This is a genomic window from Lentzea atacamensis, from assembly GCF_003269295.1.
GTDB lineage: Bacteria > Actinomycetota > Actinomycetes > Mycobacteriales > Pseudonocardiaceae > Lentzea > Lentzea atacamensis.
On record NZ_QLTT01000013.1, the window covers coordinates 57672 to 112195 of the forward strand.

Sequence of the window (54524 nt, forward strand, 5' to 3'; positions counted from 1 at the left end):
AGCTTGGTGTCCCCGACAGGATTCGAACCTGTGCACCCGCTTCCGGAGGACAGTGCATCAAGCTCGATGGTGTGCCGCTGACGTGCGGAAACACGTACGTCGAATTCGGTTGAAGACAACTTTGGCGTACATTTGGCGGGCTCAGGTTGCGATGTCGGTATCGGTGGCTGGACGCGACGCGCCGTGATGGACTGGTCGTCCAGCCAGCGTCGACAAGCGAGGTGCCCCGCAAGTGGAGGCGTGGCACAACGTTGGCTAGAGGTCGGTCACTGAAGGCTCTCCTGCGTAAAGCGCCTTCCCGGATGGCTCTTGAGTCGCTTGAACCCGGCTACCGTTTCGGGTACAGCAGCCGTCGCACGAAGCCGGTCACGACGCTGGCAATTGGTCCAGTGGCCTGTATCGGTGTGTTTCAGCTACGTCTTAACCAGCTGACGGAGCTCGGCCGCCGGAGGGGCGACCGGGACGCTGCGCGCCCCTACCGCCCCCGGACGTGCGCTCATGACGAGGGAGGAGAGAGCTGGCTTTGCAAAGCCCTTCCACGTCTGGAGCTCGGCGACTGCCCTCGCGATCATCTGGTCGCTCTTGTACGGAAGATCGATATGTCAAGCCGGTGCAGTTGGTAAGCTCCCGTTGTCACGGCTTGTAGTGCAAAGCATGGCGCGAGCGATGCGGTGAGAACGATCTCTGCATCGCCCGTAGTCCGCATTTCGTCGGTACTGAAGTCGATGGATGTGGCCGTGAGCCAGAACGCGGCATACTGATCCGGAAGCGAGTCCGTGAAGTCCCGGTATTTTCGGTAGCCAATTTTGTGTGAGTTCAGTGATATTGGGCTTGCAAGGAACTTGTAGGTTTCCACCTTTTCTTCGTACGTGGTTGACCTTGTTTTTGTGGTAGATCGCTTCGATTCCTGCCCGTTTTAGGGCCGTGAGGGTCCGGTCGGTCGTCTTTTGACCCGTTGTTCCACCGAAGAGTCGAAGTGCTTCGCGAGCTTTGCCTGCTCCTGGAGCGCTTCCAGCTGGCTGGCTGCCCCTCGGAGGGCTAGTTCCATGGCGGATACGCTGGGTCTGTCAGGTATCTCGCCCGCATCGCGCTTTCAATCGTTACTCTGGCGAGTGGGGGTGGGGACCAATGTGGCAGCGGCGGGAGTGTTATTAACTTGCGGATCGACCTGGCGTGATCTATAAGCGATTATGGTGAAGAGTGGCGGTGGCTAGCGACCTTCTGAATATTTTGCGAAGCTGGTAAGGATGATCGCTTGGTTGTGCGTCTGTCTCTTTTGTGATCCATGACGGAATGAGGGGACTGCTCTAGTCAAAGATTTCCTCTAGATGCTGAGTGGACTGCTGTATGTGCCAATTGATGAGTTCACTTGAACTGTTAACTAAGCCGACAGGTACTCCAGAGCGCGTGAGCTGTGGTCCGTTCGATGTGCTCACGTTTGCTCCCCTTGGTTGTAGGCGCACCAAGTATCGGGCGCTTGGCTGGGGCGTACTGCCATTGCGCCGGCTGCCGGGGCTGACACCGTCCGCTGGACGGGTCAGGGTGGCGGAGCCGGGGCCTGACCCTTGCCGAGCAGGTTCAAGCGCAGCGGCGCGAGCGCGCGAGTGTTCCAACGTTCAACTTGCTGGCCAGGGCAAAGCTTGTGTCGGCCTACGTTTCAGGGTCCAACGTCAAGTCGGGCGCGGCATCCTCACGGCGTCGCTCGGGCCGTGCAGGTCGCGTCCTGCGGCTGATCACCTGCTCGACGATTCGCCTCGGGACGAAGGTTGACCATGGTTCGAACGTGTGTGCGAATATGGGTATGCGCATGACGTTGGAGCAGGAGCGGAACTACGAGCGCCAGGTTGACCAACTGCGCGCGCTGGTCAACGGGATGCCGCGGTTCGAGCTGCAGGAGATCGACGGACGTCCGGTTGTGGTGGACAGTCGTCTGGGTGATGAAGGGGTGCAGATCCGGATCGAGGGGTCTGGCCAGCTTGAGGCGTGCCGATACCTGGTGCACATCAACTACTACGCCCTGATCAAGCTGCTCGGCCTGCTCGACTCAGTGCGGGGAACCAAGGCCCATGGTCACGCAGCCTGTTTCCTGGACGCGCTCAGGCTCGATGAGGCTCTGGGTATCTCGGAGCGCTGACCGCGACCGTGTAGACGCTGAGTGACGCGACACGAACGACTTGGCCGACCGCCTCGCTTTGTGAAGGTGGCATGTCAGAACCGTGCTGCCGACGCAGATGAGTGCTTCAGCGAACGGCGCAACGGTGTCCGTGCTCGAGGTATATGGCATGACCGTCTCGATGAGCTGTGAGTGCTTGTTCGAGTCGTCGGGCGAGTCGCGGGATCACGTAGTTCGCGATGCGACCGGCCGGCACCCACTCCCAGCGGTCCAGTTCGGTTGAGTCGAGGGTGATGCGCTGCTCGTCGTCCCCAAGGTCACCGCAGTCGAACAGCCAAAGCACCTTGTCGCCTTCGGCATCGTTCGGTGCCCAGTCCACCGCGATGAGGCGCTGCGGCTGCCGGTTTAGGCCGAGTTCTTCCGCGAGCTCGCGTTGGCACGCGGCGGCCGGCGACTCGCCGATGTCCACGTACCCACCAGGGATGTCCCAACCGTTGCTGTAGATCTTGTGGACCAGCAGCACGCGGTCTTGATCGTCAACGAACAGTGCCCCGGCAGCCATCCGGGGTGCCGCAAAGCGGTCGGAGTCGGCACCCATGCGCCTGAGCCTACGGGCGTGGCAATCATCCAACGCGAAGGCGCTGAGCGAGTCCGGAGAGTGCGTGGCCCGGGTTTCCTCGCTGCTGACGCATCCACGTGAGGATGAGCTGTCGCCCGAGGTAATGGTGTCGAACCTGTTCAGGTGCGCGCTGCTCGGCATCGAGCACGAGGGACAACGCTTCGTCGGTCCGATTCCACGCGCTCAACGCTCGTGCTGTCTCCAGCGAGTGTCGAACCTGGCGTTCGACCGGCAGGCCCGACGTGTCGACCTCAGGGCCAAGGTCGACGGCGACCTGAACATCACCTAGCTCCATCGCCGTGGCGACGCGGTGGATGGCCACGTTCGTCGGCCCGAACGCCGTCCACATGTGGTTTCCGTCGGTGCCTTGTCGGGCGGCGGCTTCGACCGCGGAAACCAAGACGTTCCTGGTGTCCGCTCGTGAGGACGACGACCCGTTCTACTCGGCCTACGTCCTGGTGATCGCGATGGCGATGTGGAAGGGCGAAGTGCTGGGCTTGCCCACCGACGCCTCCGACGAGGTCGAGCAGGTTCTCGACATCGGCTACCAGCTGCAGAGGGTCGGCGGTCGCCTCCTGCACCGCGAGACCAAGACGGCCACCTCCGACGACGTACTGCCCATCCCATTGGAGATCTACACCGAGGTCTCCGGCGAAGAGACGAGGAAGGCACTTCAGCAGCTGAGCGAGAGCCTCAACATCTGACTCGCTGCTGTACTTCGCTGCTTGCATCAATGTCAAAGGCCTGGAACCAGATTCGGTTCCAGGCCTTTGACCTGCAATGGGCGATACTGGGATCGAACCAGTGACCTCTTCGGTGTGAACTATGGCAACAAGACTGCACTGACCTGCGGAAACGAGACGTCTGCAGGTTGGCGAGGGCCGGTTAAGGTCCATTGAGGACCGTTTCAGCGCGCTCAACGCGTGGAGTTGCTCCCAATCTGCTCCCACTCCGTGCTCCCAAGGCTCATCGGCTCTGTCTCGGCTGAGGCCGGAGTGCACGGTCGGCGGCATGAGCTGACGTGGACGTGTGGCGGTCCACCCGCTGATCGGGCCATAGCCCCGTGCTGGATGTCGTGCAGCGGTGCGCGCGCTTTGACCGGTGAGGTCGTTGTGGACGGTGGTGTGCCGACGCAACCTGATCAAGGGGCTTGGCCATCTGTGGGAGGGGGATCTCGCACCTCGTGTCGAATCCGGCGCCGCGCGATCGACGTACGGGCAAGAGCGGCGGACGGTCAACGGATCGGATTTGTCCAGTGGCCCAGACGCCACACCGGCGGCACCGCCACCGACCAGCCAGAGGAAGGAAATCGAAGATGGGTAGGACACCACTGCGGTTGTACATGTCCATGTCGGTCGACGGGTACATCGCCGGACCGGACGACCGGCCGGGCCAGGAACTCGGCCGCAACGGAGGGCGGCTGTTCAATTGGCTCGACGACCGGATGTCCGAGGGCATCAACGGGCAGGTGTACGCCGAGGCCCTGGCAACCGGTGCCGTGATATCCGGACGCCGCACGTTCGAGCTGGCTGGTCGTTGGCAAGGCGACCACCACGACGGAGTGCCGATCCACGTGCTCACACACCACGTCGACCCGGCCGACGAGCCTCCGGGTAGCGCGAAGTACTACACCGACGTCAACGCGTGTGCCGCTGAGGCCCGAGAAGCAGCGGGAGATCGAGTCGTGCTGGTCCACGGCGCGAGTGCGGCGCAGGCGTTGCTGGCAGCCGGCCAGCTCGACGAACTCGAACTGCACGTTGTTCCCGTACTGCTGGGCGACGGACGGCGGCTGTTCGCGCCGACGGGACTCGACCACATCGAACTGGAGCTCGTCCGCCGGCTCGAAGGCCGCGACGCCACACATCTGCGTTACCGCGTAGTCCATCAAGACGGGAAACAGCCATGATCGTCGCATTGCTGGCACTCGATGCGCTCGACATCAGCGGTTTCGCGAAATGGCCGCACTGTTCGCGGGCGACCGACGCTTGCTGACGGCATGAGCGCGCGATCGCAACCGGCCGTCCGGCAACCGCAGCGGCTCAGACCCCAGCCGGTCGACCAGCTTGCGGTAGGCGACCTTCGGGGCCACCGACATCGAACGCACTCCTGGGTGGTCTTGCGCCAGTCGAGGAACCGGTTCGCGGCCTGGTCGAACGCGACGGTCTGCCGCCTCGACCGCGCTGGCCTTTGCCTGTCGGCGTGCTCAGCGTGCTGCCTGCGGCGCACACGATCCGGTCTTGTCGAGGTCAGGGCTTGCGACCCACAGCGCCTGCGATGCAGTAGGACACGGGAGGAAGTGGCGTGATGCGCGGACCGTCCGGCCACCAGTCCGCGCACAGCGACAGACCGGGATCGACCAGTTCGAGTCCGGCCATCATGCCCTCGATCTCGTCGCGGGTGCGGAAACGCCCGGTGCCCATCGGGCTGTGCAGGAACGTGTCCTCCATGCGACGGGCGAGATCGCTGTGCTCCTCGGTCTGCGGATCGAGGAAGTGGCTGAGCGCCACGTAGGAGCCGGAGGGCAGCGCGTCGATGTACTCGCGCATGATCTCCTGCGGGCTGATCTCACCGTCGTAGTGGTGCAGAGTCCCGAGCTGAAAGAACGCGATCGGCTCGGAAAAGTCGATGTGCTTGCGCACGACCGGGTCCTCAAGGATTTCCTTGGGGTGGAAGATGTTCGCAGCCGAGAAGTGCGTCTGGTCGTTCTCCTCAAGCAATGCCCGGCCGTGCGCGAGCACCACCGGGTCGTTGTCCACGTACACCACGCGCGCTTCCGGCTGAATCCGTTGCGCCACCTGGTGGGTGTTCTCCGCCGTGGGCAGACCCGATCCGCAGTCCAGGTACTGGGTGATGCCGGTCTGGCTCGCGATGAAGCGGGTGGCGCGGATCAGGAAGTTGCGGTTGTCGAACGCCAGGGTCTGTGCTTCCGGCGCGACCTGCTGAACCCGCCGCAGGACCTCACGGTCAATCTCGTAGTTGTCCTTGCCGTTGAGGAAGGCGTCGTAAACCCGGGCGATGCTCGCCTTGGTCGTATCGATGTAGACGGGCACATCGGTGTCGGGCATCACGAACCTCACAATCGTAGACATGGCAGGGCGTTCTGTGTATCAGATCACACCGCGGCGAGCGTCTGCTCATGGGCCGAATGCGTGAACGTGACCCCGGTGCACGTACAGTGATCAACCTTGCGCTGATGGATCTGCAGCAACCGCCTTTCGAGTGGATTGTTCTGTCAGTACTGGCGCGCGTGAGGTCAGAACGCTAAGGAGGAGCCCTGATGGCGACTGCTGACTCCAACTCCTCGGCGAACGTCCGGCCTGGTGGTCCGACGGCGCTGCGGATCGTGCTCGGCGCTCAGTTGCGCAGGCTGCGCGAGACCGCGGACATCTCGCGCAGTGAAGCGGGCTTCGCCATCCGCGGGTCCGAGTCGAAGATCAGCAGGCTGGAGCTCGGCCGCGTCGGTCTGAAGGATCGCGACGTCGCCGACCTGCTCACCATGTACGGGGTGACCGACCAGGCGGATCGGGACATGTTCCTTGAGATGGTCGCCCGCTCGAACCAGCCGGGCTGGTGGCATCGCTACACCGACCTGATGCCGGACTGGTTCCACGACTACGTCGGTCTGGAAGAAGCCGCGTCGAGAATTCTCACGTACGAGCTGCAGTTCGTGCCCGGTTTGTTGCAGACCGAGGACTACGCCAGGGCGATCGCGAGCCACGGCCGCCCTGAACTCGCGGACAAAGCGGTCGAACAGCGCGTTGCCCTGCGCATGCACAGGCAGAAGATCCTGGCTCGGCCGGGCGCGCCTCGCCTGTGGGCGGTGATCGACGAGTCGGTGCTGTACCGGCCGATCGGCGGCGTGGCGGTGTTGCGAGGTCAGCTTGAGCACCTGCTCGCCGTCACCAAGCAGAGGCACATCACCCTGCAGGTTCTGCCGTACGCCCTGAGCGGCTACGCGGCCGAGAGCTCGTTCGCCATGCTGCGGTTCGAGGAGCCGGAACTGCCGGACATCGTTTACATCGAGCACGGCGGCGGCGCCCTGTATCTCGACCGGAGCAAGGAGCTTGAGCTGTACGGCCGAATGTTCGACCGGCTGACCATCGATGCCCACACACCGGACCGCACGCGCCAGGTGCTGACCAAGCGTCTCGCTGAGCTGTAGCTTCGCTGCCCACTGATCGCGTGCATCTGCACGTGCATTTACCCGTGCGAGTGCATCTGCTACTGTGCGTGCACAGTCAAATGCACGTGCAGATGCACCGACCTGGGGAGGTGGTGGGCTATGAGAGATGCGATCCACAACGGGATGCCAGCTGTCCTTCTGACTGAGGCTGCGTGGCGGAAAAGCAGGCACAGCGGCGCGACCGGCAACTGCATGGAGCTCGCCCGGCTCGACGGCGGCCACATCGCCGTGCGGAACTCCCGCTTCCCGGAAGATCCCGCGCTGGTGCTCACTCGCGCCGAGGTCGCGGCCTTCCTGGCGGGTGCGAAGGAAGGCGAGTTCGATGACTTCGTCGCATGACGCCATAGCGAGCACCACGGTCCGGCTCAATGCGCTGATCCTGCGTGGCTTCAAGTTTCTCTACCCGCGTAACCACAGAGGTGAGCTCGCCGCCGTGGTGGGTGTCCGCGCTCATGGCAACGTCATCGACATCGTCCGCCTGCATGACGAGAACAACGCGATCGCGACGCGGATGTTTGCGGACGAGATCAACGCCCTGGTACCGAGGCGGTACTCGTGGCAGCGCACCGGCCCCGCCTGCCGCGTGATCGAGGAACTGCTGGAACTGCCCGACGACCGCATCGCCTGACTCCCGAACCGCCGTCAGGTGTTCAGCGACGGGAGACCAGATACCCAGCAGCATTGCGGGCAGCACCAGGACGACACCCACTACCGGCTTGGTCGCGTTGGCGAGCGGGTCTGCTGCACGAGTAGGTGACAGTGGTGACCTGCCCCACCGGAAGGGTTCCAGTGGTCGTGGCTAACTAGCAGCGGTGATGGTCTCGCGGTCAGAGTGACCTGTCCTACTGGACGGGTTCCAGAGTTGGTGGCTAACTGGCGGCCTGTTCGAGAGGCTGTGCACTGTGCCCCGTCCGTACCCCGCTGAGTTCCGAGCGCGCGCCGTCGCGTTGGTCCGAGCTGGCAAAGAGCAGAAGCAGACCGCGGTGGACCTGGGTATCCATCCGGTGACGTTGTCGAAGCGGGTCAAGCAGGACCGGATTGATCGCGGCGAGATTCCTGGCACTCCGAGCAGAGAGTCCGTCGAGCTGCGCGCCGCTCCGCCCGAACGCCCACACGCCAGCCCGACGAGGTGGACGCGATCGCGGGCCGGATGCGGCCAGACGACGGGCTGCTGACGATCACCGCCGCCTACACGGGCATGCGGTGGGGTGAGTTGGCCGGGTTGCAGTGGGTCAGGACCTACCTGGACGACAATCCGCGCATCGCGGTCGACCCGGAGTTCGGTGCGCTGCACGAGGTTCGCGGGCAGAAGCTGGTGCTCGGTCCGCCGAAGACTCCCGCCAGCGCCCGCGGCATCCACCTGCCGCCCTTTCTTGTGCAGGAGTTGCTCGCGCACCGCGAGCGCAACCCTGACTGCCGATTCGTGTTCCCCGGTGCGCGGGGTGCGTTGCGGCGGCGGTCCAACTTCCGCCAACGCGTCTGGGTGCCGGCTCTCGCGGGCAACGAGGCGCTCGGCTGGGCTCCGCTCAAGGTGGGCATGCACTTTCATGATCTACGCCACACGCACGAGACCTGGCTCATCGAGGACGGTGTGCCGCGCGTGCTGCGGTTCGAGCGGTTGGGGCACAAGCGCAGGGATGTCCACGACAACTACTCGCACGTGACCGAGGCCATGATCGGCAGGATGCTGGAGCAACTGCAGCGCCGCTGGGAATTGGACGGCGGCTAGAGCTGGATCATGGAAGGCATGCCGGAAGCGGTGTGAGCGCTTAGGTATCGCGAATGTGTTCTCCGAGCCGTGCTCCCAAATTGCTCCCACGACAACGCAAACGGCCCGCCGATGAAATCATCGACAGGCCGTCTGACTAGGTAAAACACACTGTGGGCGATACTGGGATCGAACCAGTGACCTCTTCGGTGTGAACGAAGCGCTCTCCCGCTGAGCTAAACGCCCGTGTTCTGTTGCTGTCCCGCTCTCGCGGTGTGGCCATAGCCTACAACATCATCAACGAGAACCAAAAATCGGGCTCTGCAACCAGCTCCACTCCAGGCCGAACCAGCCGCCGACCAGCGCGAACACGTTGAGGAAGTAGCAGGTGACGAGCACGATGGCGCAGACGCCGGCCATCACGAGGCCGCGGACCCAGGACGGCTGGCGCTTGAGCCACTCGGCCCAGCGGTCGTAGTAGCGCTTGGCGAACTTGAGGACGCGGCCCGCCCACTCGAACTCCGTCGAGAGGATGGCCAGGCCCGCGAAGACCACCAGCCATCCCGGGCCGGGGTACGGGATCATGATGACGCCCGCGACCAGCACCAGGCCGCCGATCACGCCCACGCCGATGCGGTAGGCGAGGTTCAGCGCCGGGTTGCGGCGGAACCAGTGGCGCCAGCCCTTGTGCTCGTCGGGCTTCACGTCGGGCTTCGTCATGTGCCGATCATCCTGTTGGGGCTCAGGCGGGTGCAACCTGGCCTCCCGCCAGCACCTGCGAGGGTTCCGCAGGGGGTTGGCGGCCGGGTTCGAGCGACACCGCGAACGTCGTGTGTTTGTGTGCGTCGGCCGACCAGCTCAGCAGCTGTGGGTCGGTCGAGCCCGCGCGCACGTCGAACACCGCCAACGGTACCGGCGCTTTCGTGCTCGCACCCCAAACCACGTAGACGTGACCTGAGTCGTTCGGTTCGAGGTTCAGCGGTATCACGGCGCCCGAGGTCGGGTTCGACAGGATGATCGCAGCCTCGTCCTCGGAGTTCGTGCGCAGGATCGCCCTGTTCGTGGCCGGGTCGGCGGCCAGGGACAGTGCCTTGCTCAGCTCGTTCGTGCGGGCCTGGGAAGCCGCTACCTCGCCCGACAGTTCGTTGACGCGGACACCCAGGTAGCCGCCGCCGGCCAGAACGGCAAGAGCTGCTGCCGCGGCCAGCACCGCGCGGCCGGTGCGGCGGCGGTGTTGCGGGCGCAGAGGGGTTGGGGCCGCGTGGCGCGGGCGGTGCGGGGCGAGCACTTCCTGCGGGATGTGCTCGATCTGTTCCATCAGCCTCGCGCGCAGGCGGGGCGGTGGCTGCTCCTGGCGGACCGAGCCGCCGATGCCCGCCATGACCTCCTGGGTCGACCTCACCGTGCGCTGGCAGGCGGGGCAGGTCGGCAGGTGGTCGCGGACCACTGATTCTTCGTCCGGCTCCAAGGAGTGCATCGCCCAGCCGACGGCGAGCTCCTCGTGAGGGCACAACTCGCCGTTCACCGGTTCGCTCCTGTCGTCTCGCCGGTCTCGCCGGCCCACAAGTTCCCCAACGTGCCTCTCAGGCGTCTGATCGCCGCGAACGTGCGCGATTTCACAGTGCCCAGCGGGACGCCTGTCAGCTTCGCGACTTCGCACTGGGTGTAGCCGCCGAGATAGGCCAGCGCGATGACTTGGCGCTGCTCTTCCGGCAACGTACGCAGTGCCGCCCTGACCTCGGCGCTCACCACGCTCACCAACGCTTCGTGGTCGGAGCCCTGCGCCGGTGGTGAGACGTCGTCGGTGAGGGGAACAGTCCGGCGACGCTGTGTGTTCTCCTTACGGACGGCGTCCACCGCGCGGTGGTGCACCAAAGTCATCAGCCAGGTGCCGAAACTTCCGCGCGTGGGGTCGAACCTGGTGGGATGCCGCCAGAGCCCGAGGAAGGCCTCCTGGACGACGTCCTCGGCCAGTTCGGGGTCTACGCAGATGCGTTTGGCCAGCGAATATGCTGGTGTGCCGTACCTGTCGTACAGCGCACCGAACGCTGACCGATCGCCCTGTGCGAGCCTTTGTACAAGCTCGAAATCGGTCGGCCGGCCGTCGCGTGACGCGGCGGATGGGCCGGGCGAGTCAGCCACCAGAGATGTCCTCACGTCCAACATTCGCGCAACAGCCGGTACCGGGTTCAGGTTAGACCCAGCAAGATGGGGGTCGCTGAACGCGGGCTAACGAGCGAGGAGGCACGGAGCGCGTGCAAACGGTCGCTGTGCGCAGTGAAGCTGACCCGATGGGGTGATCTGCGTCCGAACCGCGAGCGTTCCTCGCCACATGCACGTCACAACTAAGGTGCTCGGTCGTTTCATTGACCGGGAAGGGAGAAGAGGGTAACGACGATGCGCAACGACCACGTGACGCTCCGCTCGACAGCGGTCTTCGACCTGCTGGCGCCGAGGACACCTGCGGTCCCGGTCCAGGTGGAGCTTCGATACGACACGAAGGACCCGTACGCGGTCGTGGCCGCGTTCCGCACCGGCCGTGCCGGTTGGGTCGAGTGGGTGTTCGCCCGCGATCTGCTCGCCGACGGCCTCATCGCCGACGCCGGTGACGGTGACGTCCGGATCCGCCCCGCCGCCGACGACCCCGAGGTCGTCGTGATCGAGCTGAGCTCTCCCTCCGGGCACGCCATGTTCGAGGCCTCCGCGCAGGAACTCGCCGACTTCCTCGACCGGACCTACGACGTCGTCGTGCCGGGCAACGAGCACCTGTGGGTCAACGTCGACGAGGCGCTCACGCACCTCATCTCGAACGACCTGAGCTGAATCATCCGAGGTAGGGGGCCCGTGAAGGCGGTGCGGGTACCCCCGGTGAAACCCGCTTGAACCCCTCGTATAAGGTTTGTTTCAACATCACGAAGTCAGTGATGAACGCGGATGTAGCGCAGTTGGTAGCGCATCACCTTGCCAAGGTGAGGGTCGCGAGTTCGAGTCTCGTCATCCGCTCTGTGGTTCCTCAGCAGGAGTCTGCTGTGGAGTCATGATCCGGCGGAGTGGCCGAGTGGCTTAGGCAAGGGCCTGCAAAGCCCTGTACACGGGTTCGATTCCCGTCTCCGCCTCGGACGATTAGCTCAGCGGGAGAGCACTACCTTGACACGGTAGGGGTCACTGGTTCAATCCCAGTATCGTCCACTCTGGATCAAAGCCGGAAGCTCGCGGGCTTCCGGCTTTTCCTGTCTTCAGGCCCGCATGATCTTGCAGGCTCCTGCGGTGCCGTGCGGTGTGGAGATCGCCAGGACACTCGGTGACGCCCGTGTGGACGATGTGAACCACCCAAGATCAGCCGATTTGGAAGTTGCGGGGAGCGTCGGATAAAGTTCATCCCGCACCACGGGAAACCGGGGAGCAACGCGGATGTAGCGCAGTTGGTAGCGCATCACCTTGCCAAGGTGAGGGTCGCGAGTTCGAGTCTCGTCATCCGCTCGGACGATTAGCTCAGCGGGAGAGCACTACCTTGACACGGTAGGGGTCACTGGTTCAATCCCAGTATCGTCCACTCAGCGGAAAAGCCCTCGATCCTGATGGATCGAGGGCTTTTTGCCGTCCCACCCGGCGCGAATGCCTGAATCAATCACGAATTCCGCCAAACGATTCGGCGCGGTTCGTACCAGGACTCGCCCGCCGGCTCGCCCGCCATGTTCCACGCCCACGCCTCGGTCGGCGTGATGCGGCAGTAGATGCCGGGGCCGACCAGTCCGACGCGTTCCACCGGGTCGTCGGCTACGCCGTAGACGCGGATCGCGCGTGCGATGAACGGGTCGAACGACACCAGGTCGTCGATCACCAGCGACACCTTGCGGCGGCCCGCTGTGATGTTGCGGAACTTGCGGGTCTGCAGGACCTGGGTGCCGACGCCGCCGACCCAGAAACTGGTGCCGTCGTACTCGAAGGACAGCGGGACGACGTCGGGCTGGTCGTCCCCGTTGAGGGTGGCCAGGCGGGCCAGGGGCTGGGAGCGCAGGTAGGCGGTCTCTTCGTCGGTGAACATGCCCTTCATACGAACACGAAGGCGCTGTTTCGACAGGCCGTGTCCTATGCGGCGGGCGGAGGTCCGGCGGGCCAGCCAGGGTACGGCTGCTGCTGGGCCTTGCGGCGGCGCGAGCGGCGCATCAGCACCACGATGAGGATGATCAGGCCGATGATGAACAGCAGGAACACCACCGCGCCGACGATCAGCCACGTGAAGAGGGACTTCATCACGTCGGTGTCGTCGTCGGGCTTCACGGTGACCTGGCGTTCGCCGAACGCTTCGCGCAGCCCGGCCTCGGAGTAGACCTTCTGGGTGCCGTTGAGGGTGATCGACAGCTGGTCGACGTGCTCCGGATAGGTGTCCCAGACGATCTCCGCCACCTGGTCCGGGTCGCAGCCGGACGCGGTGATCTCCAGCAGGTCGGTGCCGTTGTTGGAGCGGTGGTACAGCGAGACGTTCTGGTAGCCGGCGTCCTGGACGCGGGTCTGCAGCGCCGCCAGGTCGGCGATCGCGGCGCAGCCCGCGAGCGTGGCGCACAGCAGGACGAGCAGGGCGAGACGTCTCATGTCTCAGGAGGTTAGGGCCGAGCGACGTCCTACGCCTGGGAAACGGTGTGAGTCACGGCGTGCAGCGCCCACGGCACCAACGGGTTCAGGGTGGTCAGCCGATCGCGCAGCCTGGTGTCCGGGACGAGCACGCGAGGCCCGCCGCGACGTCGGGCTGGCGGTCCGGGTACGTCTGGTGCAGGGTGCCGTTGCGGAGGCGGGTGCCCAGGCCGGTCGTGGTCATCGGGCCCAGGCGGGGACCGGTCACGCCGTGGTTGCCCTGCTCGACTGTGACCTCCGGGTCGCCTCGGTGGCAGGTCTTCGGACCGATCCGGGTGCCGCGCGGGGACAGCGACGCCGTGTCGCGCACCAGGTTGTCGCGCCGCATCTCCACCACGCCGAACGAGGGGTCCACCGCGCCGAGAACGTCCGTCAGCGAGACAGAGGAGGAGACCGGCCAGAAGAACTCGTCGGCGTCCGCGTTGATCACGAGGCAGTCTTGGACTCATGAGGCCACTCGTTCTGCTGGACGTCGACGGTCCGCTCAACCCGTGGGCGGCGAAGCACAAGCCGCCGAACTACCGGCCGTTCGACATCAAGGTCGGCTGGTGGCGCAAGCTGCGGATCTGGCTCGACCCCGGGCACGGTGACCAGTTGAGACGGCTGGCCGACGACACCGGGGCCGAGCTCGCGTGGGCCACGAGCTGGCTGCACCGGGCGAACACCGAGATCGGGCCGCGGCTGGGGCTGCCCGCGCTCAAGGTCGTCGAGTTCCACGACGAGCGCGGCTGGAAGTACCCCGCGGTGGCCCGGTACGCCTACGAGCGGCCGCTGGTCTGGTTCGACGACGACTTCGCGCTGCACGCCGCGCGGAGGGACGAGTTCGTCCACAAGCGACGGCATCTGACGACGGCGCTGGTCCATGTGGACCCCGGTACCGGGATCACGGCAGAACACCTGAGTGAAGCTCGTGAAGCATTCAGTGGCAACCCCTAGGGCACTGAGAATTCACCGTTGGAGTCGAGAAGGTCTCAACCGGCGCGGCTGGCTTGACAACGAAAGCGATCCGCGCGAATCCTCCGCCTGTGCTGAAGCGAGGGAACGTCACCACGAAACTCATCGGTGTCGGCGCGTTGGTGCTGGCGGTGGCCGCCTGCGGCGCCCCGCCCGCCAAGGAGACGCAGACCGGTGCTGCCGGGACCGCCAAGTCGGCGAGCGAGCTCGGTGGCATGGACAAGCTGGTCGAGGCCGCCAAGAAGGAGGGCAAGCTCAACGTCATCGCGCTGCCCCCGGACTGGGCGAACTACGGCGAGATCATCAAGGCGTTCGAGGCCAAGTACGGCATCAAGGTCGACTCCGCGCAGCCGGACGCCTCCAGTCAGGAGGAGATCAACGCCGCCAAGCAGCTCAAGGGCAACGACCGCGCGCCCGACGTGTTCGACCTCGGCCTGAACGTGGCGCTGGCCAACAAGGACCTGTTCGCGCCCTACAAGGTCAGCACCTGGGACGACATCCCCGCCGAGCTGAAGGACGCGGACGGCCTCTACTACGGCGACTACGGCGGCTTCATGTCGATCGGGTACGACGCCGCGAAGGTGCCGGCGCCGACGAGCGTGAAGGACCTGCTCAAGCCCGAGTACAAGGGCAAGGTCGCGCTCAACGGCAACCCGACGGAGGCCGGTGCCGCGTTCGCCGGTGTGGTCATGGCGAGCCTCGGCAACGGTGGTTCCGCCGACGACATCGCGCCGGGCGTCGAGTTCTTCAAGCAGCTCAAGCAGGCCGGCAACTTCCAGCCGGTCGACCCGTCGCCCGCGACGATCGAGTCCGGCCAGACGCCGGTCGTCATCGACTGGGACTACACCAACGCCGCCCAGACCGAGAAGCTCAAGGGCAAGCTCGACTGGAAGGTCGTCGTCCCGTCCGAGGCGCAGATCGGTGGCTACTACAACCAGGCCATCAACAAGGACGCGCCGCACCCCGCGGCCGCGCGCCTGTGGCAGGAGTTCCTCTACTCCGACGAGGGCCAGAACCTCTACCTGAAGGGCATGTCCCGCCCGGTTCGCCTGGAGAAGATGGGTGACAAGGCGGACAAGGCGGCGAAGGACAAGCTGCCGAAGACCGAGGGCAAGCAGGTGTTCCAGACGCAGGCCCAGGCCGACAAGGCCAAGGCCGTTCTGACGGCGACCTGGGCGCAGGCAGTCGGATGACCTCTGTCGCTCCCGTAGCGGCGGCTCCCGGCGGTCCCACCACGAAGGGTGGGGCCGCCGGTCGGCCATCTGTGGCCGCCTGGCTCGTCGCGGTGCCGTTCCTCGCGTTCGTCGGCACCTTCCTCGTCTATCCCACGGTCCTCGTGCTCGTCGGTGCGTTCCAGGACAGCAACGGCGCGTTCACGCTCGACAACCTCACGACCCTGTTCAAGGGCGTCTACTTCGACGCTTTCGTGCGCAGCATCGAGCTTTCCGCCCTCACCGCGCTGATCGGCGCGGTCTTCGGCGCGCTGCTCACGTGGGCGATCGCGGTCGGCAACCCGGACGGGATGCTGCGCAGGACCGTCGTCGCGGCGAGCGGTGTGCTCGCCCAGTTCGGTGGTGTGCCGCTGGCGTTCGCGTTCCTCGCGACGGTCGGCTTCGAAGGCCTGGTCACGAAGTTCCTGCGCGACAACGTTGGCATCGACCTGTTCGCCGGCAGCGCGTGGCTGTTCGAGCTGCCCGGCCTGACGCTCGTCTACACGTTCTTCCAGATCCCGCTGATGGTCATCGTGTTCCTGCCCGCGCTGGACGGCCTGCGTCCACAGTGGCGTGAGGCGAACGCGAGCCTCGGCGGCACCAGCTGGACGTACTGGCGGCACGTCGGCGGCCCGATCCTCACGCCGCCGTTCCTCGGCGCGCTGCTCCTGTTGTTCGCCAACGCTTTCAGCGCCTACGCCACGGCCGCCGCGCTCGTCTCGCAGGGCAGCCCGATCGTGCCGCTGCAGATCCGCGGCTTCCTCACCGGTGAGGTCGTCCTCGGCCAGGAGAACCTGGGCAAGGCGCTCGGCCTCGGCATGGTGATCGTCGTCAGCATCGCGATGGGCGTGAACGTGCTGCTGCAGCGGAGGGTGGCCAAGTGGGTTCGCTAGTGAAGCAACGCGTGCTGCGCACGATCATCCTGCTGGTCCTCGGTGTCTACTTCATCCTGCCGCTGATCGCGATGGCGGAGTTCTCCACGCGGGGCAGGAACAACACGCGCAGCCTCGAGTCCTGGACGGCCATCGTCGACGACGAAGGCCTGATGGAGGCTCTCGTCAACTCGCTGCTGCTGTCCGTCACGAGTGCGGTGCTGATGCTCGTCCTGCTCGTGCCGACGATGGCGTGGATCCGGCTGCGGCTCCCGCAGCTGCAGCGGCTCGTGGAGTTCCTGTGCCTGCTGCCGCTCGCGATCCCCGCGATCGTGCTGGTGGTCGGCATGGCGCCGCTCTACGCGTGGGTGAACTACTTCTTCGGCGACTCCGCGCTGACGCTGACCTTCGCCTACACGATCCTGGTGCTGCCGTTCGCCTACCGCGCGGTCGACGCCGGTCTCGCCGCGATCGACCTGAAGACGCTGGCGGAAGCCGCGCGCAGCCTCGGCGCGTCGTGGTTCACGGTGCTGTGGAAGGTCGTCGTGCCGAACATCCGCGTCGCGCTCATCGGTGCGTCGCTGCTGTCGGTGGCCTTGGTGCTCGGCGAGTTCACCATCGCGTCGCTGCTCAACTTCGACACGCTGCAGGTGCAGGTCAACCTGCTCGGCAAGCGCAACGCGGGCGTGTCCATCGCGGTATCGCTGCTGTGCCTGATCTTCGCGTTCGTCCTCCTGTTCGCACTTTCTTATGTCGGCCAACGGCGCCGTCAGACCGTGGTCGAGGAGTAACAACACATGGGTCACCTGGAACTCAAGGGACTGCGCAAGTCCTTCGGCGGCAACGTCGCGCTCGACGGCCTCGACCTCGACCTGGCCGAGGGCGAGCTGGTGAGCCTGCTGGGGCCGTCCGGCTGCGGCAAGACGACGGCGCTGCGCATCGTCGCGGGCTTCGAGACCGCCGACTCCGGCACGGTCACCGTGGGAGGCAAGGACATCACGAAGGTCCCGGCGAACAAGCGGGACATGGGCATGGTCTTCCAGGCCTACAGCCTCTTCCCGAACATGACGGCGGCGCAGAACGTCGCGTTCGGCCTGAAGATGCGCAAGTCCGACACCAAACGGACCGGCGAGCTGCTGGAGCTGGTGGGGCTCAGTCACCTCGGCGGCCGCTACCCGCACCAGATGTCCGGTGGTCAGCAGCAACGTGTCGCGCTGGCCCGCGCTCTCGCGATCCAGCCGCGCGTGCTGCTGCTGGACGAGCCGCTGTCCGCATTGGACGCCAAGGTCCGCGTGAACCTGCGCGACGAGATCCGTCGCATCCAGACGGAGCTCGGCATGACGACGCTGTTCGTCACTCACGACCAGGAGGAGGCGCTCGCCGTCTCGGACCGGGTCGGCGTCATGTCGCACGGGCGGCTGGAGCAGCTGGACACGCCGTCCGTGGTGTACCGGGAACCGAAGACGGCGTTCGTGGCCCAGTTCGTCGGCGTCACGAACTCGGTGGAGGGCAAGGCGGAGGGCCAGACCGTCGTGATCAACGGTGTCACGCTCCCCGCTGAGCACGACCAGCCGTCCGGCAGCGCCGTCCGCGTCATCGTGCGGCCGGAGGACATCGGCGTTGCCGCCCACAGCGGCGACGCGAATGGCAAGATCGTCGGCGATGTGCTGACCCAGTCGTTCCTCGGGCCGGTCACGCGGATCTCGGTCAAGGTCGGCGAGCAGGTGCTGCGCGTGGACCAGCCGTCCAACTCCGCGGCCGCCTACCAGCCCGGTACGCGGGTCGCGCTCGACCTCAGCGAGTCACGAATCATGGTGGTGCCTGGATGATCAGGAAGCTCCTCGCGCGCGACACGGCGGAGACCCACCGGGTCGCGACGCCGTTGGAGCTGTTGTTCGACCTGAGCTTCGTGGTGGCGGTCGCCCAGGCCGCCCACGGGCTGCACCACGCCGTCGTCGAGAACCACGCGGGCGCCGGGCTGCTCGCGTTCTCGATGGCGTTCTTCGCGCTGTGGCTGCCGTGGCTCAACTTCACCTGGTTCGCCAGCGCGTTCGACAACGACGACACGTTCTACCGGATCATCACGATGGTCCAGATCAGCGGTGTGCTGGTGGTCGCGGCCGGCATTCCGCGCGTCTTCGAGCACCAGGACTACCGGGTCGTCGTCGGCGGGTACGTGGTCATCCGGCTCGCGATGGTCACGCAGTGGCTGCGCGCGTCGAGGGACAACGACGAGCACCGGGTCTGCGCACGCCGGTACGCCATGGGCATCGGCGGGTTGCAGGTGCTCTGGGTGCTGTGGGTGCTCGCCGCGCCGCCGAGCCTGCAGATCCCGCTGTGGGTAGTCGGCATGGTCGCCGAGCTGCTGGTGCCGGTGTGGGCGGAGCGCGCGTCGGCGACGACGTGGCACCCCCACCACATCGTGGAGCGGCACGGCCTGTTCACGCTGATCGTGCTCGGCGAGTCGATCCTCGCGGCGACGCAGGCGTTCCAGAAGGGCTTCGACAGCGGCGTCAACCTGATCTCGCTGGCGGCCGCGAGCCTGATCATCGTGTTCTCGGTGTGGTGGATCTACTTCGAGGCCCCGCAGCGGCTGGACACGTTGCGGCACGCGTTCCTGTGGGGCTACGCGCACCTGTTCATCCTGGGCTCGATCGCGGCGCTCGGCGCCGGTCTGGCCGCGTCCGTCGACTACGACCTGCACCTCGCGCACGCGCCGGGGATCGTGATCGCGCCGTTCACGACGGTGCCGCTCGCGATCTTCTTCCTGTGCGTCTGGTACGTGCAGGACTGCCCTGGACAGGCCGGGTTGCGCAAGTACCTGCTGCCGCTCGGCTCGGTCGCGGTGCTCGCTGCGACGTTCGGGCCTGCCCCGATCCACGTGACGGCGGGGATCACGCTGGTTCTCGTGATCCTCACGCGGGTGGTGCGATGATCGTCGTATGACCGGTGTTCGTGAACTCCGCCTAGTCGTCACCGCAGCCGACTACGACGAGGCCCTGCGCTTCTACCGCGACGTGCTCGGCCTCGAGGAACGGGCGGCGTTCACGTCCGACGGCGGCCGGGTCACGATCCTGGAGGCCGGCCGGGCCACGCTGGAGATCACCGACCCGCCGCACGCGGAGTTCATCGACGAGGTCGAGGTGGGCAGGCGGGTCGCCGGGCACATCCGGGTGGCGTTCGAGGTCGACGACTCCGCCGCGGCCACTCGTGAGCTCGAGGCCGCGGGTGCCGAGGTGATCGCGGAACCCACGCGCACACCGTGGGACTCGCTCAACGCCAGGCTGAAAGCACCGGCCGGGCTGCAGCTGACCCTGTTCCAGGAGCTGGGCGAGTGACGATCTCCGCTGCCGGCTACCGCGATCTCGCCAACCGGGACGTGCTGGCCTGCGCCGTCGTGACCGTGGCGGCGAAGTTACCCATGTCGATGACGCCGCTGATGATGGTGTTCCTGACCAGGAACCTGCCGGGAGGCTACGTGCTCGCGGCGTCGCTGACCGCCGTCTACGTGCTGGGTGAGATCCTCGGCGCGGGGTTGCTGGGCCTGCTCCTCGACCCGTCGCGCATGCGCGGACAGCTCGCGGCCGGGCTGGTAGTGGGCGCGGGGGCGTTCACGACGCTCGCGTTGACGACGAACGTGACGGTGCTCGTGATCGCGGCGTTCATCGCGGGCGCCGGGCCGTCGACGACACCGGGCGGGCTGCGGGCGATGCTGCTCGGGCTGGTGCCGGACGCGCTGGTGCCCAAGGCGATGGGCTTCGACGCCATGATCACGCAGGTGGTGTGGGCCGTCGCGCCCGCGCTCGTCACCGTGCTGGCGTTGAGCGTCGACCGGCGTGCGCCCGTCGTGGTGTCGGTGTCCTTGGTCGTCGTGGCGGCGTGGCTCGTGTTCATCCTGCCGCGCGGGCACGTGACTTCCCGGTCCGGCACGGCGAAGGCGCGCGTGGTCGCGTCGGCGTGGCCGATCTACCTGGTGAGCGCGGCGGCGCTGGCGCAGCTGGCGGTCGCGGAACTGGTGCTGCCGGCGCTGCTGGAGCACCGGGGGATCGGCATCGGCTGGACCGGGCCGCTGCTCACGGGATTCGCGGCGTGCAGTGCGCTGGGCGCGGTGCTGTACGGGCTGAGGCCGTGGCCGGGATCGTTGCGCACCCAGGGACTCGTGCTCCTGGTGGTGACCGCGACCTGCGTCGGCGCGGTGGCGTTGTTCCCGAACCTGCCGGGCATCGCGGGTGCGTTGCTCGCGGCCGGGTTGTTCCAGTCCGGCGTGCTGGTGACGCGGAGCCTGGCGCTGCGCGAACGGCTTCCGGTCGGTGCGCACGCCGCCGGCTTCTCGATGATGTACGCGGTGACCGGCGCGGGATACGGCCTCACCGCTGTCGTCGCCGCGTGGGCGATGGACGTCGGCTCACCGATCTGGGCGGTTTTCGGTGGTGTCGCGGTGACCTTGGTCCTGACAGCGATCAGCGCGGCTGCCGAGCGTCGGCAGCCGCGCTGATTCGGACAGCCACTACCCGCGGTAGAAGTTGCCCTGGGTCTGCACGTTGAGCTCGTCCGTGCGGAAGAACTTCGCCACGAACGTGCGCGGGTCGCGCATGTCGATCACGTCGAAGCCGCGGCCCATCTCCGAGGAGTAGATGTAGCCGTTGTACCAGTAGGTCGACCACGTGCCGCCGCCCCCGCCGTTCGGCATCGGGCCGCGCTCGAAGAAGCCGATCTCACGCGGCTTGTTCGAGTTCGTGAAGTCCCACACCGAGATGCCGCCCTGGTACCAGGACTGCACCATGATGTCCTTGCCGGGCACCGGGATCAGCGAACCGTTGTGCGCGACGCAGTTCTCCGTGTCGGCCTGCATGCGCGGGATCTTGAAGTAGGACTTGAAGACCAGCTTGCGGTCCTTGCCCTTGCCCACGATGTCGTAGATGCCGTTGGCACCACGCGTCGGGCCGATCTTCTCGTTGCAGGTCGCCGCGCCGCCGCCACCGAGCTCGTCGGTGAAGACGACCTTGGTGCCGTTGTTGTTGAAGGTGGCCGAGTGCCAGAACGCGAAGTTCTTGTCGTCCTGGACCCGGTGGATCTCCTTCAGGTTCTCCCGGTCGGAGATGTCCCACAGGACACCGTCACCCATGCAGGCGCCGGCCGCGAGGTCGAGCTGCGGGTAGACGGTGATGTCGTGGCAACCGGAAGTCGGCACGACGTAGCCGGTCTCGATGGTGCCGGGCTTGCCCTGGTTACCGCCGTCCGGGAAGAGCACCGGTGCCTTCAGCAGGTGCGCCTGGGCCGGGGCCTTCAGCGGCACCTTGACGATCGAGATCTTGTCGTGCGGCGGCTGGCAGTCCGGGAACGTGGAGTTGGGCGAGTAGGACGAGATGTAGAGGTACACGTCCTTCTTGTTCTTGCCCGGCACCAGCGTGTGGGTGTGCGAGCCGCAGTCGGTCTCGACGGCGGCGACGTACTTCGGGGCCGCCTTGTCGGTGATGTCGAAGACCTTGATGCCCTCCCACGACGACTTCTCGGTCGCCGGCTTGGACACGCTGTTGCAGGAGTTGTCGCTGCGCGACGAGTCGGTCGACAGGAACAGCAGGTTCCCGTACACCGAGATGTCGTTCTGCGAGCCGGGGCAGAGGACCTGGCTCTTGATGCTCGGCTTCCTCGGGTTGCGGATGTCGTAGATGACGAAGCCGTCGTAGTTGCCGACGAACGCGTAGTTGCCCTGGAACGCGATGTCGGTCTGCGTCGAGCTGAGCGGAGCCTGCTTGTCCAGGTGGGCGACCGGGACCATGTTGCGGCTGCGGCTGATCTCGTCGACGCCGGGAATGCCGCTGACGCCCTCGGCCTGTGCCTCGAGCTGAGCCTCGCTCAGTCCCTTGCCGTCGGCGGGCAGGTCGGGCTCGGCGAGCGCTGGCGCGGTCAACGTCGACAGCGTCAGCGCGAGCGCCCCCAGAACCGCGAAAGGCGTTCTGCGCCGGCGGGCCGTTTCGCGTGAAGTCACAGCTTTACCCCCTCAGTACGGGTTGGTGAGGGGGAGTATTACCCTTTCGCCTTGCTAAGGGCCAGCGCCTTTCGGAGGGTATTGTCCGCGTCATGCGCTCTGGGGTTGTGGTCATCGCGGCGGCATTCGCCCTGCTGGCAGGTTGTACAGCGGAACCTGATGCAGTTCCGGTCATCGCGCCGGACACGCCGGGCGGCACTGCTCGGACGCTGGCACCGTCGGAAGCGACCGGTGCGGTCCAGGCTCCGCCGAACGACGCTGACCGCCAGTACGTGGCGATGATGATCGTTCACCACGAGCAGGCGCTCGCGATGACCAGGTTCGCCCCTGATCGTGCGCAGAACGAGACGGTGAAAGGCCTGGCAGACCGCATCCGGTACAGCCAGGAGCCCGAGATCGGCGCCATGAAGCAGTGGCAGCGCACCAACAACGCGATCGGCACGCACGGTGATCACGGGTCGATGCCGGGCATGGCCACGCAGGACCAGCTGAACGCGCTGGGTGCCGCGCGCGGCAAGGACTTCGACCGGATGTTCCTCGACCTGATGATCAAGCACCACGAGGGTGCGATCAAGATGGCGACGGACGTGAAGGCGTCCGGCACCAACGTTCAGGTCGAGGAGATGGCGGACGACGTGATCGCCGTCCAGACCGACGAGATCAACCGGATGAAGGCCCTGCTGCCCACTCTGTGAGACGGTGGCGCGCCTTGGCGACGTCTGCGTGGCCCAGCCGTTCGTAGATCGCTTCCGCTTCCTGCCACACCTGCCGGGCTTCGTGCACGTCGCCGGTCTCCACGTGGGTGTCGCCGAGGTTGACCAGGGTGGTGGCGATCTCGAACTGTTCGCCGATTTCCTCGAAGACCCGCAGTGACTCGCGGTAGTGCGTGATCGCGCCGGGGAAGTCGCCGACGTGGTGCAGGTTGTAGGCGATGCTGTCGAGCGCGCTGGCCTCGCCGAGCCGATCTCCGCAGTCGCGGTGCAGCGTGAGCGCGGTCCGGCAGTGCTCGAGTGCCTGGGCGTGCTCGCCGAGCAGGCCGTGGTACCAGCCGACCTGGTTCGTGGAGCCGGCGAGACCGGAGATGTCACCGGCCCGCTCGCTCAGCTCAGCCGCCCGTCGCGCGTGGTGCAGCGCGCAGGGCAGGTCGCCGTTGGCCTCCATGAGGTGTGCGTAGTTGCGATGCGCGCGGATCTGGCCGTCAAGGCCCCCGGTGCGTTCGAACAACCGCAACGCCTCAGCCAGATGCGGTTCGACAACGGCCATGTCACTGAGCCGATGCTTGGTATGTGCGAGCAACTGGTGCAGCAGCGCGGCGGCCCGCTCGTCTTCGAGGCGGTGCGTTGAGGGCAGCGCGCCGTGCAGCAGGGCGATTGCCTGGTGCCAGCGGCCGGTGATGTCCATGAAAGTGCGGATGGCCCAGACGAGCTGCCACGCGTGCCGGTCGAACCTGGTCGTCACGGCGAGTTCGCAGACGGTCGTCAAGACGTCGATCTCGGCCCGGAACCACCGCTGTGCCTCTTCAGGTCCATGCACTGTTTCGGGCACGACTCCGGCGGCGGGCACTCCGACGTCGACATCGCTGAGAAACCTGTTCAGCTCAAGGGTCGCGATCGCCGCGCTGTGCAGGTAGTGGTCCATCAGCCGCCGCAGTGAGGTTCGCTCCTCCTGTTCGGTGCCGAGATCGCGGGCATACGCGCGCACGAGGTCGTGCAACTCGAAGCGGCCCGCTGCGTTCATGGTGACGAGGCCCGCGGCGGTGAGTTCCGCGAGAGGTGGCGTCCCTCCCATCAGGCTCATCGCCGCCGCGGCCGACACGTCCGGCCCCGGGTGAACACCGAGCAGCCGGAAGAGGCGTTGCGCCGGGCCGGAAAGCCGCTGGTAGGACCAGTCGAACACCGAACGCGGACTCGTTGTCTCATCCCCTGTCTCGAGGAAGTCGAGCACGTCGGCGGTCTCCAGCTCGTGAGCGAGTGCGGTGAGCGAGTGCTCCGGGTCGGCGCGAGCCGCAACGATGGCGAGTGCGAGTGGCAACCCGGCACAGATCCTGACGAGCCTGGCGAGAGCCGCGGGCTCAGCCTCGGCGCGGGGGCCGATCCGTTCGGAAAGCACCGCTTCTGCCTCTGACTGGCCGAGGGCGTCGAGCGGGAGCCCTGCCGTGTCGAGGTCGTCCATCCGGTTGCGGCTGGTGATCAGCACGCGGCAGGCCGGGTCGCCGGGGAGCAGCGGGCGCACGTGGTCGGCGTCGCGGGCGTTGTCGAGCAGGATCAGCATTCGCTTGCCGCGCAACAGCTTCCGGTACAGCGCCGTCTGCGCGCCGGTGTTCGCTGGAACGTGATCGGGAGGAACGCCGAGCGCGCCGAGAAAGCCTCGGATCACGTCCTCCGGCTTCGCGGGCGGCCCTGAGGCGAAGCCGCGCAGGTTGACGTGCAGCTGCCCGGCGGGGAAATCTTCCTCGTTCGCCCACTGGAGGGCGAGCGTCGTCTTGCCGGTGCCACCTGTGCCGCTGAGCACCGTGACCGGGCCGGAGTCGTGCAACGCGGCCAGTTCGCGGTCGCGTCCGGCGAAGTGGGCGGGCGGCGCCGGCAGCTGACGCGGTACCGGAAGCAGCGACTCGACGGCTTTGCGCTCCTCGGCCAGCTTCGCGGCGATCGCGTCTACACCGTCGACGTCCTCGAACGGCTCGCCGCGCCACAGCGCGAGGGCTTCGGCGTAGCGGCCCTGGCCTCGCAGCGCGTGGAAGTCGAGCAGGTCCGAGTCGCTGACCTGGACGAAGTAGCCCGTGTTGTGAGTGCGGATGCGGTTCGCCGGACCCAACGCGCGGCGCAGCCGGCTGATCGCGGTGCGGGTGGCGGCGGGGTCACCGAACTCGTGCAGGGGCACGATCTCGTTCGCGTGGGCCAGCAGGGTGGCGAGGATGGTCCGGCCGCGGCCCTCGGGAACGTCGACCGGGTGCCCGTCCAGCTCCACGCGGAGCGGGCCGAGCACCAGGAAGCGGACGTCCCCCACACAGGGGAGTATCGCCTACTGCTCGGTGCGCTGCTGCGGCAGCACCATGTCCTCGGCGTGCTGGAAGGTCTCGACGGCGTTGCCCGTGACGTGCCGGGCGATGCCGCGGTTGCGCTTGTGCGCCTCGCGGAACGAGTCGGAGGCGACCCAGGCGCGGAAGTGCTCCTCGGACTCGAACTCGTTGACCGACACGTACGGCTGGTCCTCGCGGGTCGGCTTGAGCAGCGTGCTGCGCAGCAGGCCGGGCACGCCGGGCAGGAACGTCCGCATGTTGCTGCGGAAGTGGGCCTCGAACTCCTCCGCCCGCTCGGCGGGCACGAACAGCCGGTTCGTCGCGATGAACATGGGCCCTCCTTGATTCCGACGCTCTGTCGGAAACTATTCCAACTCCCCGTCGGGAAATCAAGCGCGATACGATCTCGCTGTGCCGAGGATCAGCGCAGACACCGTGGCCGAGCACCGCGCCAACCGGTTGCGCGCCCTGCTGGACGCCGGGCGGGAGATCGTGGCGACCGAGGGAGCGGAGGCGCTGACGCTCGCGTCGCTGGCGAGACGGGTCGGGCTGTCGCGGCCGAGTCTCTACGAGTACTTCCGGTCGCGTGAGGAACTGGTCGCCGCGATCGTGTCGGACGCGCTGCCGGAGTGGGCGGACAAGCTGGAGGACGCGGTCAACAGCGCCTCGTCCGTGCCGGAGAAGATCGAGGCGTACTTGCGGACCGAGCTCGCGATCATCACCGACGGCAGCCACGGGGCGGTGGTCGCCCTGTCCGCACACACGCTGCCGGACTCGTCGCGCGAGCAGATCCGGGCCGAGCACGAACGGTTGCTGGCGCCGCTGGTCGGTGTCTTCAAAACCGCCGGGGTGCAGCGCGCGCAGCTGCGGGCGATGCTCGTGCACGCGATGGTCGAGGCAACGTCCCGGATGATCACGCCGGGGCGCACCGAGCACAACGAAGCGGTCATCCAGACGTTGCTCGACCAGGTCGTGCACGGGCTGGACCAGCGCATCAGCTGAAGGGGACCACCTCGCCGAAGCGGACCAGCTCGCCGTGGTGCTCCGGTTTGACCGGGTCCAGTGCGAGATCGAGCAACGCGACCGCGGCCTGGGCCGGAGTGGGGGCCGTGCTGACGTTCCACCACAGCGCGGACGTAGGTGTGTTGATCATGCCTGGGCACACGGACGCGATCAGGATGCCGCGGTGGAGGTCGTCCTCCCGTCGTTCGGCGGCGAGGACGCGGACGGCGGCGACCTGGCCGATCTTCGACGGGATGTTGACGAAGGCCGGCCACGCGCCGGTGCGGCGGTCCTTCAGCTCGTCGCGCCAGCGGGCGATCTGCTCGTCGATCTCGTCCAAAGAGGACGGTGTGGTGAACCGGTCGTGCAGAACCGGCGCCAGGTGGTGGAGCGTGCCCAGCGAGCTGGCGACGACGAGCAGCCTTCCGTTGTCGCGCAGCAGGGGTGCGAAGGCGCGCAGGAGCCTGGTGGTGCCGAAGTTGTTCACCTCGGTGTACTGGTCTGCGATCACGCGCGGGTCGTCGTCCGGGCCGACGCGCATGACGGCGTTGCCGAACACGATGTCGATGCCGCCGTGCCGTTCCCGGATCTGCTGGGCGAGTCGTTGTGCGGCTTGGTGATCCGCGACGTCGAGGAGCTCGCCGCGGACCTCGGCGCCGCCGCCGGGCATGGACTCGACTGCGGTCATGACGCGGTTCATGTCCCGGCCGGTGAGGTAGACGGTGTCGGTGGGATCGAGGCGTTGTGCGAGCCCTTCGACCAGAGCGAGGCCGAGGCCCTGGGTGGCGCCGGTGACGAGTGCGACTGTCATGCCTTGACGCTAAGCCGGTGCGAGCCATGCGAGTAGCGAAAGAAGCTCAACCGGGGTATGCGTAGGCGTCATGGCATTCACTGATGCGTCGCTGGTCGCGTTGCGGGTGTTCCGCGAGGTGGCTGAGCGCGGCACGCTGACCGCGGCGGCCACCGCGCTGGGGTACACGCAGTCCGCGGTGTCGCGGCAGATCGCGGCGCTGGAACGGGCGGCGGGCACCGCGCTGCTGGAGCGGCGGTACGACGGGGTGCGGCTAACGGCGGCCGGGCGGCTCGTGTTGCGGCACGCCGCGGTCGTCGTGGACCAGGTCGACGCCGCGGCGCGGGAGCTCGCCGGGCTGCCGGAGGAGGACGCGAGCACAATCCGGCTCGGCTGGTTCGCCACGGCCGGGGTGTGGCTGGTGCCTCGGGCGTTGATGGCGCTGGAGAGGAGCCATCCGTCCATCACCGCCGTGACGCGTGAGGGCAGCACACCGGCGTTGGTGCGCGCGCTGCGGGCGGGCACGCTGGACATCGCGTTGATCGCGTCGTCGCCGCCGTTCCGGCCGCCTGACGACGAAACCCCCGCGCTGGCAGTGGACACGCTGGTCGAACGCAGTCTGCGGGTCGCGGTGCCTGCCGCGCATCTGTTGGCGCGCAACGACTTCATCGACATCGCCGATCTGCGCGGACAGCGGTGGATCGCCGGACCCGGCGACCAGCTGGTGATGGGGGTGTGGCCGGGGCTGGACGAACGGCCGCGGGTCGCGCACACCGCCCGTGACTGGCTCGCGAAGCTGCAGCTGGTCGCCGCGGGGCTGGGGATCACGACGGTGCCGGCGGCGCTCGTGGTGCCCGAGGGGGTGCGGGTCCTGCCGGTGCGGGGCGGGCCCGCCGAGACGCGACGGGTTCTGCTCGCGCGGTTGCCGGGGCCGGTGCCGGAACCCGTGGCGAGGTTGGCCGCCGCTCTGCGTGCCGCTGTGCTGGAGACCGAGTAGTGGCATCAACCGATCGGTTGATGAGGGTGTCTCTGCTCGACCGATGATCTCCGGCCCGGCATCTTCGAGGCTTGTCCCATGGCAATCATCGAAGTGCGCGACCTCGGCAAGAGGTACGGGCCGAAGACCGCGGTGGACTCGGTGTCCTTCGAGGTCGCCGAGGGGGAGATCTTCGGCATTCTGGGGCCGAACGGGGCGGGGAAGACGACGACCGTCGAGTGCGTGTCGGGGCTGCGGACGCCGGACCAGGGGAGCGTGTCCGTGCTGGGGCGGCCTCCCGCCGACGTCCGTCCGGCGATCGGTGTGCAGCTGCAGGAATCTGAGCTGCCCGAACGTATCCGGGTGAGCGAGGCGCTGTCGCTGTTCTCGTCGTTCTACCCGTCTCCGGCCGACTGGTCGGAGCGGCTGGGGCTGTCGCCGCACCTGAAGGCGGAGTACGGCCAGCTGTCCGGCGGGTTGAAGCAGCGGTTGTCGATCGCGCTGGCGTTGATCGGGTCGCCGCGGGTCGCGATCCTCGACGAGCTCACGACCGGGCTGGATCCGCAGGCGCGGCGCGACACGTGGTCGTTGATCGAGGAGGTGCGCTCGGCCGGGGTGACGATCCTGCTGGTCACGCACTTCATGGAGGAGGCGGAACGGCTCTGTGACCGGGTGGCGGTGTTCCGCGACGGGCGGATCGTCGCGCTGGACACGCCTTCCGGGCTGGTGTCGAAGGTGGACGGGGCGACGCGGGTGCGGTTCGTGCCTTCCGTCGCCTTGGACGTCGCGTTGTTGCAGGTGCTGCCGGAGGTGACGGCGGTGGACCTCGTGGGGGAGCAGATCGTCGTCAGCGGGTCGGAGAACCTGCTGCACGCGGTGACTTCTTTGTTGGCGCGCAAGCAGATCGTGGCGCGCCAGCTCCGTGTCGACCAGGTTTCGCTGGACGACGCCTACGTCGAGCTGACCGGGGGTAGCGGTGCTGAAGATCATTGAGGTGGAAGCGCGGCTGTTCGTCCGCGATCGGCTGAACTCGTTGTTCTCCCTGTTGTTCCCGTGCCTGTTGCTTCTGGTGCTGGGAGCCGTTCCGGCTTTGCGCACGCCCGCGCCGGAGTTCGGCGGGCTTCGGTTCATCGACAGCTACGTGTCGTCGTTGGTGGTGGTCACGTTGGTGTTCATCGGACTGCAACGCCTGCCGGCGGTTGTGGCGACCTACAGGGAGAAGGGTGTGCTGCGTCGGCTGTCCACGACGCCCATGCATCCGGCGCGGTTGCTGCTGGGGCAGCTGGTCGTCAACTTCGCCGCGGCGATCTTGTCGGTGCTGCTCACTATCGTGGTGGCGTACGTCGTTTTCGGCGTCGACCTGCCTCACCATCCACTCGGCCTGGCGGCGGCTGTGGTGCTGGGAGGCGCTGGGACGTTCGCGCTGGGCCTGGTGATCGCCGCACTGGCCCCGAACGCGCGGGCGGCCGGTGGCTGGGCGACGGTGGTGTTCATGCTGCTGATGTTCTTCGGCGGCGTGTACCTGCCGCGGTTCATGCTGCCCTCGGTGGTTCAGGCGATCGGGTCCTACACACCTCCCGGTGTGGAGGCGTTGCAGCAGGCGTGGCTCGGAACCGCGCCGGATTGGAGGCATCTTGCGATCATGGGGCTCGTGAGCCTCGTGGCGGGTACCGTCGCGGCCAGAACGTTCCGCTGGGAGTAGCTCGTGGACATGGCCGCGTTGGACAGCTGGGAGCGCAGGCTCGCTTTCATCGCACACGTGATCCCGTACTTCGTGCTGACCGTGACGACGGTGATGTACTCGATCTTCACGGCGCACACCGGTGCGGAGCTCTGGTTCACGTACGGCGTGGTGGCGTTCGGCTACGCGTGGATGACGTGGTGGCTCACGCTGGATCCCGCGCGGCGTGACCGCGTGGAGCTGGTGGCCGTGTTCATCGGTGGCCTGGTCGTGTTCTACGCGGTGCTGGGCATGCGCGAGCACTGGTTCGGCGCGGTGTCGTACGCGGTTTACATCTACGCGAGCGAACTCCTGCGCGGCCGCTGGATGTTCTTCGCGGTGGCGGTGACGGCCGTGCTGGCGACGCTGTCGTTGTTCGGCGGCTATCCACGCGCGGAGGAACGGCCAGCCTTCTGGTTGCTGCTGCTGGTGTTCGTGGGGGTGGCGTGCACCTTCACGTTCGTCGGCCACGTGACAACTGAACAATCCCGGCTGCGCAAGGAACTCCTCGAGGAGAACGAGGGCCTGCACGCCCAGTTGCTCGTGCAGGCGCACGAGGCCGGAGTGCAGGACGAGCGCCACCGCATGGCCGGCGAGATCCACGACACGCTGGCGCAGGGCCTGACGGGCATCATCACGCAGCTGTCGGCGGCCACCGTCTCCGACTGGGAACGCCGCGTGTCGGTCGCCGCCGAGCTGGCGCGGTCGAACCTGGCCGAGGCACGCCGGTCGGTGCACGCGCTGCGCCCGCCCGCGCTCGATTCCGCGGCCCTGCCCGAGGCGATCGACGAGGTGGCCTCCGGCTGGTCCACGGTGTACGGCGTGCCGGTGTCGGTGACGCTCACCGGTGCCGTGCGCGTGATCCACCCGGAGGTGGAGGTCGCCTTGCTGCGCACCGCCCAGGAAGCCCTGGCGAACGTGGCGAAGCACGCCTCGGCGTCCCGCGTGGGCCTGACCCTGTCGTACATGGAGGACGTGGTGACGCTGGACGTGCGAGACGACGGCGTGGGTTTCGACCTGACGCACCCGTTGTCGGGCTTCGGGCTGCCCGCGATGCGCCATCGCGTGCACCGGCTGTCCGGCGCGCTGGTCGTGGAGTCGGAACCCGGTGCGGGGACGGCGATCTCGGCGCGGGTGCCCGCGTGATCCGCCTGGTGATCGTCGACGACCACCCGGTCGTCCGCGACGGCCTGCGCGGCATGCTCGCGGCAGCGGACTTCGAGGTGGTCGGTGAAGCGGCTTCCGGCGACGAGGCGGTCGCGGTCGTCACGGCCGTGTCGCCCGACGTCGTGCTGATGGACCTGCGCATGCCGGGTTCCGACGGGCTGTCCGCGATCGAACGGCTGCGCGACCATCCGTGCCGGGTCCTGGTGCTCACGACCTACGACACGGATCGCGACGTGCTGCCCGCGATCAAGGCGGGCGCCACCGGCTACCTGTTGAAGGACACCCCGCGCGACGATCTGCAGCGCGCCATCCGTGCCACGTACGCGGGGGAGGCCGTGCTGTCGCCCGCGGTGGCGACGCGGCTGCTGGGTCAGGTGCGGGAGCCCGCGTCGGAGCCGTTGTCCGCGCGGGAGCTGGAAGTGCTCGCGTTGGTGGCGCGCGGATCGACGAACCGAGCGGTGGCGGCGGCGTTGTTCATCAGCGAGGCGACGGTGAAGACGCATCTGCTGCACGTCTACGCGAAGCTCGGTGTCTCGGACCGGGCGGCCGCCGTCGCGGTGGCGTACGAACGCGGACTGCTGCGCGGGCGCGGGCGATGAATGGTGGGCATGGTGGTGGTCAGGCCCGGTGAGTGGCAGCGTTGCCGGTCCCCCCACGGCGGGGCCACTTCGGTTGGCCCCGCCGCCTGCGGCAACTCCCCCTTGCCACTCCCTCACCCCTCGTGAAGTAAGGAGTCGCAGGTGGCCGTCGAGATACGAGAGACCAACGGGATCACTCGTTCGGAGTAGTCCAGAGCTCGTCGACCAGGTCTTTCGCCGTGTCGGTGAGCTGCTGGCCGCCGAAACGGCCGATGCGCGTCCACGGGCCGAGGCTCACCTCGTAGATGGGCGTGTCCCAGGCCTCGGGGTGGGTGAGGTAGCCGAGGTAGTTGTTGGCGTACCCGACGGGCAGCACCGTGCGGCCTTCGCCGGACAGGTCCTTCAACTGGAAGCCGAGCTCCACGAACGGTTCGCCGGGCAGGCCGGCGAGCGCGAGGTCGCCGATGCGCAGCACCTGCACCTCGGCGTCGATCGGGTCGGTGCCGCGGTCGATGGCGACGAGGAGCTCCTCGATTTCCTGCACCTGTTGGGTGAGCCGGACGATCTCGGCTTTCGGGGCGTTCCGGTCGATGGCGTCCTGGAGTGCGCGCTGGCGTGCGGCCAGCTCGACTTCGAAGGGTCCTCGGTCGGGCAGGTCGCGGGAGGCGACCTGGATCGTGCGCTGGGTGGCACTCACCGGACCGGTGAGCTCGGTTTCTCCCGGGATTTCGAGCGCGGTCTGAGCGAGGTACATGCCCATGCGCGCGGTGTGCGCGAACAGGTTGCGGATGACTTCGAAGTCCGGGTTGTTCACCGCGTCGAAGTGGGGACCGCTGTGCGTGAGCGGGTCGGGTGGCGGCGACTGGTTGCCCATCGCGCCCGGCAGGAACAGCGCGGCCTGGCAGTGCGGTTCGTTGTGCTCGAGCATCGCGGAGGTGACGCCGGGGAAGTCGGCTGACACGTACGGCTGCACCTGCACGTACACCGGGTGCGTGGTGAAGTGGTAGAAGACGCTGCTCCACGCGTCGCCCTGGAACCGCACAACGGTGACTTCGGGATCCTCCGGCGGCGCACCGATGTAGACGTGGGCGTTGCGGTTGATGGCCAGCGTGCCGCGCAACACCTCGCCGGTGCCGATCGTGGCGGTCACCGGCCGCTGGCTCTCGACGGCTTCGCGGGCGGCCTGGACGATGCGGTCGCGGAACGTCGCCAGCCAGGCCTGGTCGGGAAACGGCCGGAAGTCGGCCGTCTCCGGGGTCGAGTGCGCGTGGGAGCTGGTGATCATCACGTGCGAGGCCGGCACCCCGGTCTGCTGCTGAACGCGCTCGCGGACCTCCGCGGTGAAATCGCGGCCCGGTCCGAGAATGCTGTTGTTGATGCCGAGCGAGTCGACGGCGATCACGATCACGGTCTCTCCGTTGGTGATCGCCGTGGCCCGCGCGAACAGCGGGTCGTGCACTCCGAGGAACAGCGAATGCCGCGGCTGACCACCCAGATAGGGCGCTGACTCGGGCGGCGTGACATCGACTTTTGCTGATCCGGCGCGGAATGGCATGACCCTCACCCCTGTGTGCGAATTACCTGTTCAAGTACAGGTTCCAGTCGCCCAGATGCGAGATGTCGGTGAGATCGCTCGAATGGAGGAAATCGTTTCTGAGCACCGTGGCGAGCGCTGCGCCGCCGTCCTCGAGCTCGATGACCCCGATTTCCAGCTCGGCCGGCTCGGCGGGGACCAGGTGGTCGCGCAGCACCGTGAGCGGAAGGTCGTACAGCTCGCCGACCACCTGCGCCGTGCCGGACGCGTGCATGGCGGGGAACTCGTCGCGGACGGAGAAGTAGCGGTACTTCGGCGCGCTCTTCACGCGGCCGAGCATGGGGGTGCCCTGGAGCTGGCCGTGGAGGGGCCCGCCCTGCATGCCGCCGCCGTTCAGAAAAATCAGTGCCATTTCGTCCTGACCTCGCGTTCTGGTGGGGGCTTCGCTGCGGAACGTGTGCCTGCCTGCGGTTTCTCCGTGCGTGAACGGTCCCTTCACACGCGTCGCCGAAATGATCAGGAACCGATCGGGAGTAGATTTCGTTGCGACAGGAGGAAGCGCGCGGGGGAGCGGTGGATCGGAGAGGTGAGGTTGCTCAGCGGCAGACCGGTGCCGCCGTGCTTGAGGGCCACGAGCTCGGCTGCGATCGACACCGCCGTCTCCGCGGGCGTGCGGCCCCCGAGATCGAGGCCGATCGGTGACCGCAGCCGGGCCAGCGCCGCCTCGGGCACGCCGGCCTCGCGCAGGCGGTCGAGGCGTTCGGCGTGCGTGCGGCGTGAACCCAGTGCCCCCACGAAGGCGAGCGGCCTGGTCAGTGCCTCCGCCAGGACCGGGATGTCGAACTTCGGGTCGTGCGTCAGCACCACCACCGCTGTCTGCTCGTCAGTGTGCGTGGCGGCGAGGTAGCGGTGCGGCCAGTCGACGATGACGTCGTGTGCCGCCGGGAAGCGTTCCGGGGTGGCGAAGATCGGGCGGGCGTCGCACACCGTGACGTGGTAGCCCAGGAAACGGCCGATCTCGGCCACCGCGGCCGCGTGGTCGATGGCGCCGAACACCAGCAGGCGTGGCGCCGGTAGCCAGCCCTCGGTGAACACCCGGCCTTCCGCCTCGAAGCGCACCGACACCGGGTGTCCGTCCACAGTGGCCTGAAGGGCGGCGCGCAACGCCGGGGTGTCGCGCTGCACGAGGACGTCCAGAGAACCGCCGCAGGTCAGGCCGACCGCGAACGCCGTGTCGTCGGAGTAGCCGAACGTGGCGAGCTGCGGCTGAGACGTCTCCATCACCGTGCGTGCCAGGTCGTAGACCTCGGCTTCGACGCAGCCGCCGGACACGCTGCCGATCACCTCGCCGGAGGGGCCGACCGCCATCGCCGCGCCCACGGGGCGGGGTGCGCTGCCGCGCACCGCCACCACCGAGGCGACCGCGAAGCGGTCCCAGGTCAGCAACGTCCCAGCCAGATCGCGCATGGGAGATCTCCGTTCTGTGCGGTCGTGACCGGTGGTGTGCACGTGACCAGTGGCCGCTGGTCACGTGCCGCCGATCAGTGGCCGTTGCTCAGTGGCCGCTGATCAGGTCCACGCCGAAGTACACGGTGAACATCAGGGCGAGGCCCGTCATCAGCCAGCCCGGCCAGCGGCCCTTGCAGATGCGCAGGACCACGTAGGAGACGAGGCCCGCGCCGATGCCGTTGGTGATCGAGTAGGTGAACGGGATGATCGCCACGGTCAGGAACACCGGGATGGTGAAGTCCGTGTCCTGCCAGGGGATTCGGCGGATCTGGGTCATCATCAGGCCGCCGATCACCACCAGCGCCGGTGCCGCCGCCTGGGCCGGCACGACCGTGGCCAGCGGGGTGAAGAGCAGGGCCACCAGGAACAGGCCGCCGGTGACCACCGAGGCCAGGCCGGTCCGGGCGCCTTCGCCAACGCCCGCTGCCGACTCCAGGAACACGGTGTTCGGGGCCGAACCCGTCACGCCGCCGGCGATCGCGCCGGCGCCGTCGACCATGAGGATCTTGCCCATGCCCTCGACCTTGCCGTCACGGGTCAGGCCCGCCTCGTCGGACACCGAGGTGATGGTGCCCATGGCGTCGAAGAAACCGGACAGGACCAGGGTGAACAGGAAGATCGTCGCGGCGATCACGCCCGCGGAGACGAAGCCGCCGAAGAGATCGACCCGGCCGAGGAGACCGAAGTCGGGGGAGCCGACGATCGACGAGGGCAGCGTGGGCGTCACGAGGCCCCAGCCGGAGATCGTGAAGATCGAGTTCGCCACGACGGCGACGACCGTGGCGACCACGATGCTGATCAGGACGGCGCCGGGGACACCGCGCGCCATCAGGACGATCATCAGGAGCAGGCCGAGGCAGAAGATCGCGATCGGCCAGCCGCTCAGGTGGCCGTCGATGCCCATGCGGACGGGCACCGTGGACCCGGCGGCGTCGGGGGTACGGGTCACGAAGCCGGCGGAAACCAGTCCCACCAAAGCGATGTAGAGACCGATGCCGACGGTGATCGCGATCTTCAGCGGCTCGGGGATCGCGTTGATGATGCGTTCGCGGATGCCCGAGGCGGCCATGACCACGATGCACAGGCCTTCCAGCACCACGAGACCGAAGGCCTGGGCCCACGTCATGGCCGGTGCCATCTGGAAGGCGACCACGCCGTTCACGCCGAGGCCCGCGGCGATCGCCAGCGGCGCGTTGCCGACCAGTCCCATGAGGACGGTCATCACCCCCGCGGCCAGCGCGGTCGCCGTGGTGATCTCGGCGATGGTGAGCTTGGCGCCGGTGATGTCGGCGGACGCGCCGAGGATCAGCGGGTTCAGCAGCACGATGTACGACATCGCGACGAACGTCGTGATGCCGCCTCGCACTTCGCGGCCGAGGGTGCTGCCGCGTTCGGTGATGCGGAAGAACTGGTCGAGGGCAGGCGACTGCCGGGTTCGTAACTGAGTCATGGAAGGACGGCCTTTCCCATGCCGGTGGGCGCGTTCCAACGCCGGAACGCAATTAGCGATGCAAGCTCCGGTCAGCAAAAAGAGACTGGCTTTTGGCCGTCGTCAGTAGTCGATACGAGTCGCGAGCGACAACCACGCGGTGAACGGGGCGTTGTCCTCGCCGGTGGAGATCTGGTGCACGGGCAAGTCCCAGTCGACCCGGGGCTTGCTGAACAACTCGTAGAACTCGCGGTCGTCGAAGCCGGCAGCGGCCGCGTCGTGACGGTCGGCGGCGTAGACGACCCTGTCCACCCGCGCCCAGAGCGCGGCGGACAGGCACAGGGGGCACGGCTCGCACGAGGAGATCAGCGTGCAGCCGGTCAGCCGGAAGTCACCGAGGGCCTGGCAGGCCGCGCGGATCGCGACGACCTCGGCGTGCGCGGTGGGGTCGAGCGTCGGCGTCACCTGGTTGACGCCGGTGGCGATCACGGAACCGTCGCGGACGATCATCGCGCCGAACGGGCCGCCGCCGGAGGCCACGTTGCGGGTGGCCAGGTCGATGGTGGCGAGCAGATGTGCGTTCACAGCAGAGAACTCCAGAAACTCAGGTACCGGTGAGATGTTCCGGGCGGACCGGGACGCGGGTGAGCGCCAAGCCGGTCGCCGCGCGGATCGCCGCCACGATCGCCGGGGTCGACGAGATGGTGGGCGGTTCGCCGACGCCGCGAATGCCGTACGGGGCGTGGGGATCGGCGAGCTCGAGCACGTCGATGCTCATCGGCGGCATGTCGAGCACGGTGGGAATCAGGTAGTCGGTGAAGGACGGGTTGCGCACCTTGCCGCCGGAGGTCTGGATCTCCTCCATCACCGCGAGGCCGAGGCCCTGGGCGGAACCGCCCTGGATCTGGCCCACCACGGCCTGCGGGTTCAGCGCCCGGCCGACGTCCTGCGCGCAGTCCAGTGCCACGACCTTCACCAGACCGAGGTCGACGTCCACGTCGACGACGGCACGATGTGCCGCGAAGCCGTACTGCACGTGCGCATTGCCTTGTCCGGTAACGGGATCGAGAGCCTCGGTCGCGCGGTGCCGCCACTCGACGGTCTCGTCGATCACTTCGGAGCCGATGTCCGTGCGTCCGTCCAAACGCGACCGGACCGCGGCGCAGGCGGCCTTCACGGCGCCGCCGGTCACGTACGTCTGGCGCGATGCCGAGGTGGAGCCGCCGTTGCCGATCGTGGTGTCCATCGGCAGCACGGTCACGCGTTCGATGCCCAGCTCGGTCCGCACGATCTGCTGCATGATCGTCACCAGGCCCTGGCCGACCTCGCAGGCGGCGGTGTGCACGGCAGCCGCCAGCTCGCCGTTGACCATCGACACCCGCACACGAGCGGTCGAGTAGTCGTCGTAGCCCTCGGAGAAGCAGATGTTCTTGATGCCGACGGCATAACCGACGCCGCGCACCACACCCTCGCCGTGCGTGGTGTTCGAGACACCGCCGGGCAGCTCACGGATGTCCGACGACGTTCCCGCGGGCAAAGGCTTGTCCTGCACCAGCTTCAGCAGCTGTGCCACGGGCGCGGCCGAGTCGACCACCTGACCGGTCGGCATCACGGAGCCCTCGGTCATCGCGTTGCGCACCCGCACGTCGACCGGCGACATGCCCAGCGCCTCCGCCAGCTTGTCCATCTGGGACTCGTAGGCAAAACCTGCCTGCACAGCACCGAATCCGCGCATCGCACCGCACGGCGGGTTGTTCGTGTAGACGCCGTAACAGTCGACGGTCACGTTGTCGACCTCGTACGGGCCGACGCCGAGCGTCGCCGCGTTGGCCACGACAGCAGGAGTGGAGGAGGCGTAGGCGCCACCGTCGAGGTAGATCTTCGCGCGAACGTAGACCAGCTTGCCGGTGTGGTCGGCGCCGTGCTCGTAGTACAGCACGGCCGGATGCCGGTGCACGTGCCCGTAGAACGACTCTTCGCGGTTGTAGACCATCTTCACCGGCTTGCCGGTGTGCAGCGCCAGCAGACAGGCGTGCACCTGCATCGACAGGTCCTCACGGCCACCGAACGCACCGCCGACACCGGACAGCGTCAGCCGCACCTTGTCGAGGGGCAGTCCCAGCGCCGATGCCACCTGGTCGCGGTCCACGTGCAGCCACTGCGTGGCGATGTACAGGTCGATCGACCCGTCCTCCGCCGGCACCGCGAGCCCGGACTCCGGCCCGAGGAACGCCTGGTCCTGCATGCCGACCTCGTACCGCCCGGTGACCACGACGTCGGCGGTGAGGTCCTGCGCGCCACGCCGGATCGGCACGTGCCGCACCAGGTTCCCGCCGGGGTGCAACGGGGTGTCGTCGACCGCGGTCTCCATGTCCACCACGGGTTCCAGCACGTCGTAGACCACGGCGATCTTCTTCATCGCGCGGAGCGCGGTCTCCGGGTGGTCGGCGCCGACCAGCGCGATCGGCTCACCCTGGTAGCGCACGACGTCGACCGCCAGCACCGGCTGGTCCTTGTGCTCCAACCCGTACAGGTTCCGGCCGGGCACGTCCGAGTGCGTCAGCACCGCGTACACGCCGGGCACCTTCAACGCCTCGGTCAGGTCGACCGACACGATCCGCGCGTACGGGTGCGGCGAGCGCAGGGTCGCGCCCCAGATCATGTCCTCGTGCCACAGGTCGGACGCGTAGGCGAACTCGCCGCGCACCTTCAGGTTGCCGTCCGGGCGCTGCGGCGACGTCCCGATGCCACCCGACACCGCGGAGGTGAGTTCGGCGGGAGTGAGGGTCATCGCGCTGCCTCCTGAAGCTTCCGGCTGGCGGCCGAGAGGTCACGCGCCAGCTCGTCGGTCGGCGCCGTCAGCAGAACCCCGTCCCGCACGACGACCTCACCGCCCACGATCAACAGTTTCAACGGCGGGGGAGTGCCCAGCACCAGAGCCGCCACCGGGTCGGCGATCCCCGCGTAGTCCATTCCGGACAGATCCCACACCGCGAGGTCCGCCACCTTGCCCGGCTCGATCGAACCCAGGGCGTCGTCGCGCCCCAGGCACCGCGCGCCGCCCATCGTGGCCATCCACAACGCCTGCCGGACGTCCAGCGCCCGCGGCCCGCCCCGCTGCCGGGCCTGGTGCAACGCCGCACGCAGCTCGACGCTCAGCCCACCGTCCTCGTTGGACGCGGCGCCGTCCACCCCGAGACCGACCGGTGCTCCCGCGTCGAGCAGGTCGCGCACCGGCGCGATCCCGGTGCCCAGCCGCCCGTTCGACGTCGGGCAGTGCGCGGAACCCGTGGAAGTCGCGCCGAGCCGCTTCACCGCGTCCTGGGACAGGTGCACTGTGTGCGCGAGCCACACGTCCGGACCCAGCCAGCCGAGCTGCTCGGCGTACTCCGTCGGCGTGCAGCCGTTCTCCGCCAGGCACTGCTCCTCCTCGTCCAGCGTCTCGGCGAGGTGCGTGTGCAGCCGGACGCCGTGCCGCCGCGCCAGTGCAGCGGCTCCGGTCATCAGCTCGCGCGACACCGAGAACGGCGAGCACGGCCCGACCGCCACCCGGACGAGTGCGTCGTCGGCGGTGGAGTGGTAGTCACCGATCGCCTGCTCCGTCGCGACCAACGCGGCCTCGGTGTCCTCGACCAGGTTGTCCGGCGGCAACCCGCCATCGGACTGGCCGCGGTCCATCGACCCGCGGATCGCCTCCAGCCGGATCCCGATCCGCCGGCCCGCCGACACCAGCGCGTTGAACACGTCGCCACCGCCGGACGGGAACACGTAGTGGTGGTCAGCGGCCAGCGTGCAGCCGGTCAGCGCCAGCTTCGCCAGACCGGCGGACGCCGCCGCGTGCGTCACCGAGTCGTCGAGCCCGCGCCACACCGGGTACAGCGTGGTCAGCCACTCGAAGAGCGTCGCGTCCTGGGCCAGCCCGCGCGTCGCCCACTGGTAGAGGTGGTGGTGCGTGTTGATCAGGCCGGGCGTCACCAGGCACGACGACGCGTCGACGTAGGTGTGCGACTCGTACGGCCGAGGCGCCGGGCCGGAACCGACGGAGACGATCCGCCCCTCGGACACGACCACGTGCCCCGAGGAGTGCTCGGTCCCGGCCGGATCCACAGTGGACACCGCACAGCGGTCGAGGACGATCATCGGCGCGACGCCGCCAATCGCACGGCGTCCAGGATCTTCTCGTAGCCCGTGCAGCGGCACAGGTTTCCGGCGAGCGCCTCGCGGATCTCCGGATCGGACGGCGACGGCACGCGGTCCAGCAGGTCGTGCGCGGCCACCACGAGCCCGGGCGTGCAGAACCCGCACTGCACCGCGCCCGCCTCCACGAACGCCTCCTGCACCGGGTCCAGCGCGTCACCGTCGGCGAGCCCCTCCACGGTGCGCACCTCCCTGTCCTGCGCCTGCCCCGCCGCGACCAGGCACGCGCACACCGGCACGTTGTCCAGGTACACCGTGCAGGAGCCGCACTCGCCCTGCTCGCAGGCGTTCTTCGAACCGGGCAGCCCGAGCCGCTCGCGCAGCATGAACAGCAGCGACTCGCCTTCCCAGACGTCGTCAGCCTGGCGCTGCTCGCCGTTGACCCTCACGTTCACGCGCATGTCCGCTCACCGCCACCATTCTTTTGGCTGAGAAGTTCCTGCCAGGCCCAGCCCAGAGTCCGGCGAGCCATCACTGCCAGTGCGTGCTTGCGATACGCCGCCGACCCGCGCACGTCGTCGATCGGCGACGCGGCCTCGGAGACCAGCTCCCCGAACCGCCGCTTCACCGAGTCCAGCAACGGCTGCGGCGAGGAGAAGTCCAGCTCGGAGGCCAGGAACTCCTCCGCCTCGTGCGCCCGGCGCGGCGTCGGAGCGGCGGAACCGACCGCGGCGCCGACCCTGTTCTCCGCGGGGAACAGCGAGATCGCGAACGAGCACACCGCGATCACCATGGCGTTGCGCGTGCCGACCTTGGAGAACTGCTGTGGCCCCTTGGCAGGTGCCAGGTGCACGGCCACGATCAGTTCGTCCGGCTCCAGGGCGTTCCGCTTCACCCCGAGGTAGAAGTCGGCAGCCGGGATCATCCGCGTGCCGCGCACGGAGGCGACCTCGATGACCGCGTCGGACGCCAGCAGCACCGGGTGCGTGTCTCCCGCGGGGGAGGCCGCGCCGAGGTTGCCGCCGACCGTGCCCCGGTTGCGGATCTGCGGCGACCCGACGGTGCGCGCGGCCATCGCGAGGCCGGGCAGCTGGGAGCCCAGCTCGTCGATGATCCGCACGTACGGCACGCCAGAGCCGACCCGCAGCCCGTCGGTCCACTCACGCAGCTCGGCGATCCGCGTCAGGTCGAGCAGCGCGGCGGGCCTGCGGTGGTCGAAGTTGAGCTCCACCATGACGTCGGTGCCACCGGCGATCGGCACCGCGTCAGGCCGGGAGGCCTTGAGCTCCAACGCCTCCGCAAGCGTTTCCGGTCGAAGGAAGTCCATCGTCAGCTACCTCGGTAGGTGGAGTAGGCGAACGGCGACAACAGCAGCGGCACGTGGTAGTGCTGCGCCGGATCGGAGTAGTCGAACGTGAGCACGACCTCGGGGAAGAACGGCGCCGCCTCCGCGGTGTCGAAGACGAGCCGGTACACCCCCGCCTCCAGGCCATCACCCCATCCGGTGATCCGGCCGTCGGCGTTCGTCTCGGCGGAACTCACCTCGGTCCCGTCGCGGCGCTGCAGCGACACGGTGATGCCCGCGAACGGCCTGCCTCGTGCCGCGTCCAGCACGTGCGTGGAGATCGTCACTCGCCCTCCCATCTGGTTGTGAGCCAGTACACAGACCTGCCCCACCGTGCTGCTACGGCCGGGACACATGAATCAGCAGGCTCCTACACGTAACGAATTTGTGCTTTCCTACAAACACGAATGGACGAAAGTGACCTCCCATGTTGTTGCTGCGGACGTTGCTGCAGATGCCGGAACTGCGCCTGAGCCTGCACACCGGTGAGGACCAGCTCGACCGCGCGGTCACGCGTGTGTACGGAACGGAGCTGCCCGACCCCAGCCGGTACCTGTCCGGCGGCGAGCTCGTGCTGTCCGGCCTGCTCTGGCACCACGGCCCGCAGGACTCCGAGAGGTTCGTCAGCTCCCTCGCCTCGGCCCGGGTCGCCGGCCTGGCCGCCTCCGAGACCGAGAACCGCGCCCTGCCGGTCGACCTGGTCGCCGCCTGCGAACGCCACCACGTGCCGCTGCTGGAGGTGCCGGTCGACCTGTCGTTCGCCACGATCACCGAGCGCGTGTCGATGGAACTGGTCGGCCTCTCGAGACATCGCCGCCTGCTGAACGTCGTCGCGGAGGGCTCCGGCCTGCCCGCGTTGCTGCTGGCGGGCGGCCACGAGCTGAGCGCGCCGTGCTGGGTCCTGTCGACGACCGGCCGGGTGGTCGCGGGCGGGGAGCTGCAGGACAGGGTCGCGCTGGTGAAGGAGTTCCTGCAGGCCGACCGGCTCCCGAAGACAATCAGGGGCATGACGCTCGTGCCCGTCTCCGAACGCGGCGGCAACCGGCTCACCAGCTGGATCCTCGTCGTGGGCGGGGAGCCGCAGCAGGAGGCCGCAGCCGAGCTCGCTTCCCTGGTCGCGCTGGAACGGCTGCGGCAGGCACAGGGCCGTCAGATCGAGAACCGGACCGCGGCACCCCTGCTCTCCGCGGTGCTGAGCGGCTCCTCCGACGTCGAGTCACGGCTGACGGCGGCAGGGCTCGAGAACGTCCGGTTGCGGGTCATCAGCGCGATGACGTCGGACCAGCGCGCCGATCTCGCAGCCGCCGTGCTGGAGGAGGCGCTGCCCCAGGCGCTCGTCACTCCCGTCGGCGACACCGTCTACTGCATCGCCAAGGCCGACGACTCGGTGCCGGACGACGTGCGTGAGGCGATGCGCGTGATGGAGCCGGGCCTCGGCTCGTCACGCGTGCTCGTCGGCATCAGCTCGCCGGTCGTGTCCCGCGGACTGCGCGGCGCGGCGGAGGAGGCAACGCACGCGCGTCGTCTGGGCGAACGGCGCGGCGGCCGCACGTGTGTGGTGGCGGGCGAGGAGATCGCACTGCACCAGCTGCTGCTCGCGGGAGTGCCGGAGGAACTGCGGACGTCGTTGCGCCGCCGCCTGCTCGGCCCGGTGCTCGACTACGACGCCGAGCACGGCTCGGACCTCGTCGGCACGTTGAAGGTGTTCCTCGACTGCTCCGGCTCCTGGACGACGGCGGCCGCGAAGCTGCACGTCCACGTGAACACGCTGCGGTACCGGGTCGGGCGCGTGGAGGAACTGCTCGGCGTCGACCTCGCCGAGTTCGAGGCGCGCGTGGACCTCTTCCTGGCGCTGCAAGCGGGGTAACGTGGACGCATGCCCCAATCCGTTGCGGGCAACGTGGTCTTGTTCGCCATCGCCGCGGTAGCGCCCAGTGCGTTGTTCTGGGCGGTGGTCAACCTGCCGCGTGCTCTGCGCAAGCTTCGCCGCCCCGCCCTCGTCGCCGGGAACCCGCCGATCGAGTGCATCGCGGCCGACCTTCGCCGCGTGCGCCGCGTGCTGTCGTGCTTCCCGCCGGGGACGTCGGCGATCAAACGGATCGGGGCTCGTCAGGCGTACGACGAGCTGCTGATCCAGGCTTGTGCGGCGTTGGACGTCGAGCACCGGTTGCGCTCTCTGCCCGAAGGTGTGGACCGCGATATCGAACGGCTGCGTCTGGAAGAGTGTTTGCGCAATCTCGGGTTGTCAGTCTGATGGCTGATACCGCTTGAGCCTTAAGGCTGATGCCCGCGCACTGTCGCGTTTCCTACCGTCACCGCCATGAAGACCGCCGCCTTACTAGTGGGCCTGTTGCTCGCCGGCAGCACCGGTTGCGCGACGGCGCCCCACATCCGCGTGGTGGTCGAGGGAACGGGCACCACGGACCACCTGACCTACACGTTTCCCGGTGAGGAGGAAAGAACCCTGCGCAATCCCGCCCTGCCCTTCGAACGCATGGGGGCGCGCAAGGGGCGGGTGGCGATCAGGCTCGAGGGCGTGCAGGGCGAGCTCACGTGCAAGATCATCATCAACGGGCGGCAGGTGAAGACGGCGACTTCCAGCACGGGTGCCGCACTCGCGTGCGATCACTCGATGGCCGTCTGACGCAGGAAGGCGAAAGCCCGTAACTTCAACGTGTTGGGGAGGTACGGGTGATGAGTGACGTTTTGACGGGGACCACCACGGGGGCGGTCCGGCACCGCGGGAGGAACGGCGTGCCACCGCAGTTCCGGCCGCCTGTCGCGCCGCGGCACTTCGTCGGCAGGGCCGAGGAACTGGCGCGGATCAGGGTCGGCGGGGTGACGGTGCTGAGCGGGCCGTGCGGAGTGGGGAAGACCGCGCTGGCGCTGAAGTGGTTGCAGGACAAGGGGTGCGGTGATCCGCTGTACGTGGATCTGGCCGTGCGCGAGCGGCTCGGCGATCTGCTGTGCGCGTTCGGGCTGAGCGATGTGGCCGCTGACGAGAGGGCGGCGGTGTTCCGCAGCCTCGTCGTGCGGCGGCAGTTCACCCTGTTGCTGGACAACGCGGGCTCCGCCGAGCAGGTGACGCGGCTGCTGCCCGCGTCCGGGACTGTCGTCGTGACCAGCCGCAGGAAGCTGAACATCCCGCAAGCGCAGGAGATCGAGCTCGGACCGCTCGCGGACGACGGGCGCATCCAGCACCTGCTGGATCAGTCCTATGTGGAGCTTCCGGAACGGCAGGCGCGTCTCTACCGGTTGTGCGCGTGGCAGCCGGAGACGTTCGACGTGCCGGTGGCGGCGGCGATCGCGGGGGAGCACGAGTGCGACGTCGAGGACGCGCTGGACGACCTGGTCGAGAAGTCGTTGCTGACCGAGGTCGGCGATGACGCGTTCCGGTTCCATGAGCTCGTGCGTGCTCATGCGCGCACGAAACGCTAACAATGCGATAAGCGCATTCAACGCCATAGGTTCCCGATTAACGGGGTGCGTCCCCGTTAAAGGGTTGTCCACACCGGGTGGTCCCATTCGGTAATCCGAATTGGTCATATCCTTCGCGTCATGCCGAAGGATTTCCGGGCCACGACGCTCGAACGCGCCATCGGGCGGCAGCTGGCCGGGTGGCGCAACGAGCGGCAGCTCAGCCTCACCGAGGCCGGGCAGCGCGTGGGCTTCAGCAGCGCCAAGCTGTCCATGATGGAGAACGCGGTGCAGCCCTCGGCGCCGGTGGACGTGATGGCGCTCGGTTACGTCTACAAGGTGCCCACTCCGGAATGGCAGGCCGTGGTGTTGCAGGCGCAGTACGCGGAACAGGTGCGGATGCGCGCGCTCAACAACACGGTGCCGTTTGATCCGGCCGCGGACTTCGCGAATCTCGTGTTCGAGTCGACCTCGCTGCGCGTGTTCACGACGGATCTCGTGCCCGCGGTTCTTCAGCTCTCCGGCTACACGCACGCCGCGCTGGAGACCGACGACCCGGTCCGCACGGCGCGGCTCGCGACGGCGCGGGAAGCGTGGTCCATGCGCCTGAACGACAAGGATCCGCTCGTCGTGCAGGCGGTCTTCCCGGAAGCGGTGCTGCGGCAGGTGGTCGGCGGGCCGCGCGTGATGAAAGCCCAGCTGCTGCACCTGATGGAGGTCAGCGAACACCCGGCGGTGAGCGTCCAGGTCGTGCCGCGCGGCGCCGGGGCGTATCCGGCGATGGGCTCGCCGTTCACGTTGCTGAGCTTCCCGCACCGCCAGCACAACGACGTGGTGTACCTGGAGACGTTCATCAAGGGCGAGTACGTCGAGGATCCGGGCCTGACCGAGCAGTGTGCCCATCGGTTCGCGGAGCTGCAGCGGCTCGCCCTCGATCCCGGCGAGTCGCTGGAGCTCATCGCCGAGGCCGCCGCCGAGCTGTGAGGCCGTCGGTGCGATGAACAACCTCAAGGGAAGACCTGGTTCACCGCCTTCGAGGCGGTCGCCACCTGGGCGCATGTCGGGTTCCTGAGAAAACTCCGGTTCGCCCGCCTCGGGGGAGAAAGATCGGGGGCGCACCCCAATCCGAGACAGGTCCTCTGGCAAGGAGGCGGCATGTACCGCAGATTCGGTGTCCTGCTCGCGGCGGTCCTGGGCGTCACGCTCACCGCGGTCGCGCCGGCCACCGCAGACGCGTCCAAACCATTCCCGACGGAGTTCTCCCTGCCCAACGGGTGGCAACCGGAAGGCATCGCGATCAGCGGCGTCACGGCCTACTTCGGCTCGCGGGCCGACGGGTCGATCTACGCGGCGGATCTGCGCACCGGCAAGGGCAAGGTGCTCGCCAAGGGGCCGGGCACGCCGTCGCTCGGCATGAAGGTCGACGACAAGCGCAGGTTGTGGGTCGCTGGTGGTGTTGGTGGCGACGCACGCGTCTACGACACCCGCACCGGCGCGTTGCTGGCCAAGTTCCAGTTCGCGACCACGGACACGTTCGTCAACGACGTGGTGCTGACGGACAGGTCGGCGTGGTTCACCGACTCGCGCAAGGCGGTGCTCTACGAGGTGCCGCTCAACCTGAAGCCGCACCGGACCCTGCAGCTGACCGGCGATCTGGTCATCACGCCCGGCGCGGTCAACCTGAACGGCATCGTCACCGGTCTCCACGGCGGCTTGATCGTCGTGCAGAGCAACACCGGAAAGCTGTTCCACGTCGACACCAGGACCGGCAAATCCATCAACATCAATTTGAGCGGTCAAACACTCACCAATGGTGACGGTCTGTTGCGTGAGGGACGGCAGTTGTACGTGGTGCAAAACAGGCTGAACAAACTCGCGCGCTACACGCTCAGCCGCGATGGAGCCACGCTCGCCGCGGAACTCGAGGACAAGCGGTTCGACGTTCCGACGACGGTCGCCGCGTTCGGCAAGCGCCTCTACCTGCCGAATGCCCGGTTCACGACGCCGCCGACGCCCGAGACGACGTACAACGTCGTCGCGGTGGAGCGCCCCTAGAACGTGCACGAGTACTAGCCCGTACGGGGGTTCTTGCCTTGTGAGAACCCCCGTACCGGGTGTTGCGCCGCTCACTCGACTGGGTAGCCTGCCACCGCGTAGTGCGTGTGATCGCTGTCATTGGGTAACGATGATCTCGACTTGTTACCTTATTGCAGCCGATGGAGTGACTCGGATTACCCGCAGCGCTAGCCGTGGGACACAGGAGACCGTGAGAGCGCTGTGAACGAGAAGAGCGGTTACACACCGACCAACTACCGGACCATTCGGTCGCGGTTGGCCGGCGTAGTCGTTGTACCAAGCGTTGTCTTGCTCGTGATGTGGGCGGTTTTCTCCTCTTACACCGTTTTCGACGGTTTCTACATGCGTTCGATCGCGTCGAACGTGCGCGAAGCCGCGATTCCGTCAGCGGACGCCTTCGCGGGGCTGCAGAAGGAACGGCAGCTGAGTCTCGTCGCGCTGAGCAGGGCCGCCGGGGTGGACGCCGCGGCGCTGAGCAGGCAGCAGGGGCGGACCGACGAGTCGCTGCGCCGGATGAAAGAGGTCTTCGCCGACCTTTCGGGCAATTCACCGCAGGACGTCGTCGACCGGATCAACGCCCTGAACGCGCAGCTGGACGAGCTGCCGCAGCAACGCGCGCAGGTCAAGGCCGGTACCGCGAACCCGCAAGCGGTGTACGACTACTACAACGGCCTCATGGACGCCGGTGTGTCGCTCTTCGGCCACCAGGCGCGGCTCGTGCCGGACGCGGAAGCCGGCCAGGCGAGCCTCCAGGCCGTGACGATCTTCCAGGCCGCCGACTGGATGTCCCGCGGCGCCACCATCGGCTCGCGCGGGCTGCTCAACGGCAAGCTCGCCCCGGCAGAGCGCGTCGAGTTCGTGCGCCTCATCGGCGCCTACCACTCCAGCGTCGACGCCACGATCCCGTTCGCGCTGCAGCAGCCGCGCGGCCAGTACGACTCGCTGCGTACCAGCTCGGAGTACCGGACGCTGCTCGACCTCGAAAGCCGGATCATCAACGGCGACACCGCGGTCACCGAGCAGCAGTGGCGCGCGGCCGCCGGTCCCGTGCACGAGAAGCTCGTGCAGATCGCGGCCCAGCAGGCGGAGGACGGCGCCAACCTGGGCCTCGACAAGGCCAACAGCAGGCTCACCGCCGTGCTGGTCGGCAGCCTCGTCGCGTTGCTCGCCGTCGTCGTCGGCATCGTGCTCGCGTTGCGCATCTCGAACCGCCTGGTCAGCCGGGCGCTGGTGACGCGGCTCGCGTCGCTGCGGGAGGACACGCTGCGGCTCGCGCAGGAACGGCTGCCGCACATCGTGGCGCGCCTGCGCGGCGGTGAGCAGGTGGACGTCCACCGCGACATGCCGCCGCTCGACTACGGCAACGACGAGATCGGCCAGGTCGCCGACGCGTTCAACACCGCCCAGTACACGGCCGTCGCGGCCGCGGTGAAGGAGACGCAGGCCCGTGAGGGTGTGAACCGGGTCTTCCTCGACATCGCGCACCGCAACCAGGGCCTCGTCCACCGGCAGCTCAAGATCCTCGACAAGCTGGAACGCGAAGAGGAGAACCCCGAGCAGCTGGACTCGCTCTTCCAGCTCGACCACCTGGCGACGCGGGCCCGCCGCAACGCGGAGAACCTGATCATCCTCGCCGGAGAGCAGCCGGGCAGGCAGTGGCGCAAGCCGGTGCGGCTGAGCGACGTCATCCGCGCCGCGGTCGCCGAGACCGAACAGTACGTCCGGGTCAGGGTCAACCCGGTGCCGGACCGCGCGCTGGTCGGTGTCGCCGTCGCCGACACCATCCACCTGCTCGCGGAGCTCGTCGACAACGCGACGGCGTTCTCGTCGCCGCGGTCCGAGGTGATCGTCCACTCCAGCGCGGTGCCGCACGGGATCGTGATCGAGATCGAGGATCACGGACTCGGCATGACGCAGGAGGAACGCCTCCAGGCCAACGCGAAGCTCTCCAACCCGCCGGACTTCGAGACGATGGCGTTCCGGGGGGAGTCCCGGCTGGGACTGTTCGTCGTCGCCCGGCTGGCCGCGCGGCGCGGCATCAAGGTGGAGCTGCGCGACTCCCCCTACGGCGGCACGGTCGCGCTGTGCGTGCTGCCGCCGAACATCGTCGCCCCGCACAGCGCCGCGGGCGACATCACCGAGACCACGCAGATGCCGGTGCGGTCGTTCCACGACCACCGCCACGGCCATCTCGAGGAACACCCGAGCTTCCCCGTGACGCTCGCCCCCGAGGTGCAGGCAGCACTGAACGCTGGGGTCGTCCCAGCCGTTTCCGCAACTGATGCATCCGTGGACGAAGAGAACCCCGTGGTAGCCCCGCCGGACGGGAAGCCCGCGCTTCCCCGCAGGAAGAAGCGGCAGAACCTCGCGCCGCAGCTCATGCAGCCGGAGGAGTTGCCGCACGCCGAGCCGGTGACCGGCGAAAGGTCGGCCGAGCGGACCCGAGACGGGCTCGCCGCGTTCCAGCGCGGCACCCGTGACGCGCGGCTGACCGACGACTGGAGATCAGAAGGAGCCCCCTCGTCATGAAGGACAACACCAGCCAGCACGGCGAACTGAACTGGTTGCTGGAGGACCTCATCCAGCGCGTGGTCGGCGCCCGTCACGCGGTCGTGCTGTCGGCGGACGGACTCCTGCTCGGCCGCTCGGCCGGGCTGTCCCGCGACGACTCCGAGCACCTGTCCGCGATGGCGTCGGCGTTCCAGTCGCTCGCCCGCGGCACCGGACGCCACTTCGGCGGCGGCGCGGTGCGGCAGACCATCGTCGAGATGGAGCACGCCTACCTGTTCGTGACCGCGGCCGGCCACGGCGCCTGCCTGGCCGTACTGGGCGAAGAGGACGCCGACATGGGCATGATCGCCTACGAGATGAACATGCTGGTCAAGCGCGTGGGCACGTACCTCTCGTCGGCACCGCGCGCCGAGACCGCCACAGTCCCCTCGGCGCGTGAGTCGCGCTGATGACCGCGCGGGAGGACTGGTGGTACGACGAGGCCGCGGGGCCGCTGGTGCGGCCTTACGCCATGGTGCGCGGCCGCACCCGGCCGAACGCGCCTGATCTCCACCTGGTGACGCAGGTCCGAGTCTCCGCGTTTGCGTCCGACCAGACGTCGCTGACGGTCGAGCATCGCGAGATCATGGCCCTGTGCACACGCCCGCTCTCGGTCGCCGAGGTCGCCGCCTACCTCGACGTGCCGCTCATCGTGGTGAAGATCCTGCTGTCGGACCTCATCGAGCGCGGTGACGTGATCGTGCAGAACTCCTCCCCCCAGATTCCCGACAGGGATCTCCTGCAGGCCGTACTGGATGGTGTTCGTGGGATCTGATGGCCAGCTGACCGTGCCCACCGCGGTCAAGATCGTCATCGCAGGCGGGTTCGGCACCGGCAAGACCACCATGGTCGGGTCGGTCTCCGAGATCCCGCCGTTGAAGACCGAGGAGCTGCTCACCGAGGCCGGCGTGCACGTCGACGACCTCGCGGGCATCGAGGGCAAGGACACCACGACCGTCGCCCTGGACTTCGGGCGCATCACCATCAACACGAAGGTGGTGCTGTACCTGTTCGGGACGCCGGGGCAGAACCGGTTCTGGTTCATGTGGGACGAACTGGCGACCGGGGCCATCGGCGCGGTCGTCCTGGTGGACACGCGGCGGCTGGACTCGTCGTTCCCCTCGATCGACTTCTTCGAGCACAGGGGAATCCCGTTCGTCGTCGCGGTGAACTGCTTCGACGGGGCGCAGCTGTACACGGTGGACGAGGTGCGGCACGCCCTCGACCTGGACGAGGCGATCCCGGTGGTGCTGTGCGACGCGCGGGACCGGGAGTCGTCGAAGACCGTGCTGGTCGGGCTGATCGAGCACTCGATGAACCGGCTCGCGGCGGTCTGAGCGCGGCCGTCCTCAGCCGGGCCAGCCGATCGAGTCGAGGAACTCCTCCACGGCGGCGACCGCCCGGCTGAGCCCCTCGTCCGAGCAGCCGGGCAGGCGCAGGTCGTGGTCGGCGTCCTGGACCTCCAGCACGTGCGGCGACAACCGGCGCGCCAGCGTGCCGTCCCACCACCTGTCGGCAGTTCCGCCGACCAGCAGGAACGGGACGCTCGCGCGGCCCAGCGCGGCCACCACCCACGGCTCGGTCAGCAGCGGCGTGAGCCACACCGACGGCAACGAGCGCTCGGCGGCCACGGCTGCCGCGGCGCTGCCCAGCGACTTGCCGATGAGCAGCGGCCTGCCGCCGACAGCGTCGAGCACGGCGGTCGCCTCACCGCACACCCACTGTTCGACCTGCGGCCCCCACGGCATCGGCGGCTTTCCCGACCACACATGCCGGTGCACGCGCGCGCCGCGCCGTTCAGCGACCTCACCCGCACGCATGGTCAGCGGCGACGTCGGGCCAGACCTTCCGCCCGGAAACACCACGGCATCGGCCACACGGATCACCGTCTAGGCGGTCAGCACGAAGAACAGGAAGCTCGGGCTCGTCGTCAGTGCGGCGTAGTGCTCGGGGAACTTCGCCTGGGCCTCCGGCACCGGAAACGGTTCGGCGATCCCGGCGACGGTGAACCCGGCCGCGGTGAACGCGTTCGTCATGGCGTGCAGCGGCCGGTTCCAGAACGACATCTGGACGGGTTCGCCGGTGTGGTCCCAGGTCTCGGTGTAGTTGTAGGTCTCGAAGTAGTTGGTGCGGCGGCCTTCGGCACGGTGGATCATGTGCATGGCGAACGGGTGGTCGACCGAGATCAGCAGGCGGCCGCCGGGGCGCAGCACGCGCCGCAGCTCGGCGAGCGACGGGCCCCAGTCCTCCAGGTAGTGCAGGACCAGCGACACGACGACGTCGTCGAACGCCGCGTCGGCGTAGGGGAGCGGGGCGGCCAGGTCGGCGACGCGCAGGTCGGCGTCCGGGACGCGGCGGCGGGCCAGGTCCAGCATTCCCCGGCTCAGGTCGAAGCCGCTCACGTCGGCGCCTCGTGCCCGCAGTTCGGCGAGGAGGGGGCCGGCGCCGCAGCCCGCGTCGAGGATCTTGCGTCCTGCCACGTCGCCGGCGAGTGCGAGCATCGCCGGGCGTTCGTAGTAGGCGTTGAAGATGGCGGTCTCGTTCGACTCGCTGTACGACTCGGCGAGGCGGTCGTAGTCGTTCATCACCCCAGGCATGTGATCCATACAAGCAGAAGGCCCGCTCCGAGGAGCGGGCCTCTCGCGTCACTTCGCGTAGTTGTGGAAGCCGCGCCCCGACTTCTTGCCCAGCAGGCCAGCGTCCACCATGCGCAGCAGCAGCGGCGGGGGCGAGTACAGCGGCTCCTTGAACTCGTCGTACATCGACTCGGCGATGGCCTTCGTGGTGTCGAGGCCGATCAGGTCGGTGAGGCGCAGCGGGCCCATCGGGTGGGCGCAGCCGAGCACCATGCCGTTGTCGATGTCGTCGGCGGAGGCGAAGCCGGACTCCAGCATGCGGATCGCCGAGAGCAGGTACGGGATCAGCAGCGCGTTGACCACGAAGCCCGCGCGGTCCTGCGAGCGGATGACCTCCTTGCCCAGGGTGGCGCGCACGAAGGCCTCCGCGCGGACCTGGGTGGTGGAGCCGGTGAGCAGGGACGGCACGATCTCGACGAGCTTCAGCACGGGCACCGGGTTGAAGAAGTGCACGCCGATGACCTGCTCGGGGCGGCCGGTGGCCATGCCCAGCTTCATGATCGGGATGGACGACGTGTTGGACGCGAAGATGGCGTCCTCGTCCTTCACGACCTTGTCGAGGGTGGCGAAGACCTCGGTCTTGACCTGCTCGTTCTCGGCGACGGCCTCGACCACGAACTGCCGGTCGGCGAACTCGCCGATGTCGGTGGTGAACCGGATGCGGCCGAGCGCGGCATCGCGGTCGGCCTCGCTCAGCTTGCCCGCCTTGACGCCCCTGGCCAGCGACGAGGCGATCCGCCCCTGCGCTGCCTCGGCCGCGCTCGCGTTGACCTCGGCGACGATGACGTCGAGGCCGGCGCGGGCGCTCACCTCGGCGATTCCGGAGCCCATGAGGCCGGAACCGACGACTCCCACACGTTGAATGTCACTCACCCGACCGATCCTGCCATGGCGCGCTCGAACGTGAGTTGCCGCTGAGCCGGTGCAGCGTCTCGGCGACCGTGGTGGCGTAGTCGCCCACGGGCTCGTAGCCGAGCGCCGAAGCCGCGGTGGTGTCGAGGACGAACGGCGGCACGCGGTGCCACGGGTGGCGGCCGGACTGGTCGTGGTCCAGCAGGATCTCGCGCCAGTGGTGGCCGAAGTGGCGGGCGATGATCCGGGAGATCTCCAGGCCGTTCGGCGCGTCCGGGTCGGCGGCGTTGAGGATCCGGCGGCCCGGGCGTGCGGCGGCGGTCTCGATCAGCGCGGCGATGTTGGCCGCGGCCGACGGGTGGTCGGCGCCCTCACCGCGGCTGGCCAGCACCACCACGGGGTGGCGCGCGAGGACTCGTTCGACGAAGTACCACTCCAGCGGGCGCTTGTTGCCCACGCCGTGCACTTTGGACGGCCGCAGCACGGTGATGGGCAGGCCGCTGTCGAGCAACGTCTGCTCGGCGGCGACCTTGTTGGCGCCGTAACCCTCGCGGGTGCGGAAGTCGGAACAGCCAGGAGCCATCGTCGGCTGGTCCTCGGTCACGGGTCCCGCGAACCGCGGCGGTGAGGGCGAGTTGACGTGCCGGCCCTCGTCGTCCACGTACACGGCCTTGGCGGAGATCATCACCGTGGAGGTCGCGTCGCGGGCCAGCGGCAGCAGTGATCGGGCGTGCTCGGCGGTGTAGCAGAGGCAGTCGACCAGGAGGTCGGCGCCGTCGCCCAGCGCGCGGGCGATCGCCGCCGGGTCCTCGCGGTCCACCTCGCGGCCGGGCGCGTCGACGGTCCAGCCGTGCGCCCGCAGACGCCGGGCGGCGGCACGGCCGATGAGACCCGTGCCGCCGAGGATCAACGCACGCTTGCTCAATCGAGTTCGGCCTCCGCCTTCGCGATGGCCGCGAACTCCTCCTCCGGCGCGTTCGCCACCAGGTGGTGACGGCTGTAGAACCAGTAGTAGGCGACGGCGATCAACACGATCCCCGCCGTGACGGCCGCCGCGATCTCGTCGACGAAGAACGTCGCGATAACAGCGGCAACGGCCAGCACCAGCGCAACGCTCGTGGTCACCACACCGCCAGGAGTGCGGTACGGGCGCGGCAGGTCCGGTGCGGTCTTACGCAGGACGATGTGCGACACCATCATCAGCACGTACGAGAGAGCGGCGCCGAACACGGCGATGTTGATGAGCCGTGCGCCACCCGTCACCGGGTCGGCCGTCTTCATGATCGTGGCCAGCGCGAAGCCGATGGTGCCCGGCACGATGAGCGCGAGGTACGGCGTCTTGCGCTTGCCGGTCTTCGACAGCCAGCGCGGCAGGTAGCCAGCGCGGGACAGGGCGAAGAGCTGGCGCGAGTAGGCGTAGATGATCGAGAAGAACGACGCGACCAGGCCCGCCAGGCCGACGTAGTTCACCAGCTGCGCCAGGAGGTTGTCGCCGCCGTAGGCCGC

The 54524-nt window shown here is 68.0% G+C and carries 61 protein-coding genes, 6 tRNA genes and 1 pseudogene (1 of these 68 only partly in view); 40 read left to right on the forward strand and 28 right to left on the reverse strand.

All coding sequences use genetic code 11. From position 1 onward, the window contains the following. Positions 1–1807 precede the first annotated feature (1807 nt). Entirely contained in the window at positions 1808–2134 is a 327-nt protein-coding gene (locus tag C8D87_RS40270) for a hypothetical protein (protein ID WP_146772020.1), read from the forward strand. A 106-nt stretch (positions 2135–2240) separates the two neighbouring features. Here C8D87_RS40270 and C8D87_RS40275 read toward each other — a convergent pair whose 3' ends face one another. Next, entirely contained in the window at positions 2241–2711 is a 471-nt protein-coding gene (locus C8D87_RS40275; RefSeq protein WP_112231489.1) for an NUDIX domain-containing protein, read from the reverse strand. Between the two features lie 64 nt (positions 2712–2775). Between C8D87_RS40275 and C8D87_RS46525 the strand changes: the two genes are divergently transcribed. The 3 genes from C8D87_RS46525 (at position 2776) to C8D87_RS40290 (ending at position 4638) form a co-directional block, all read left to right on the forward strand. Next, complete coding sequence (locus C8D87_RS46525) at positions 2776–3021, forward strand: hypothetical protein (RefSeq protein ID WP_170166761.1); 246 nt, start codon at positions 2776–2778, stop codon at positions 3019–3021. Between the two features lie 10 nt (positions 3022–3031). Further along, positions 3032–3436, forward strand: coding sequence for a site-specific integrase (locus C8D87_RS40285; protein WP_170166762.1), 405 nt, complete (start codon positions 3032–3034; stop codon positions 3434–3436). Positions 3437–4047: 611 nt separating this feature from the next. Next, the gene (locus tag C8D87_RS40290; RefSeq protein WP_112231493.1) at positions 4048–4638 is read left to right on the forward strand and encodes a dihydrofolate reductase family protein; all 591 of its coding nucleotides are present in this window, start codon (positions 4048–4050) and stop codon (positions 4636–4638) included. A gap of 340 nt (positions 4639–4978) precedes the next feature. Here C8D87_RS40290 and C8D87_RS40295 read toward each other — a convergent pair whose 3' ends face one another. Further along, on the reverse strand, positions 4979–5797 hold the full coding sequence (locus tag C8D87_RS40295; protein ID WP_170154989.1) for an SAM-dependent methyltransferase: 819 nt from the start codon (positions 5795–5797) through the stop codon (positions 4979–4981). Between the two features lie 212 nt (positions 5798–6009). On the opposite strand from C8D87_RS40295, the gene C8D87_RS40300 reads away from it, so the two are divergent. From C8D87_RS40300 to C8D87_RS40320, 5 genes and pseudogenes are all read left to right on the forward strand, one after another. Further along, entirely contained in the window at positions 6010–6894 is an 885-nt protein-coding gene (locus tag C8D87_RS40300; protein WP_109637743.1) for a helix-turn-helix domain-containing protein, read from the forward strand. Positions 6895–7014: 120 nt separating this feature from the next. Continuing rightward, entirely contained in the window at positions 7015–7254 is a 240-nt protein-coding gene (locus C8D87_RS40305; protein ID WP_109637744.1) for a DUF397 domain-containing protein, read from the forward strand. Beyond that, on the forward strand, positions 7238–7543 hold the full coding sequence (locus tag C8D87_RS40310) for a hypothetical protein (RefSeq protein WP_109637745.1): 306 nt from the start codon (positions 7238–7240) through the stop codon (positions 7541–7543). Before C8D87_RS40305 ends, C8D87_RS40310 begins: the two co-directional genes overlap by 17 nt. A gap of 274 nt (positions 7544–7817) precedes the next feature. After that, a pseudogene (locus C8D87_RS40315) lies at positions 7818–8012 on the forward strand (transposase); the annotation flags it as partial. Positions 8013–8044: 32 nt separating this feature from the next. Then, positions 8045–8644 carry a tyrosine-type recombinase/integrase gene (locus C8D87_RS40320; RefSeq protein WP_112231497.1) on the forward strand — a complete coding sequence of 200 codons (600 nt, stop codon included), beginning with the start codon at positions 8045–8047 and terminating at the stop codon, positions 8642–8644. A 153-nt stretch (positions 8645–8797) separates the two neighbouring features. Here the strand turns inward: C8D87_RS40320 and C8D87_RS40325 are convergent. The 4 genes from C8D87_RS40325 to C8D87_RS40340 form a co-directional block, all read right to left on the reverse strand. After that, positions 8798–8869 (reverse strand) — tRNA-Val (locus C8D87_RS40325). Between the two features lie 51 nt (positions 8870–8920). Further along, positions 8921–9343, reverse strand: a complete 423-nt coding sequence (locus C8D87_RS40330; RefSeq protein ID WP_112231498.1) for a TIGR02611 family protein — start codon at positions 9341–9343, stop codon at positions 8921–8923. A gap of 22 nt (positions 9344–9365) precedes the next feature. Next, positions 9366–10148 (reverse strand): anti-sigma factor, encoded by a 783-nt coding sequence (locus C8D87_RS40335; RefSeq protein WP_112231500.1) that lies wholly within the window; start codon positions 10146–10148, stop codon positions 9366–9368. Next, positions 10145–10765 (reverse strand): RNA polymerase sigma factor, encoded by a 621-nt coding sequence (locus C8D87_RS40340; protein WP_233439609.1) that lies wholly within the window; start codon positions 10763–10765, stop codon positions 10145–10147. Before C8D87_RS40340 ends, C8D87_RS40335 begins: the two co-directional genes overlap by 4 nt. A 255-nt stretch (positions 10766–11020) precedes the next feature. Here C8D87_RS40340 and C8D87_RS40345 point away from each other — a divergent pair, with 255 nt between their 5' ends. The 6 genes from C8D87_RS40345 (at position 11021) to C8D87_RS40370 (ending at position 12176) form a co-directional block, all read left to right on the forward strand. Next, on the forward strand, positions 11021–11446 hold the full coding sequence (locus C8D87_RS40345) for an SsgA family sporulation/cell division regulator (protein WP_030466274.1): 426 nt from the start codon (positions 11021–11023) through the stop codon (positions 11444–11446). A gap of 107 nt (positions 11447–11553) precedes the next feature. After that, positions 11554–11626, forward strand: a tRNA-Gly gene (locus C8D87_RS40350). Between the two features lie 41 nt (positions 11627–11667). Continuing rightward, positions 11668–11739 (forward strand) — tRNA-Cys (locus tag C8D87_RS40355). 1 nt (position 11740) lies between these two features. After that, positions 11741–11812 (forward strand) — tRNA-Val (locus C8D87_RS40360). Positions 11813–12030: 218 nt separating this feature from the next. Continuing rightward, a tRNA-Gly gene (locus C8D87_RS40365) sits at positions 12031–12103 on the forward strand. Between the two features lies 1 nt (position 12104). Beyond that, positions 12105–12176, forward strand: a tRNA-Val gene (locus C8D87_RS40370). Between the two features lie 75 nt (positions 12177–12251). Here C8D87_RS40370 and C8D87_RS40375 read toward each other — a convergent pair. The 3 genes from C8D87_RS40375 to C8D87_RS40385 all read right to left on the reverse strand — a co-directional run bounded on the left by C8D87_RS40375 (position 12252) and on the right by C8D87_RS40385 (position 13685). Next, complete coding sequence (locus C8D87_RS40375) at positions 12252–12668, reverse strand: PPOX class F420-dependent oxidoreductase (protein WP_112231725.1); 417 nt, start codon at positions 12666–12668, stop codon at positions 12252–12254. Positions 12669–12712: 44 nt separating this feature from the next. After that, entirely contained in the window at positions 12713–13216 is a 504-nt protein-coding gene (locus tag C8D87_RS40380) for a hypothetical protein (RefSeq protein ID WP_112231502.1), read from the reverse strand. 94 nt (positions 13217–13310) lie between these two features. Next, the gene (locus C8D87_RS40385) at positions 13311–13685 is read right to left on the reverse strand and encodes a hypothetical protein (protein ID WP_112231504.1); all 375 of its coding nucleotides are present in this window, start codon (positions 13683–13685) and stop codon (positions 13311–13313) included. Positions 13686–13702: 17 nt separating this feature from the next. Here C8D87_RS40385 and C8D87_RS40390 point away from each other — a divergent pair, with 17 nt between their 5' ends. From C8D87_RS40390 to C8D87_RS40425, 8 genes are all read left to right on the forward strand, one after another. Next, on the forward strand, positions 13703–14191 hold the full coding sequence (locus C8D87_RS40390; RefSeq protein WP_112231506.1) for an HAD domain-containing protein: 489 nt from the start codon (positions 13703–13705) through the stop codon (positions 14189–14191). Positions 14192–14280: 89 nt separating this feature from the next. Beyond that, complete coding sequence (locus C8D87_RS40395) at positions 14281–15402, forward strand: ABC transporter substrate-binding protein (RefSeq protein ID WP_233442518.1); 1122 nt, start codon at positions 14281–14283, stop codon at positions 15400–15402. After that, positions 15399–16313 (forward strand): ABC transporter permease, encoded by a 915-nt coding sequence (locus C8D87_RS40400; RefSeq protein ID WP_112231508.1) that lies wholly within the window; start codon positions 15399–15401, stop codon positions 16311–16313. Before C8D87_RS40395 ends, C8D87_RS40400 begins: the two co-directional genes overlap by 4 nt. After that, positions 16301–17083 carry an ABC transporter permease gene (locus C8D87_RS40405; RefSeq protein WP_233439611.1) on the forward strand — a complete coding sequence of 261 codons (783 nt, stop codon included), beginning with the start codon at positions 16301–16303 and terminating at the stop codon, positions 17081–17083. Before C8D87_RS40400 ends, C8D87_RS40405 begins: the two co-directional genes overlap by 13 nt. 6 nt (positions 17084–17089) lie before the next feature. Then, positions 17090–18121 carry an ABC transporter ATP-binding protein gene (locus tag C8D87_RS40410; protein WP_112231510.1) on the forward strand — a complete coding sequence of 344 codons (1032 nt, stop codon included), beginning with the start codon at positions 17090–17092 and terminating at the stop codon, positions 18119–18121. Further along, positions 18118–19227, forward strand: a complete 1110-nt coding sequence (locus tag C8D87_RS40415) for a low temperature requirement protein A (RefSeq protein ID WP_112231512.1) — start codon at positions 18118–18120, stop codon at positions 19225–19227. Before C8D87_RS40410 ends, C8D87_RS40415 begins: the two co-directional genes overlap by 4 nt. Before the next feature lie 7 nt (positions 19228–19234). Next, entirely contained in the window at positions 19235–19630 is a 396-nt protein-coding gene (locus C8D87_RS40420) for a VOC family protein (protein ID WP_109637758.1), read from the forward strand. Beyond that, a complete protein-coding gene (locus tag C8D87_RS40425) occupies positions 19627–20787 on the forward strand; it encodes an MFS transporter (protein WP_211337392.1) in 1161 nt (386 codons plus the stop codon). The genes C8D87_RS40420 and C8D87_RS40425 overlap by 4 nt, the downstream gene beginning before the upstream one ends. Positions 20788–20799: 12 nt before the next feature. Here C8D87_RS40425 and C8D87_RS40430 read toward each other — a convergent pair whose 3' ends face one another. Further along, positions 20800–22281, reverse strand: coding sequence for an LVIVD repeat-containing protein (locus C8D87_RS40430; protein WP_411711533.1), 1482 nt, complete (start codon positions 22279–22281; stop codon positions 20800–20802). Between the two features lie 92 nt (positions 22282–22373). Here C8D87_RS40430 and C8D87_RS40435 point away from each other — a divergent pair, with 92 nt between their 5' ends. Continuing rightward, positions 22374–22976: a DUF305 domain-containing protein gene (locus C8D87_RS40435; RefSeq protein ID WP_112231514.1), complete on the forward strand. Its 603-nt coding sequence runs from the start codon at positions 22374–22376 to the stop codon at positions 22974–22976. Here C8D87_RS40435 and C8D87_RS40440 read toward each other — a convergent pair. Together C8D87_RS40440 and C8D87_RS40445 are read right to left on the reverse strand one after the other, a co-directional pair. Next, the gene (locus C8D87_RS40440) at positions 22942–25287 is read right to left on the reverse strand and encodes an ATP-binding protein (RefSeq protein ID WP_112231516.1); all 2346 of its coding nucleotides are present in this window, start codon (positions 25285–25287) and stop codon (positions 22942–22944) included. The genes C8D87_RS40435 and C8D87_RS40440 overlap by 35 nt on opposite strands. A 15-nt stretch (positions 25288–25302) precedes the next feature. Continuing rightward, positions 25303–25632: an antibiotic biosynthesis monooxygenase family protein gene (locus C8D87_RS40445; RefSeq protein WP_109637761.1), complete on the reverse strand. Its 330-nt coding sequence runs from the start codon at positions 25630–25632 to the stop codon at positions 25303–25305. Between the two features lie 79 nt (positions 25633–25711). Between C8D87_RS40445 and C8D87_RS40450 the strand changes: the two genes are divergently transcribed. Beyond that, positions 25712–26302, forward strand: a complete 591-nt coding sequence (locus C8D87_RS40450) for a TetR/AcrR family transcriptional regulator (protein ID WP_109637762.1) — start codon at positions 25712–25714, stop codon at positions 26300–26302. Here the strand turns inward: C8D87_RS40450 and C8D87_RS40455 are convergent. Next, positions 26295–27113 carry an SDR family NAD(P)-dependent oxidoreductase gene (locus C8D87_RS40455; protein WP_112231518.1) on the reverse strand — a complete coding sequence of 273 codons (819 nt, stop codon included), beginning with the start codon at positions 27111–27113 and terminating at the stop codon, positions 26295–26297. The two genes, C8D87_RS40450 and C8D87_RS40455, sit on opposite strands and share 8 nt — an antisense overlap. Before the next feature lie 70 nt (positions 27114–27183). Here C8D87_RS40455 and C8D87_RS40460 point away from each other — a divergent pair, with 70 nt between their 5' ends. The 5 genes from C8D87_RS40460 (at position 27184) to C8D87_RS40480 (ending at position 31554) form a co-directional block, all read left to right on the forward strand. Further along, positions 27184–28089, forward strand: coding sequence for a LysR family transcriptional regulator (locus C8D87_RS40460; RefSeq protein ID WP_112231520.1), 906 nt, complete (start codon positions 27184–27186; stop codon positions 28087–28089). A gap of 78 nt (positions 28090–28167) precedes the next feature. Then, the gene (locus C8D87_RS40465; RefSeq protein WP_112231522.1) at positions 28168–29061 is read left to right on the forward strand and encodes an ABC transporter ATP-binding protein; all 894 of its coding nucleotides are present in this window, start codon (positions 28168–28170) and stop codon (positions 29059–29061) included. Next, entirely contained in the window at positions 29045–29770 is a 726-nt protein-coding gene (locus C8D87_RS40470) for an ABC transporter permease (RefSeq protein ID WP_109637766.1), read from the forward strand. The genes C8D87_RS40465 and C8D87_RS40470 overlap by 17 nt, the downstream gene beginning before the upstream one ends. Positions 29771–29779: 9 nt before the next feature. Next, entirely contained in the window at positions 29780–30934 is a 1155-nt protein-coding gene (locus C8D87_RS40475; protein WP_112231524.1) for a sensor histidine kinase, read from the forward strand. After that, a complete protein-coding gene (locus tag C8D87_RS40480; protein ID WP_112231526.1) occupies positions 30931–31554 on the forward strand; it encodes a response regulator in 624 nt (207 codons plus the stop codon). The genes C8D87_RS40475 and C8D87_RS40480 overlap by 4 nt, the downstream gene beginning before the upstream one ends. 172 nt (positions 31555–31726) lie before the next feature. On the opposite strand, the gene C8D87_RS40485 is transcribed toward C8D87_RS40480, so the two are convergent. From C8D87_RS40485 to uraH, 10 genes are all read right to left on the reverse strand, one after another. Further along, positions 31727–33088, reverse strand: a complete 1362-nt coding sequence (locus C8D87_RS40485) for a hypothetical protein (protein ID WP_146772021.1) — start codon at positions 33086–33088, stop codon at positions 31727–31729. Positions 33089–33110: 22 nt separating this feature from the next. Next, a complete protein-coding gene (locus C8D87_RS40490; RefSeq protein WP_109637769.1) occupies positions 33111–33479 on the reverse strand; it encodes an allophanate hydrolase-related protein in 369 nt (122 codons plus the stop codon). A gap of 104 nt (positions 33480–33583) precedes the next feature. Beyond that, positions 33584–34534 (reverse strand): XdhC family protein, encoded by a 951-nt coding sequence (locus tag C8D87_RS40495; protein WP_112231530.1) that lies wholly within the window; start codon positions 34532–34534, stop codon positions 33584–33586. 88 nt (positions 34535–34622) lie between these two features. Continuing rightward, positions 34623–36026, reverse strand: coding sequence for an NCS2 family permease (locus C8D87_RS40500; RefSeq protein WP_109637771.1), 1404 nt, complete (start codon positions 36024–36026; stop codon positions 34623–34625). A gap of 102 nt (positions 36027–36128) precedes the next feature. Continuing rightward, a complete protein-coding gene (locus C8D87_RS40505) occupies positions 36129–36590 on the reverse strand; it encodes a nucleoside deaminase (RefSeq protein WP_211337394.1) in 462 nt (153 codons plus the stop codon). A gap of 19 nt (positions 36591–36609) precedes the next feature. Beyond that, positions 36610–38796: a molybdopterin cofactor-binding domain-containing protein gene (locus tag C8D87_RS40510; RefSeq protein WP_109637773.1), complete on the reverse strand. Its 2187-nt coding sequence runs from the start codon at positions 38794–38796 to the stop codon at positions 36610–36612. Further along, on the reverse strand, positions 38793–40145 hold the full coding sequence (locus tag C8D87_RS40515) for an 8-oxoguanine deaminase (protein ID WP_112231532.1): 1353 nt from the start codon (positions 40143–40145) through the stop codon (positions 38793–38795). The genes C8D87_RS40510 and C8D87_RS40515 overlap by 4 nt, the downstream gene beginning before the upstream one ends. Continuing rightward, positions 40142–40603, reverse strand: coding sequence for a (2Fe-2S)-binding protein (locus C8D87_RS40520; protein ID WP_109637775.1), 462 nt, complete (start codon positions 40601–40603; stop codon positions 40142–40144). The genes C8D87_RS40515 and C8D87_RS40520 overlap by 4 nt, the downstream gene beginning before the upstream one ends. After that, positions 40594–41469, reverse strand: coding sequence for an FAD binding domain-containing protein (locus tag C8D87_RS40525; protein ID WP_112231534.1), 876 nt, complete (start codon positions 41467–41469; stop codon positions 40594–40596). The genes C8D87_RS40520 and C8D87_RS40525 overlap by 10 nt, the downstream gene beginning before the upstream one ends. A gap of 2 nt (positions 41470–41471) precedes the next feature. After that, positions 41472–41786, reverse strand: coding sequence for a hydroxyisourate hydrolase (uraH, locus tag C8D87_RS40530; protein ID WP_109637973.1), 315 nt, complete (start codon positions 41784–41786; stop codon positions 41472–41474). Between the two features lie 128 nt (positions 41787–41914). Here uraH and C8D87_RS40535 point away from each other — a divergent pair, with 128 nt between their 5' ends. From C8D87_RS40535 to C8D87_RS40580, 10 genes are all read left to right on the forward strand, one after another. Beyond that, complete coding sequence (locus C8D87_RS40535) at positions 41915–43354, forward strand: PucR family transcriptional regulator (RefSeq protein WP_112231536.1); 1440 nt, start codon at positions 41915–41917, stop codon at positions 43352–43354. A gap of 9 nt (positions 43355–43363) precedes the next feature. After that, entirely contained in the window at positions 43364–43741 is a 378-nt protein-coding gene (locus C8D87_RS40540) for a hypothetical protein (protein WP_109637778.1), read from the forward strand. A gap of 66 nt (positions 43742–43807) precedes the next feature. Continuing rightward, a complete protein-coding gene (locus C8D87_RS40545; RefSeq protein ID WP_146772022.1) occupies positions 43808–44131 on the forward strand; it encodes a hypothetical protein in 324 nt (107 codons plus the stop codon). A gap of 50 nt (positions 44132–44181) precedes the next feature. Continuing rightward, complete coding sequence (locus tag C8D87_RS40550) at positions 44182–44925, forward strand: hypothetical protein (protein WP_146772023.1); 744 nt, start codon at positions 44182–44184, stop codon at positions 44923–44925. Positions 44926–45045: 120 nt separating this feature from the next. Continuing rightward, positions 45046–45888, forward strand: a complete 843-nt coding sequence (locus C8D87_RS40555; protein ID WP_112231543.1) for a helix-turn-helix domain-containing protein — start codon at positions 45046–45048, stop codon at positions 45886–45888. Positions 45889–46059: 171 nt separating this feature from the next. Then, positions 46060–46959: an SMP-30/gluconolactonase/LRE family protein gene (locus C8D87_RS40560; protein ID WP_112231545.1), complete on the forward strand. Its 900-nt coding sequence runs from the start codon at positions 46060–46062 to the stop codon at positions 46957–46959. 363 nt (positions 46960–47322) lie between these two features. Next, positions 47323–49509, forward strand: coding sequence for a sensor histidine kinase (locus tag C8D87_RS40565; protein WP_233442519.1), 2187 nt, complete (start codon positions 47323–47325; stop codon positions 49507–49509). Continuing rightward, positions 49506–49940 carry a roadblock/LC7 domain-containing protein gene (locus C8D87_RS40570; RefSeq protein ID WP_089913172.1) on the forward strand — a complete coding sequence of 145 codons (435 nt, stop codon included), beginning with the start codon at positions 49506–49508 and terminating at the stop codon, positions 49938–49940. Before C8D87_RS40565 ends, C8D87_RS40570 begins: the two co-directional genes overlap by 4 nt. Next, complete coding sequence (locus tag C8D87_RS40575; protein ID WP_112231547.1) at positions 49940–50305, forward strand: DUF742 domain-containing protein; 366 nt, start codon at positions 49940–49942, stop codon at positions 50303–50305. The genes C8D87_RS40570 and C8D87_RS40575 overlap by 1 nt, the downstream gene beginning before the upstream one ends. Further along, positions 50286–50867 carry a GTP-binding protein gene (locus C8D87_RS40580; protein ID WP_112231549.1) on the forward strand — a complete coding sequence of 194 codons (582 nt, stop codon included), beginning with the start codon at positions 50286–50288 and terminating at the stop codon, positions 50865–50867. The genes C8D87_RS40575 and C8D87_RS40580 overlap by 20 nt, the downstream gene beginning before the upstream one ends. 12 nt (positions 50868–50879) lie before the next feature. Here the strand turns inward: C8D87_RS40580 and C8D87_RS40585 are convergent, their stop codons facing one another. The 5 genes in view from C8D87_RS40585 to eat are tightly spaced (at most 48 nt apart) and all read right to left on the reverse strand, a layout consistent with a single transcriptional unit that may run on beyond the window. After that, positions 50880–51407 carry a hypothetical protein gene (locus C8D87_RS40585; protein WP_215732626.1) on the reverse strand — a complete coding sequence of 176 codons (528 nt, stop codon included), beginning with the start codon at positions 51405–51407 and terminating at the stop codon, positions 50880–50882. 12 nt (positions 51408–51419) lie between these two features. Beyond that, on the reverse strand, positions 51420–52127 hold the full coding sequence (locus C8D87_RS40590; protein ID WP_411711534.1) for a class I SAM-dependent methyltransferase: 708 nt from the start codon (positions 52125–52127) through the stop codon (positions 51420–51422). A gap of 48 nt (positions 52128–52175) precedes the next feature. Then, entirely contained in the window at positions 52176–53039 is an 864-nt protein-coding gene (locus C8D87_RS40595; RefSeq protein ID WP_112231552.1) for a 3-hydroxybutyryl-CoA dehydrogenase, read from the reverse strand. Then, a complete protein-coding gene (locus C8D87_RS40600; protein WP_233442520.1) occupies positions 53032–53943 on the reverse strand; it encodes an NAD-dependent epimerase/dehydratase family protein in 912 nt (303 codons plus the stop codon). Before C8D87_RS40600 ends, C8D87_RS40595 begins: the two co-directional genes overlap by 8 nt. Further along, on the reverse strand, positions 53940–54524 hold the final stretch of the coding sequence (gene eat / locus C8D87_RS40605) for an ethanolamine permease (protein WP_112231554.1). The gene runs 840 nt beyond the window's last position; 585 of the gene's 1425 nt are visible here — the last part of the coding sequence; the start codon falls outside the window, past its right edge — the gene reads right to left on this strand; its stop codon occupies positions 53940–53942. The genes C8D87_RS40600 and eat overlap by 4 nt, the downstream gene beginning before the upstream one ends.

Bases quoted from the DNA above. Each gene is read 5' to 3' on its own strand.
- C8D87_RS40495 (WP_112231530.1), bottom strand. From the start codon at position 34,534: ATGCGCGATCTGGCTGGGACGTTGCTGACCTGGGACCGCTTCGCGGTC.
- C8D87_RS40295 (WP_170154989.1), bottom strand. From the start codon at position 5,797: ATGCCCGACACCGATGTGCCCGTCTACATCGATACGACCAAGGCGAGC.
- C8D87_RS40570 (WP_089913172.1), top strand. From the start codon at position 49,506: ATGAAGGACAACACCAGCCAGCACGGCGAACTGAACTGGTTGCTGGAG.
- C8D87_RS40310 (WP_109637745.1), top strand. From the start codon at position 7,238: ATGACTTCGTCGCATGACGCCATAGCGAGCACCACGGTCCGGCTCAAT.
- C8D87_RS40275 (WP_112231489.1), bottom strand. From the start codon at position 2,711: ATGGGTGCCGACTCCGACCGCTTTGCGGCACCCCGGATGGCTGCCGGG.
- C8D87_RS40510 (WP_109637773.1), bottom strand. From the start codon at position 38,796: ATGACCCTCACTCCCGCCGAACTCACCTCCGCGGTGTCGGGTGGCATC.
- C8D87_RS40475 (WP_112231524.1), top strand. From the start codon at position 29,780: ATGGCCGCGTTGGACAGCTGGGAGCGCAGGCTCGCTTTCATCGCACAC.
- C8D87_RS40270 (WP_146772020.1), top strand. From the start codon at position 1,808: ATGACGTTGGAGCAGGAGCGGAACTACGAGCGCCAGGTTGACCAACTG.
- C8D87_RS40300 (WP_109637743.1), top strand. From the start codon at position 6,010: ATGGCGACTGCTGACTCCAACTCCTCGGCGAACGTCCGGCCTGGTGGT.
- C8D87_RS40535 (WP_112231536.1), top strand. From the start codon at position 41,915: ATGTTGTTGCTGCGGACGTTGCTGCAGATGCCGGAACTGCGCCTGAGC.
- C8D87_RS40410 (WP_112231510.1), top strand. From the start codon at position 17,090: ATGGGTCACCTGGAACTCAAGGGACTGCGCAAGTCCTTCGGCGGCAAC.
- C8D87_RS40415 (WP_112231512.1), top strand. From the start codon at position 18,118: ATGATCAGGAAGCTCCTCGCGCGCGACACGGCGGAGACCCACCGGGTC.
- C8D87_RS40380 (WP_112231502.1), bottom strand. From the start codon at position 13,216: ATGAGACGTCTCGCCCTGCTCGTCCTGCTGTGCGCCACGCTCGCGGGC.
- C8D87_RS40520 (WP_109637775.1), bottom strand. From the start codon at position 40,603: ATGCGCGTGAACGTGAGGGTCAACGGCGAGCAGCGCCAGGCTGACGAC.
- C8D87_RS40575 (WP_112231547.1), top strand. From the start codon at position 49,940: ATGACCGCGCGGGAGGACTGGTGGTACGACGAGGCCGCGGGGCCGCTG.
- C8D87_RS40375 (WP_112231725.1), bottom strand. From the start codon at position 12,668: ATGTTCACCGACGAAGAGACCGCCTACCTGCGCTCCCAGCCCCTGGCC.
- C8D87_RS40460 (WP_112231520.1), top strand. From the start codon at position 27,184: ATGGCATTCACTGATGCGTCGCTGGTCGCGTTGCGGGTGTTCCGCGAG.
- C8D87_RS40550 (WP_146772023.1), top strand. From the start codon at position 44,182: ATGAGTGACGTTTTGACGGGGACCACCACGGGGGCGGTCCGGCACCGC.
- C8D87_RS40515 (WP_112231532.1), bottom strand. From the start codon at position 40,145: ATGATCGTCCTCGACCGCTGTGCGGTGTCCACTGTGGATCCGGCCGGG.
- C8D87_RS40545 (WP_146772022.1), top strand. From the start codon at position 43,808: ATGAAGACCGCCGCCTTACTAGTGGGCCTGTTGCTCGCCGGCAGCACC.
- C8D87_RS40455 (WP_112231518.1), bottom strand. From the start codon at position 27,113: ATGACAGTCGCACTCGTCACCGGCGCCACCCAGGGCCTCGGCCTCGCT.
- C8D87_RS40420 (WP_109637758.1), top strand. From the start codon at position 19,235: ATGACCGGTGTTCGTGAACTCCGCCTAGTCGTCACCGCAGCCGACTAC.
- C8D87_RS40555 (WP_112231543.1), top strand. From the start codon at position 45,046: ATGCCGAAGGATTTCCGGGCCACGACGCTCGAACGCGCCATCGGGCGG.
- C8D87_RS40345 (WP_030466274.1), top strand. From the start codon at position 11,021: ATGCGCAACGACCACGTGACGCTCCGCTCGACAGCGGTCTTCGACCTG.
- C8D87_RS40490 (WP_109637769.1), bottom strand. From the start codon at position 33,479: ATGGCACTGATTTTTCTGAACGGCGGCGGCATGCAGGGCGGGCCCCTC.
- C8D87_RS40590 (WP_411711534.1), bottom strand. From the start codon at position 52,127: ATGCCTGGGGTGATGAACGACTACGACCGCCTCGCCGAGTCGTACAGC.
- uraH (WP_109637973.1), bottom strand. From the start codon at position 41,786: ATGGGAGGGCGAGTGACGATCTCCACGCACGTGCTGGACGCGGCACGA.
- C8D87_RS40580 (WP_112231549.1), top strand. From the start codon at position 50,286: ATGGTGTTCGTGGGATCTGATGGCCAGCTGACCGTGCCCACCGCGGTC.
- C8D87_RS40435 (WP_112231514.1), top strand. From the start codon at position 22,374: ATGCGCTCTGGGGTTGTGGTCATCGCGGCGGCATTCGCCCTGCTGGCA.
- C8D87_RS40565 (WP_233442519.1), top strand. From the start codon at position 47,323: ATGCGTTCGATCGCGTCGAACGTGCGCGAAGCCGCGATTCCGTCAGCG.
- C8D87_RS40525 (WP_112231534.1), bottom strand. From the start codon at position 41,469: ATGGACTTCCTTCGACCGGAAACGCTTGCGGAGGCGTTGGAGCTCAAG.
- C8D87_RS40400 (WP_112231508.1), top strand. From the start codon at position 15,399: ATGACCTCTGTCGCTCCCGTAGCGGCGGCTCCCGGCGGTCCCACCACG.
- C8D87_RS40290 (WP_112231493.1), top strand. From the start codon at position 4,048: ATGGGTAGGACACCACTGCGGTTGTACATGTCCATGTCGGTCGACGGG.
- C8D87_RS40330 (WP_112231498.1), bottom strand. From the start codon at position 9,343: ATGACGAAGCCCGACGTGAAGCCCGACGAGCACAAGGGCTGGCGCCAC.
- C8D87_RS40560 (WP_112231545.1), top strand. From the start codon at position 46,060: ATGTACCGCAGATTCGGTGTCCTGCTCGCGGCGGTCCTGGGCGTCACG.
- C8D87_RS40540 (WP_109637778.1), top strand. From the start codon at position 43,364: ATGCCCCAATCCGTTGCGGGCAACGTGGTCTTGTTCGCCATCGCCGCG.
- C8D87_RS40500 (WP_109637771.1), bottom strand. From the start codon at position 36,026: ATGACTCAGTTACGAACCCGGCAGTCGCCTGCCCTCGACCAGTTCTTC.
- C8D87_RS40465 (WP_112231522.1), top strand. From the start codon at position 28,168: ATGGCAATCATCGAAGTGCGCGACCTCGGCAAGAGGTACGGGCCGAAG.
- C8D87_RS40445 (WP_109637761.1), bottom strand. From the start codon at position 25,632: ATGTTCATCGCGACGAACCGGCTGTTCGTGCCCGCCGAGCGGGCGGAG.
- C8D87_RS40390 (WP_112231506.1), top strand. From the start codon at position 13,703: ATGAGGCCACTCGTTCTGCTGGACGTCGACGGTCCGCTCAACCCGTGG.
- C8D87_RS40305 (WP_109637744.1), top strand. From the start codon at position 7,015: ATGAGAGATGCGATCCACAACGGGATGCCAGCTGTCCTTCTGACTGAG.
- C8D87_RS40485 (WP_146772021.1), bottom strand. From the start codon at position 33,088: ATGCCATTCCGCGCCGGATCAGCAAAAGTCGATGTCACGCCGCCCGAG.